The organism is Anaerobutyricum soehngenii (assembly GCF_009697165.1).
GTDB lineage: Bacteria > Bacillota > Clostridia > Lachnospirales > Lachnospiraceae > Anaerobutyricum > Anaerobutyricum soehngenii.
Window position 1 is genome coordinate 115,344 of the sequence record NZ_VULP01000001.1, and the last position, 57,671, is coordinate 173,014.

The 57,671-nt window shown below is 37.8% G+C and carries 59 protein-coding genes and 2 pseudogenes (2 of these 61 cut by a window edge); 53 read left to right on the forward strand and 8 right to left on the reverse strand.

Annotation, left to right across the window (positions count from 1 at the left end):
• The 16 genes and pseudogenes from FYJ25_RS00460 to FYJ25_RS00530 all read left to right on the forward strand — a co-directional run.
• On the forward strand, positions 1–475 hold the end of the coding sequence (locus FYJ25_RS00460) for a sugar ABC transporter substrate-binding protein (RefSeq protein WP_118313946.1). Its footprint begins 506 nt before the window's first position; 475 of the gene's 981 nt are visible here — the last part of the coding sequence; its start codon lies beyond the left edge, outside the window; the stop codon is at positions 473–475.
• A gap of 9 nt (positions 476–484) precedes the next feature.
• Positions 485–1,804: a sensor histidine kinase gene (locus FYJ25_RS00465; protein WP_021906914.1), complete on the forward strand. Its 1,320-nt coding sequence runs from the start codon at positions 485–487 to the stop codon at positions 1,802–1,804.
• Entirely contained in the window at positions 1,801–2,466 is a 666-nt protein-coding gene (locus FYJ25_RS00470; protein ID WP_154580263.1) for a response regulator transcription factor, read from the forward strand. Before FYJ25_RS00465 ends, FYJ25_RS00470 begins: the two co-directional genes overlap by 4 nt.
• A gap of 5 nt (positions 2,467–2,471) precedes the next feature.
• The gene (locus FYJ25_RS00475; protein WP_154580264.1) at positions 2,472–3,797 is read left to right on the forward strand and encodes an ABC transporter substrate-binding protein; all 1,326 of its coding nucleotides are present in this window, start codon (positions 2,472–2,474) and stop codon (positions 3,795–3,797) included.
• Between the two features lie 161 nt (positions 3,798–3,958).
• Positions 3,959–4,393 (forward strand): PTS sugar transporter subunit IIA, encoded by a 435-nt coding sequence (locus FYJ25_RS00480; RefSeq protein WP_154580265.1) that lies wholly within the window; start codon positions 3,959–3,961, stop codon positions 4,391–4,393.
• Positions 4,394–4,498: 105 nt separating this feature from the next.
• Entirely contained in the window at positions 4,499–4,996 is a 498-nt protein-coding gene (locus FYJ25_RS00485; protein WP_021906919.1) for a PTS sugar transporter subunit IIB, read from the forward strand.
• A 76-nt stretch (positions 4,997–5,072) separates the two neighbouring features.
• Positions 5,073–5,930, forward strand: a complete 858-nt coding sequence (locus tag FYJ25_RS00490; protein ID WP_021906920.1) for a PTS mannose/fructose/sorbose/N-acetylgalactosamine transporter subunit IIC — start codon at positions 5,073–5,075, stop codon at positions 5,928–5,930.
• Between the two features lie 2 nt (positions 5,931–5,932).
• Positions 5,933–6,769, forward strand: coding sequence for a PTS system mannose/fructose/sorbose family transporter subunit IID (locus FYJ25_RS00495; protein ID WP_021906921.1), 837 nt, complete (start codon positions 5,933–5,935; stop codon positions 6,767–6,769).
• 16 nt (positions 6,770–6,785) lie between these two features.
• Entirely contained in the window at positions 6,786–7,070 is a 285-nt protein-coding gene (locus tag FYJ25_RS00500; RefSeq protein ID WP_154580266.1) for a hypothetical protein, read from the forward strand.
• Positions 7,071–7,289: 219 nt separating this feature from the next.
• Positions 7,290–8,111 (forward strand): annotated as a pseudogene (locus tag FYJ25_RS00505) (ATP-binding protein); the annotation flags it as partial.
• 250 nt (positions 8,112–8,361) lie between these two features.
• A complete protein-coding gene (locus tag FYJ25_RS00510) occupies positions 8,362–10,341 on the forward strand; it encodes a purple acid phosphatase family protein (RefSeq protein WP_205677369.1) in 1,980 nt (659 codons plus the stop codon).
• Positions 10,342–10,380: 39 nt separating this feature from the next.
• Entirely contained in the window at positions 10,381–11,541 is a 1,161-nt protein-coding gene (locus FYJ25_RS00515) for a YibE/F family protein (protein WP_154580268.1), read from the forward strand.
• 49 nt (positions 11,542–11,590) lie between these two features.
• Positions 11,591–11,719, forward strand: coding sequence for a hypothetical protein (locus FYJ25_RS14725; RefSeq protein WP_279237040.1), 129 nt, complete (start codon positions 11,591–11,593; stop codon positions 11,717–11,719).
• A gap of 212 nt (positions 11,720–11,931) precedes the next feature.
• Positions 11,932–12,972, forward strand: a complete 1,041-nt coding sequence (locus FYJ25_RS00520) for a methionine ABC transporter ATP-binding protein (protein WP_021906927.1) — start codon at positions 11,932–11,934, stop codon at positions 12,970–12,972.
• Positions 12,962–13,621 carry a methionine ABC transporter permease gene (locus tag FYJ25_RS00525; protein WP_147608557.1) on the forward strand — a complete coding sequence of 220 codons (660 nt, stop codon included), beginning with the start codon at positions 12,962–12,964 and terminating at the stop codon, positions 13,619–13,621. The genes FYJ25_RS00520 and FYJ25_RS00525 overlap by 11 nt, the downstream gene beginning before the upstream one ends.
• 335 nt (positions 13,622–13,956) lie before the next feature.
• A complete protein-coding gene (locus FYJ25_RS00530) occupies positions 13,957–14,796 on the forward strand; it encodes a MetQ/NlpA family ABC transporter substrate-binding protein (RefSeq protein WP_021906929.1) in 840 nt (279 codons plus the stop codon).
• A gap of 726 nt (positions 14,797–15,522) precedes the next feature.
• Here FYJ25_RS00530 and FYJ25_RS00535 read toward each other — a convergent pair.
• The 3 genes and pseudogenes from FYJ25_RS00535 to FYJ25_RS00545 all read right to left on the reverse strand — a co-directional run.
• Positions 15,523–15,714 (reverse strand): annotated as a pseudogene (locus FYJ25_RS00535) (manganese catalase family protein); the annotation flags it as partial.
• A gap of 4 nt (positions 15,715–15,718) precedes the next feature.
• A complete protein-coding gene (locus tag FYJ25_RS00540; RefSeq protein ID WP_021906159.1) occupies positions 15,719–16,084 on the reverse strand; it encodes a spore coat protein CotJB in 366 nt (121 codons plus the stop codon).
• Positions 16,081–16,281 (reverse strand): spore coat associated protein CotJA, encoded by a 201-nt coding sequence (locus tag FYJ25_RS00545; RefSeq protein WP_021906158.1) that lies wholly within the window; start codon positions 16,279–16,281, stop codon positions 16,081–16,083. The genes FYJ25_RS00540 and FYJ25_RS00545 overlap by 4 nt, the downstream gene beginning before the upstream one ends.
• Before the next feature lie 613 nt (positions 16,282–16,894).
• Between FYJ25_RS00545 and FYJ25_RS00550 the strand changes: the two genes are divergently transcribed.
• The 6 genes from FYJ25_RS00550 to sdaAA all read left to right on the forward strand — a co-directional run bounded on the left by FYJ25_RS00550 (position 16,895) and on the right by sdaAA (position 23,507).
• Complete coding sequence (locus FYJ25_RS00550; protein ID WP_154580269.1) at positions 16,895–18,049, forward strand: CobW family GTP-binding protein; 1,155 nt, start codon at positions 16,895–16,897, stop codon at positions 18,047–18,049.
• A gap of 78 nt (positions 18,050–18,127) precedes the next feature.
• Entirely contained in the window at positions 18,128–19,105 is a 978-nt protein-coding gene (locus tag FYJ25_RS00555; RefSeq protein WP_154580270.1) for a TIGR03943 family putative permease subunit, read from the forward strand.
• A gap of 1,107 nt (positions 19,106–20,212) precedes the next feature.
• On the forward strand, positions 20,213–21,565 hold the full coding sequence (locus FYJ25_RS00560; RefSeq protein ID WP_021906573.1) for a sodium-dependent transporter: 1,353 nt from the start codon (positions 20,213–20,215) through the stop codon (positions 21,563–21,565).
• Positions 21,566–21,648: 83 nt separating this feature from the next.
• Positions 21,649–21,906 carry an HPr family phosphocarrier protein gene (locus FYJ25_RS00565; protein ID WP_096239191.1) on the forward strand — a complete coding sequence of 86 codons (258 nt, stop codon included), beginning with the start codon at positions 21,649–21,651 and terminating at the stop codon, positions 21,904–21,906.
• 50 nt (positions 21,907–21,956) lie between these two features.
• On the forward strand, positions 21,957–22,625 hold the full coding sequence (gene sdaAB, locus FYJ25_RS00570; RefSeq protein WP_147608565.1) for an L-serine ammonia-lyase, iron-sulfur-dependent subunit beta: 669 nt from the start codon (positions 21,957–21,959) through the stop codon (positions 22,623–22,625).
• Positions 22,626–23,507 (forward strand): L-serine ammonia-lyase, iron-sulfur-dependent, subunit alpha, encoded by an 882-nt coding sequence (sdaAA, locus tag FYJ25_RS00575; RefSeq protein WP_154580271.1) that lies wholly within the window; start codon positions 22,626–22,628, stop codon positions 23,505–23,507.
• Positions 23,508–23,519: 12 nt separating this feature from the next.
• Here sdaAA and FYJ25_RS00580 read toward each other — a convergent pair whose 3' ends face one another.
• The 3 genes from FYJ25_RS00580 to FYJ25_RS00590 form a co-directional block, all read right to left on the reverse strand.
• The gene (locus tag FYJ25_RS00580; RefSeq protein ID WP_021906569.1) at positions 23,520–23,942 is read right to left on the reverse strand and encodes an RrF2 family transcriptional regulator; all 423 of its coding nucleotides are present in this window, start codon (positions 23,940–23,942) and stop codon (positions 23,520–23,522) included.
• A gap of 234 nt (positions 23,943–24,176) precedes the next feature.
• Positions 24,177–24,734: a chromate transporter gene (locus FYJ25_RS00585; RefSeq protein ID WP_154580272.1), complete on the reverse strand. Its 558-nt coding sequence runs from the start codon at positions 24,732–24,734 to the stop codon at positions 24,177–24,179.
• Positions 24,735–24,757: 23 nt separating this feature from the next.
• Positions 24,758–25,342 (reverse strand): chromate transporter, encoded by a 585-nt coding sequence (locus FYJ25_RS00590; protein ID WP_154580273.1) that lies wholly within the window; start codon positions 25,340–25,342, stop codon positions 24,758–24,760.
• A gap of 257 nt (positions 25,343–25,599) precedes the next feature.
• Here FYJ25_RS00590 and FYJ25_RS14520 point away from each other — a divergent pair, with 257 nt between their 5' ends.
• From FYJ25_RS14520 to FYJ25_RS00670, 16 genes are all read left to right on the forward strand, one after another.
• A complete protein-coding gene (locus tag FYJ25_RS14520; RefSeq protein WP_154580274.1) occupies positions 25,600–26,475 on the forward strand; it encodes a LysR family transcriptional regulator in 876 nt (291 codons plus the stop codon).
• An 807-nt stretch (positions 26,476–27,282) separates the two neighbouring features.
• Positions 27,283–28,215 (forward strand): cysteine synthase A, encoded by a 933-nt coding sequence (gene cysK, locus FYJ25_RS00600; RefSeq protein WP_096239200.1) that lies wholly within the window; start codon positions 27,283–27,285, stop codon positions 28,213–28,215.
• Positions 28,216–28,241: 26 nt separating this feature from the next.
• A complete protein-coding gene (locus FYJ25_RS00605) occupies positions 28,242–28,691 on the forward strand; it encodes an RrF2 family transcriptional regulator (RefSeq protein ID WP_021906563.1) in 450 nt (149 codons plus the stop codon).
• Positions 28,692–28,778: 87 nt separating this feature from the next.
• Positions 28,779–30,527: an adenylyl-sulfate reductase subunit alpha gene (locus FYJ25_RS00610; protein WP_096239201.1), complete on the forward strand. Its 1,749-nt coding sequence runs from the start codon at positions 28,779–28,781 to the stop codon at positions 30,525–30,527.
• A complete protein-coding gene (locus FYJ25_RS00615; RefSeq protein ID WP_021906561.1) occupies positions 30,502–30,816 on the forward strand; it encodes a 4Fe-4S dicluster domain-containing protein in 315 nt (104 codons plus the stop codon). Before FYJ25_RS00610 ends, FYJ25_RS00615 begins: the two co-directional genes overlap by 26 nt.
• Before the next feature lie 33 nt (positions 30,817–30,849).
• Entirely contained in the window at positions 30,850–31,752 is a 903-nt protein-coding gene (gene cysD, locus FYJ25_RS00620) for a sulfate adenylyltransferase subunit CysD (protein ID WP_005351652.1), read from the forward strand.
• Position 31,753: 1 nt separating this feature from the next.
• Positions 31,754–33,403, forward strand: coding sequence for a sulfate adenylyltransferase subunit 1 (locus tag FYJ25_RS00625; RefSeq protein ID WP_096239202.1), 1,650 nt, complete (start codon positions 31,754–31,756; stop codon positions 33,401–33,403).
• A 14-nt stretch (positions 33,404–33,417) separates the two neighbouring features.
• Complete coding sequence (locus FYJ25_RS00630) at positions 33,418–34,644, forward strand: O-acetylhomoserine aminocarboxypropyltransferase/cysteine synthase family protein (RefSeq protein WP_154580275.1); 1,227 nt, start codon at positions 33,418–33,420, stop codon at positions 34,642–34,644.
• Between the two features lie 52 nt (positions 34,645–34,696).
• Positions 34,697–35,560, forward strand: a complete 864-nt coding sequence (locus FYJ25_RS00635; RefSeq protein ID WP_096239204.1) for a ferredoxin-like domain-containing protein — start codon at positions 34,697–34,699, stop codon at positions 35,558–35,560.
• Positions 35,553–35,798: a sulfurtransferase TusA family protein gene (locus FYJ25_RS00640; protein ID WP_096239205.1), complete on the forward strand. Its 246-nt coding sequence runs from the start codon at positions 35,553–35,555 to the stop codon at positions 35,796–35,798. Before FYJ25_RS00635 ends, FYJ25_RS00640 begins: the two co-directional genes overlap by 8 nt.
• A 58-nt stretch (positions 35,799–35,856) precedes the next feature.
• On the forward strand, positions 35,857–36,171 hold the full coding sequence (locus FYJ25_RS00645) for a thioredoxin family protein (protein WP_154580276.1): 315 nt from the start codon (positions 35,857–35,859) through the stop codon (positions 36,169–36,171).
• Between the two features lie 209 nt (positions 36,172–36,380).
• A complete protein-coding gene (thiS, locus tag FYJ25_RS00650; protein ID WP_096239207.1) occupies positions 36,381–36,584 on the forward strand; it encodes a sulfur carrier protein ThiS in 204 nt (67 codons plus the stop codon).
• The gene (locus tag FYJ25_RS00655) at positions 36,581–37,387 is read left to right on the forward strand and encodes a HesA/MoeB/ThiF family protein (RefSeq protein WP_147608576.1); all 807 of its coding nucleotides are present in this window, start codon (positions 36,581–36,583) and stop codon (positions 37,385–37,387) included. The genes thiS and FYJ25_RS00655 overlap by 4 nt, the downstream gene beginning before the upstream one ends.
• Before the next feature lie 2 nt (positions 37,388–37,389).
• Positions 37,390–37,803: a M67 family metallopeptidase gene (locus FYJ25_RS00660; protein ID WP_096239209.1), complete on the forward strand. Its 414-nt coding sequence runs from the start codon at positions 37,390–37,392 to the stop codon at positions 37,801–37,803.
• A 765-nt stretch (positions 37,804–38,568) separates the two neighbouring features.
• Positions 38,569–39,195, forward strand: coding sequence for a GntR family transcriptional regulator (locus FYJ25_RS00665; RefSeq protein WP_154580278.1), 627 nt, complete (start codon positions 38,569–38,571; stop codon positions 39,193–39,195).
• Entirely contained in the window at positions 39,192–39,836 is a 645-nt protein-coding gene (locus tag FYJ25_RS00670) for a GntR family transcriptional regulator (RefSeq protein ID WP_021907434.1), read from the forward strand. The genes FYJ25_RS00665 and FYJ25_RS00670 overlap by 4 nt, the downstream gene beginning before the upstream one ends.
• Before the next feature lie 139 nt (positions 39,837–39,975).
• Here the strand turns inward: FYJ25_RS00670 and FYJ25_RS00675 are convergent, their stop codons facing one another.
• A complete protein-coding gene (locus FYJ25_RS00675) occupies positions 39,976–40,272 on the reverse strand; it encodes a DUF2442 domain-containing protein (protein WP_154580279.1) in 297 nt (98 codons plus the stop codon).
• Positions 40,273–40,655: 383 nt separating this feature from the next.
• Between FYJ25_RS00675 and FYJ25_RS00680 the strand changes: the two genes are divergently transcribed.
• The 9 genes from FYJ25_RS00680 (at position 40,656) to FYJ25_RS00720 (ending at position 48,981) form a co-directional block, all read left to right on the forward strand.
• Positions 40,656–41,714, forward strand: coding sequence for an SLC13 family permease (locus FYJ25_RS00680; RefSeq protein WP_154580280.1), 1,059 nt, complete (start codon positions 40,656–40,658; stop codon positions 41,712–41,714).
• Between the two features lie 143 nt (positions 41,715–41,857).
• Complete coding sequence (gene ttdA, locus FYJ25_RS00685) at positions 41,858–42,757, forward strand: L(+)-tartrate dehydratase subunit alpha (RefSeq protein ID WP_005347024.1); 900 nt, start codon at positions 41,858–41,860, stop codon at positions 42,755–42,757.
• On the forward strand, positions 42,757–43,383 hold the full coding sequence (ttdB, locus tag FYJ25_RS00690; RefSeq protein ID WP_021907431.1) for a L(+)-tartrate dehydratase subunit beta: 627 nt from the start codon (positions 42,757–42,759) through the stop codon (positions 43,381–43,383). Before ttdA ends, ttdB begins: the two co-directional genes overlap by 1 nt.
• Positions 43,384–44,105: 722 nt before the next feature.
• On the forward strand, positions 44,106–44,897 hold the full coding sequence (locus tag FYJ25_RS00695) for a shikimate kinase (protein WP_154580281.1): 792 nt from the start codon (positions 44,106–44,108) through the stop codon (positions 44,895–44,897).
• Between the two features lie 56 nt (positions 44,898–44,953).
• Entirely contained in the window at positions 44,954–45,814 is an 861-nt protein-coding gene (locus FYJ25_RS00700) for a shikimate dehydrogenase family protein (protein WP_021907429.1), read from the forward strand.
• Between the two features lie 19 nt (positions 45,815–45,833).
• The gene (gene aroD / locus FYJ25_RS00705) at positions 45,834–46,595 is read left to right on the forward strand and encodes a type I 3-dehydroquinate dehydratase (RefSeq protein ID WP_154580282.1); all 762 of its coding nucleotides are present in this window, start codon (positions 45,834–45,836) and stop codon (positions 46,593–46,595) included.
• Between the two features lie 764 nt (positions 46,596–47,359).
• Positions 47,360–47,671: a PadR family transcriptional regulator gene (locus FYJ25_RS00710; protein ID WP_021907492.1), complete on the forward strand. Its 312-nt coding sequence runs from the start codon at positions 47,360–47,362 to the stop codon at positions 47,669–47,671.
• Between the two features lie 3 nt (positions 47,672–47,674).
• On the forward strand, positions 47,675–48,343 hold the full coding sequence (locus FYJ25_RS00715; protein WP_154580283.1) for a DUF1700 domain-containing protein: 669 nt from the start codon (positions 47,675–47,677) through the stop codon (positions 48,341–48,343).
• Positions 48,340–48,981: a hypothetical protein gene (locus FYJ25_RS00720; protein WP_154580284.1), complete on the forward strand. Its 642-nt coding sequence runs from the start codon at positions 48,340–48,342 to the stop codon at positions 48,979–48,981. The genes FYJ25_RS00715 and FYJ25_RS00720 overlap by 4 nt, the downstream gene beginning before the upstream one ends.
• Positions 48,982–50,095: 1,114 nt before the next feature.
• Here the strand turns inward: FYJ25_RS00720 and FYJ25_RS00725 are convergent.
• Positions 50,096–51,004, reverse strand: a complete 909-nt coding sequence (locus FYJ25_RS00725) for a LysR family transcriptional regulator (RefSeq protein ID WP_021907315.1) — start codon at positions 51,002–51,004, stop codon at positions 50,096–50,098.
• Between the two features lie 281 nt (positions 51,005–51,285).
• Here FYJ25_RS00725 and FYJ25_RS00730 point away from each other — a divergent pair, with 281 nt between their 5' ends.
• The 6 genes from FYJ25_RS00730 to FYJ25_RS00755 all read left to right on the forward strand — a co-directional run.
• Positions 51,286–52,125 carry a sugar phosphate isomerase/epimerase family protein gene (locus FYJ25_RS00730; protein ID WP_005344706.1) on the forward strand — a complete coding sequence of 280 codons (840 nt, stop codon included), beginning with the start codon at positions 51,286–51,288 and terminating at the stop codon, positions 52,123–52,125.
• A 122-nt stretch (positions 52,126–52,247) separates the two neighbouring features.
• Positions 52,248–54,218, forward strand: a complete 1,971-nt coding sequence (locus FYJ25_RS00735) for an oxidoreductase (protein ID WP_096239218.1) — start codon at positions 52,248–52,250, stop codon at positions 54,216–54,218.
• A gap of 38 nt (positions 54,219–54,256) precedes the next feature.
• Positions 54,257–55,132: a shikimate dehydrogenase gene (locus FYJ25_RS00740; protein WP_096239219.1), complete on the forward strand. Its 876-nt coding sequence runs from the start codon at positions 54,257–54,259 to the stop codon at positions 55,130–55,132.
• Between the two features lie 111 nt (positions 55,133–55,243).
• Positions 55,244–56,539, forward strand: coding sequence for an MFS transporter (locus FYJ25_RS00745; RefSeq protein ID WP_096239220.1), 1,296 nt, complete (start codon positions 55,244–55,246; stop codon positions 56,537–56,539).
• A gap of 540 nt (positions 56,540–57,079) precedes the next feature.
• The gene (locus FYJ25_RS00750) at positions 57,080–57,577 is read left to right on the forward strand and encodes a TRAP transporter small permease (protein WP_154580285.1); all 498 of its coding nucleotides are present in this window, start codon (positions 57,080–57,082) and stop codon (positions 57,575–57,577) included.
• A 3-nt stretch (positions 57,578–57,580) separates the two neighbouring features.
• Positions 57,581–57,671 carry the start of a TRAP transporter large permease gene (locus FYJ25_RS00755; protein ID WP_154580286.1) on the forward strand. It continues 1,199 nt past the right edge of the window, so 91 of the gene's 1,290 nt are visible here — the first part of the coding sequence; the start codon lies at positions 57,581–57,583; its stop codon lies beyond the right edge, outside the window.

A 57,671-nucleotide genomic window follows, 5' to 3' on the forward strand; every position in this document is an offset into this window, starting at 1 on the left:
TCTATTGCTTACGCATGATAAAACTAAGTCGGGAAGAGACAGAATACAGGGATTTACTGATACTATACAAAGCCATAATGAATATAAGATTATTGCAATGGAAGATACACAGGGACAGATTGAGCGTTCCTTGCCTAAAGTGGAAAAAATGGTAGAAGAACATGAAGATATTGATGTAATTATGTCGTTAAATGACCCGACTGCGATGGGAGCGTTAGCTGCATTAGACAGTAAAGGCTATAAAAAAGATGTACTTGTATATGGGGTTGATGGTTCACCAGAAGGGAAGAGACTGATTTCAGAAAGTAAAATGACAGGAACGGCAGTCCAGTATCCTCGTAAGATGGGAGCGTCTGCCATAAAAGCAGCTTATGAGCTTTTAGCAGGAAAAGATGTAGATAAAACAGTGACGATTCCGGTAAAGTTAATTACAAAAGACAATGTGAGTGAATATGACCTTGAACGGTGGCAGTAGGAGAGATGTATGAGTAAGCAGAAAAGTTTAATTCTTTTAAAGATGCTGATGGGAATTTTAAATTTTGCAATTTTGACTTTTTTGGCAGTTATCATCTTATATACAATAGGTATGGTGAGGGCAACTTATACTGCACGAAGCTTTTTGAATCATATTACATATTTACCAATGAATCCGGTAAAAACAGTCATAGTGATGTATGTGGCATTATTTACTTTAGTGGCAATTATTAATTTAAGACAGCAGTCAGAAAATAGCATTTTGAATCAGACGATTTACATTTTAGAAGTTATTCTTTGCGGTATAATTATTTGCTGTGTCTACATGGAATATAAAGGAATTATATTTTTAGTTATAGCGGATATTGTCGTTTTAATTCGTGATAAAACAAGTCAGAAGGTATTTTTAGTTATTATGGGGCTTATTTATATTTTTGCGGATTATGATATTATATCATTGGGGATAAAGATGGTTTCTTTTCAGGAACTGTTAAATGTCTATACAGTGCGTCAGCATATGCTGATGACGGGAATATTGAATTTTCTCTCATCAGTGAATGCGATTGCATTTATAGCATATATGATTATTTATATGAGAAGCCAGATAAAAGAAAAGGAGCGAGTTACGATTTTAAATCAGCAGCTTGCGGAGGCAAATGCACAGCTTTCTGAAATGAATAATCAGTTAAAGGATTATGCAGCAATGCAAAAACAGATGGGAGAGATTGAGGAAAGAAACCGTATTGCAAGAGAAATCCATGATACATTAGGACATACGATGACGGGACTTTCTGCAGGAATTGATGCTTGTATTGCATTAATTGACTATTCGATAGACGAGACAAAAAAGCAGTTAAATATTATTTCCGGCGTGGCGAGGCAGGGACTTAAAGATGTAAGACGTTCTATGAAAAAACTCCGCCCAGATACATTAGAGAGAGAGTCTTTAGAGAGTGCGATTGAGAAGCTGATTACAGAGACGATGAGTACTTCCAAGGTTTCTATAGAATTTCAATCATTTTTACCATCTCTTGTATTTGAAGATGATGAAGAAGATACCATTTATCGAATTGTTCAGGAAGGTATTACAAATGCCATTCGTCATGGACATGCCAGCAGGATTTTTATTAATTTTAAAAAAGTAGATATCTGGCTGGTGATAAGAATCAGAGATAATGGAATAGGATGTAAAGATATTCATAAAGGTTTTGGACTTACACATATGAAGGAAAGAGTGGATATGCTGCATGGAACAGTAACATATAGCAGTAATAATGGATTTCAGGTTGTAGCAAAGCTGCCAATTCGATGGAGGAATGAGGAAAGATGATAAAGGTACTTATTGCAGATGATCAGGAATTAATCAGGCAGAGTCTGAGTATTATTCTTGGCTTAAAAGAAGAGATTTCTGTTGTTGGAGGTGTAGGTGACGGAACAGAAGTTTTAGAATTTATAGCAAAAGAAAAGCCGGATATTATTTTGATGGATATTCGTATGCCGACTATGGACGGTGTAGAGTGTACCAAGATAGTAAAGGAAAAATATCCAGAGATAAAAATTATCGTGCTGACAACTTTTGATGATGATAAATATGTGTTCAGTGCATTAAAGTATGGTGCAAGTGGTTATCTGTTAAAAGGTATTTCTGTGGATGAATTAGAAAAAGCAATTCATGTGGTATATAGCGGAGGAGCGATGATTAATCCGGAAATTGCCAGCAAGGTAGTAGAGTTGTTTTCGGAAATGGCACAGCAAAATTATGATGTTATGATTGAGGCAGAGAATGTCGAGAAGATTAACGATATGGAATGGGATATTATAAAGGATGTAGGGCATGGAATGTCCAATAAAGAAATAGCAGACCATATTGGACTGACAGAAGGAACTGTGAGAAATTATATTAGTACTATTTTAAAGAAAATCGGACTGCGTGACCGCACACAGTTAGCTATCTGGGAAGTACAGTCCGGTACACAGAAGCGTAGAGGATAAGATAAATGAAAAGAATGACAAAAGTATGGGGAATGCTTTGTCTGGCAGGATTATTAATCAGTCTGTATTTGGAAATCTCTTTTCTAATACCTAAACAAAGTAAAATAGTTTTGACGTTTGGTATGTTTTCCGGGAATCAATCCGATGTGCCTAATGATGACTGCTATAAGATTATTGACGAAACAATAAAAGAATTTGAAAAAGAATATCCGAATGTTAAAGTGAAGTATACCAGCGGAATATTAAAGGAAGATTACTCAGAGTGGCTTTCTAATCAGGCTTTAAATGGTACATTGCCGGATGTATTTATGGTTCTTCCTGAAGATTTCACTACGTTTGCTTCGATAGGAATACTGAAAAATCTGGAGACAATGTTAAAGGCAGACGCATCTTTGAAAAAGGATGCATTTTATCAGGGCTGTTATGATGCAGGGACATATAAAGGGAATCAATACGCTTTTCCATATGAAAGTGTTCCGAGCCTCATGCTGGTAAATGAGACATTACTTAAGAAGAATAATATTTCTCTGCCAGATAACAGATGGACATGGAACGACTTTTATAATATTTGCAAAAAAATTACAAAAGATACAAATGACGATGGAAAAACAGACCAGTTTGGTGTGTATGACTATAGCTGGATAGATGCTATTTACAGTAATGGAGGGGGAATTTTTAATGGAAGCGGAACTTCCTGCAATATTACAAATCCTTCTGTAGAAGATGCGATTCTTTTTGCCAGAAATATTTATCAGTTATCAGGGAGACAAAGTCCGACTTCAGAAGATTTTGATAAAGGGAATATTGCTTTCCGTCCAGTTACTTTTTCTGAATTTCGTACATATAAACCATATCCGTGGAGAATCAATAAATATTTTGATTTTGAATGGGATTGTATTCCACTTCCAGAAGGACCGGATGGTAAAAATCTGTCAGAAACAGAGACAATGTTAATGGGAATTAATGCGAGGTCAGAGCATGGTGGGCTGGCATGGAATTTTCTAAAAAAACTAACCTATGATGAAGAAGTGCAGCAGAAGATTTTCCAGTATTCTAAAGGAATTTCTCCACTAAAGAAGGTAACTGATTCTGAAAAGACAGAGGAAATCCTGAAAAATAGTATAGGGGATGATACGACCGTACAGGTTTCCATGCTAAATCAGATTATGGAAAGTGCAGCAAGAAAAGAAAAATTTCAGCAATATGATACCGTAATCGACTATATGGATGGAGAAATTCTACGACTTTTTCAGGAAGAGGGAGACTTTGATATGAATCTCCTGCACCTGAAAAAGAAAATTGATAGGATGTTGAAAGAAAATTTAGAATAAATTTATATATGACATTTGTCATTTATAAATATTAAACAATATACAATTGTAATTTGAAGTGGTGACATCTGCAAAAGGTCAATAGTGACAATTTGCAGATGTTATTTTTTTGTGTAATTGTTACAATAAATACATCAAAAAAACAAACAAAGGAGAGCAATATGAAGTATGTAGTATTAGTCAGTCATGGAACTTTTGCACCGGGTCTGAAAAGTGTTCTGGCAATGCTTGCAGGCGGGGAGAGAGAGGATGTTATCAGCGTAGGACTTGAGGATGGAATGAGCGCAGATACATTTACAGAGAATTTCCGAAATGCAATCAGTGGTATTAAGTCTGAGGACGAAATCATTCTTTTAGGAGATATTATTGGAGGTTCTCCAATGACAAACGCGTTAGAGCAGATTTCTAAAAAAGGACTGGAAGAACAGACAGTAGTATTTGGCGGAATGAACCTTGCAATGGCGTTAACAGCAACTCTTATGAAAGATGATGTTGACACAGAGTTATTAAAAGACAGTTTAATCAGTGAAGCAAAAAATGCAATTAAAGAGTTTGTATTAGACAGTGGAGCTGATGATGAGGAAGATGAGATTTAGTATTCGTGCATATTGCATTTAACTTATTTTCTATATTTGACTTATATTCAATATTATAAATATGAAATAAGCATAAAATTACAAGCATGAGAGGGAGGAAAAAACATGTCTGTATCATTTTTAAGAATTGACGACCGTATGATTCACGGTCAGACAGTAACTCGTTGGTCTTTAGAATATCCATGTGATGGACTGATCGCCGTTAATGACAGAGCAGCCAACACAAAAGCATTAAAAATGGCATATAAGAGTGCCAGCACAAAGAAAACTTTCGTGTGGACTTATGAAGCATGGAAACAGAAAAACCAGAAAGTACTTGATAGCAAAGATCAGTATTTCCTGATTACAAAAGATCCAATTCAGATGAAAAAGATTTTGGTTGATGATGGGTTTGTTCCAAGTGATGTGAAGAAAGTAATCGTTGGACCATGTAATGACCGTCCAGGAGCTACAAAACTTGGAAATAATCAGTCTATCACTCAGGAAGAAGCAGAAGCTCTTGAGGCAATTTATCAGGCTGGATATGAAATCGAGTTTGCGCTGATAAAAGAAGCTTCTATCGGAAGCTGGAGTAAATTCAGAGGACAGTTCGGTTTCAATTAAAATTAAAATAGTGTACTCACAAAGTCAGCTACGGAAAGATTCAGTGGGTACATGATAAGAAAAGAGAGGAAAAGTCATGACAATTAGTTGGATACAAGCAGTGATTTTAGGTATCTTCGCCTGTCTTGCCAGTATGCCTGGTATGGGTGGTAGTGCCATTGGTAACTATACATTAGGCCGTCCATTAGTAGCCGGTCTCGTCTGCGGTATTATTCTTGGAAATGTGCCTGCCGGAATTATGGTGGGTGCAGCAATGCAGGTTGTATATATCGCGTTAGTAACACCAGGTGGAACTGTATCCGCCGATGTACGTGCCGTATCTTATATCGGTATTCCTTTAGCAATGCTTGCATTAAATTCTTATGGATTAGACCCTGCATCTACAAAAGGTGTTGCAATGGCAACTTCTTTCGGTGCAATGGTAGGAACTCTTGGTACAGTATTATTTTACGGAACAGCAACAATCAACCTTGTATGGCAGCATATCGGATGGAGAGCTGTAGAAAAAGGAGAATTCAAGAAATTATATCTTGTAGATATGGTATTACCTTGGATTTCTCATTTAATCTGTAGTTTCATCCCAACGGTTGTAATGTGTAAATTAGGTGTTCCTGTAGTAGAAACAATCAAAGCAACATTACCTATGGATGGACTTGCAATGAAGACTTTATTCACAGTTGGTAGTATGTTACCTTGTGTTGGTATTGCCATTCTTTTAAAACAGGTAGTAAACAAAGTAACAGACTTCGTACCATTCTTTGTTGGATTTACTTTAGCAGCCGGTGTTGGATTAAACTTAGTATCCGTTACAGTTGTAGCAGGAATGTTCGCAATTATCCATTACAACATCAAGATGGTTGGAATTCGTGCAAAAGAAGCAGCTCTTGCCAGCGGCGGGTCTTTTGATGATGACGATGACGAGGAGGAAATATAATCATGGCAGAGAAAAAGCTTTCTAAAAAAGCCTTAAATAAATCATTTCGGAACTGGTATTATGGACATTTAACCTGTTTCTCCCAGGAGCATATGCAGACATTTGGTTACTTATGTGCAATGCTTCCACTAGTAGAAGAATTATATGAAACAAAAGAAGAACAGAAGAAAGCAATGGATACATATACGGCTTTCTTTAATACAGAGCCACAGGTTGGTTCGGTAATTGTAGGTATCACAGCAGGTCTTGAAGAAGCAAGAGCAAACGGAAATGAAGATGTAGACAGTGAGACAATCAATGGTCTGCGTGCAGGTTTGATGGGACCAATCGCTGGTATCGGAGATTCCTTATTAGTTGGTACTCTGATTCCAATCTTATTAGGTATTGCATTAGGGTTATCTTCTGGTGGTTCTATCGTAGGTCCTATTTTCTATATCGTAGCATGGAACTTAATCGTAACTTTAGGAATGCGCTTCCTTTACTTCAAAGGATATGAACTTGGTGGAAAAGCAGTAGACGTACTGGTCGGTGAACAAGCTACGGCGATACGTGAAGCCGTTGTTACACTCGGTACAATGGTAGTTGGTTCTGTTGCAGCAACATGGGTATCAGTAACAACCTCTTTCCATTTAGTAAATGATGCAGGTGAAGAATTCCTGAATCTTCAGAAACAGTTAGATTCTGTATATCCAGGATGTCTTACAGCCGCAGTAGTTATCTTTTGCTGGTGGCTTATGGCTAAGAAAAAAGTTTCCCCTGTTATTACAATGTTAATCTTAGTTGCAGTAGCATTTGTTGGTGTATTAGTTGGATTCTTTAATCCAGGATTACAGTATTAAAAAAGGAGTATAAAAAATGGCAGCACAGACAAAAAAGCAGCAGTTAAAAGAAATCGAATATCAGACCCGTATGTTAAATAACCTGAAAAAATGGATTCGTAATCTGATTATTCTTTCTTCCTGTGGTATGGGAATCGCATACTGGGCAATAAAAATTCAGGAAGGATTGATGTTCAATATTATAGGTGGTGTCAGTATCATTCTTGTAACTGCCTGCGTGATTGGCTGTGTAGTCATTGGACTAGCCTTAAAGCGGGGACAGGAAAACGTGAATAAAATCGTACAGATTGTACAAAGTTAAATATTAACTTATTAGCGTAAAGCATTTTTTAAGACATTTCATAATTATAATAAAATACTTACCTTCTCCAAGTTAGAAATTGTAGTTGCTACCTATTCAATTTTTATACATTTTCTAATATGAACAACCAGATATTTCCATGATATTAGCGTATGGAAATGTCTGGTTTTTTAATTTAGATGAAGTTAGTTTTCTCTATCCTAAAATCCGTTGAAAAACATGCATGATGCGATTAAACCGGATTTAACTATGTTTTTACACTATGAGACATTAGAAGAAGATGGGAAAAAAGTAGTAGCTGTTTCTATTCAAAGAGGAACAGAAAGACCGTATTATATTGCAAAGAAAGGCTTACGACCGGAAGGGGTTTATGTTCGTCAGGGGTATTCTTCTGTTCCGGCAACAGATTCGGCAATTCGTCAGATGATAAAAGAAACAGATGGAGACCATTTTGAAGAAATGCGTAGCTTAAATCAGGAGTTAACATTCGAGGCTGCCCAAAAAGAATTTGAATTGAGAGATATAGAATTTGGTTCACAGCAAATGCAGACATTAAAGATGATAGATAAGGAGGGTATTTATAGCAATTTAGGATTACTTTTATCAGACCAATGTGTTTATACAATTAAAGTTGCCGTTTTTCAGGGAAAAGAACAGGAAGTATTTAAAGACAGAAGAGAATTTTCAGGTTCTTTGCTACAGCAGATGAATGGAGTTTATGAGTTTATTGATTTTCGAAATCAGACACATGCAACGATTAATGGTTTGCTGAGAACAGATATCAGAGATTATCCAGAAGTGGCAGTGAGGGAGGCACTTTTAAATTTAATAGTTCATCGAGATTATTCTTTTAGTGCCAGTGCATTAATTAGTATTTATGAGGACAGAATAGAATTTGTATCAGTGGGAGGATTAGTGCCTGGAATGGAACTGGAAGGTATTATGGTAGGACTTTCTGTATGTAGAAATCAGAATCTGACAAATGTATTTTACTGTTTAAAATTAATTGAGGCATATGGAACAGGAATGCGAAAAATTATACAAGGTAAAGCGAGAAATGCAAAATATATTTTAAATTCGTGAGCGACAGTGGCTGGATTTAGTTGAATTAGAAATTAGATAGTGATTGTGGGGATTTCGAGATTTCGTCCGTTTTGTTTCAATTAGAATTTACCACAATTTTACCAGAATTCCACCTTTCCTTGATAGCAGACCTCACAAAACCTTGCTATTTTATATAACGTAAATTTTAAATTTTAGCAAGGAACAGAGCTAAAGAAAAGAGGTTATTATGAGAAAATTCATGTGGAAAAAAGCTGCAGCAGCAGCTATGACTGCAACGATTTTAGCAACAAGTGCAACAGTTCTTCAAGCGGCTGCACCACCAGATGGACATACGAATGCACAAGATACAGTGGAGGCGTATGGCGGTGCCTACAGCAATTGGATGACAAAGTGGAACAGTACAATTAGCAAAGACAGAGAACAGATTTCTCTTTCTCCGGGAAGTGACAACAGTTCATTAAATTTTGCATGGTATACAAAGAAAGCTTCTGGAATTCAGAAGTTAAAGATCGCAGAGAATAAGAGACTTACGAATGCAACAGTATATGAAGCAAAGCAGACAGAGGCAGTGACAGACAAAGATGATACAACATATGTATCAAATAAAGTAACTGCTACAGATTTAAAGGCAGACACAACCTATTATTACAGTTATCAGAAAGATGGACAGTGGACAGCACCAGAAAAATATACAACAGATAATGGCAGTAAGTTCAGTTTTATTTTTGTAGGTGACCCTCAGATTGGTTCCTCAAATGAATTAAAAGGAGCAGCTACAGAAGAGTTTTATAATGCACAGTCTGCTGCAGTGGCAAATGATGCATTTAACTGGAATACTACATTGAATCAGGCAATGGAAAAGACAGGTAATAAAGCAAGTTTTGTTTTGTCTTCCGGTGACCAGATTCAGAGTACAAAGAAAAAGTCTCCGAATAAGGCAGCGTGGGGAAGTGAAATCGAATACAGTGGATATTTAAGCCCGGATGTATTAAAGAATCTTCCGGTAGCAACTACTGTAGGTAATCATGATGCAGACAATGCAAACTACACCTATCATTTTAATACAGCAAATGCTAGTGAACTTGGTTCAAATGGAAAGGTCGGCGGTGACTATTGGTTTAAACATGATAATGCTTTATTTATTATGTTAAATACACAGGACACCAATGTAGAAGAACATAAGCAGTTTATTGAGCAGACGGTAGCAGCAAATAAAGACTGCAAGTGGAGAATCGTTACGCTCCATCAGGATATTTATGGTTCTGCAGAACATTCCAATGAGCCTGAAATCACAAATTTAAGATATCAGCTTGCACCAATTTTTGAAGATAACAAAGTAGATGTTGTTCTTACCGGACATGATCATGCTTACTCCCGTACACAGATTTTAAAAGGCGGACATAAAACAACGGAATATACAGATGATGACTTTGATTCAATGTTAGATAAAGATATGGATGCAGGAGAGAATCCAGATACGGTATATACAGCAAAAGGAAATATCAAAGCAGATACAACAGATCCATCCGAAAAAGCATATCTTAATTACTTAAATCAGGTGATGGATAAAGATGCGATTCAGCAGGTAACAAAGAAGGGTACAACCGTATTTAATCCAACCGGTATTCTGTACATGACAGCAGGTTCTTCCTCAGGAAGTAAATACTATGATCTTGTTCCAAGACAGCAGAGCTACATCGCAAACCGCTGGCAGCAGGATGTTCCTACTTATTCGGTTATTGATATTACAGATACAACATTTACGATCAATACATATCGTACAGATACAGAAGAAAAGATTGACGAGACATTCAGTATTGCAAAAGTAAATGAGTCTGAAAATAAAAATCAGACTGAAAATAAAAAACAGCCAGCTACAGAAAAGAAAGATACAACAAAACCAATTGAAACAGCAATTGCACCAAAGAAAGCAGTGCTTAAGAAAGTAAAAGCAACTGGTAAAAAGAAAGTAAAAATAATCGTTAAAAAGACTTCTGAAAAGATCAATGGATATGAGGTAATTTTATCTACGAAGAAGAACTTTAAGAAAGCGAAGAAGGTAACAACAAAGAAAAATATTGTTACGGTGAGAAAGTTAAAAGCTAGTAAAAAATATTTCGTAAAAGTACGTGCCTTCAAGAAGGTGGGTAATAAAAAGATTTACGGAAAATATAGTACAGTGAAAAAAGTTATTGTAAAGAAGTAACATCAAAAAAGCAACAGTGAAAAAGTAACAGGAGATCTTATGTCAGAAGAATTAAAGAAAACTGACATAAAAAAGATTGCAGGAAGGGGATGTCTGGTGGTAGCGGTCATCCTGTTTCTGCTCTTTTTATGTCGATATAATCAAATAAAAAAAGAATCTTTATATGATACAGAAGGAAGAACATTTGCTAAGGCAGAGGTAACGGATATTTTGCAGGATAATGAGACGAAAGACGGGATTTATATTGGCAGGCAGCTTGTAAAATTAAAAGTTACTTCGGGAAAATGGAAGGGAAAAACGATGGAAGCAGACAGTTCTTCTGCCTATCTGTATGGGGCACATTGTAAAAAAGGAAGCAGAGTAATTGCACTGATCAGTGAGGCAAATGGTTCTTTTTCAGCTTCTGTCTACAGTGTGGACAGAGAAATGCAGGTATATCTGATTATTGCTATTTTTCTGCTGACATTAATTATTATCGGAGGAAAGCAAGGACTTGCTTCTGTAATCGGACTTGCATTTACGGTGATATGTATTTTGTTTTTATTTTTACCGATGATATATAAGGGACATTCTCCGATTCTGGCAGCGGTGCTTGTTGTTATCCTGACGACAATTGTAACGATGTATCTTGTAGGCGGGGCTTCGGGAAAGACAGCGGTAGCCATTGCCGGAACTGTTTTAGGAGTGCTGATCTCTGCACTGTTTGCTTTGATATTTTGTAAAATGACAGATATAAGCGGGTATAATGTATCAGCAATCGAAAGCTTGATCTATGTAAGAGATCAGACAGGAATAGAAGTAGGGCAGCTTTTATTTGCAGGTATTCTTATTGCTTCTTTAGGTGCTGTCATGGATGTAGCAATGTCAATCTCATCAACGATAGAAGAAATATCTTATCAAAATCCTGAACTGGGGATAAAAGGCTTGTTTTTTTCTGGAATGCGTGTCGGAAAAGATATGATGGGAACGATGTCAAATACATTAATTCTTGCCTTTGCAGGCGGTTCGATTAATACACTGGTATTTATCTATGCTTATAATTATGAATATTTGCAGATGATCAATATGTTTGATATCGGAATCGAAATCATTCAGGGAGTTGCTTCAAGTATGGGAGTCATCCTTACGGTACCGATCTGCTCATTTTTGTCAGCATGTATACAAGGAAAACAAAAGAAAACCTTGACAAAAGAAAAATAGTAATATATTATGAACCCTAGTAAGGAAATGGAAATTGAGGAGCAATATTATGATGATGATGATGTGTGTCATGCCAATGAATTACATAACTTGTAGCTGTGAAGATTCACAGATGGATATGTCTTCTGTGAGGGAGACTGGCTTGCCTGCACATAATGATCAGAATGCGTGTTTATAGATTTTCAGAAGATTTGTTTGAAAAGAGCTTGAGAAGGATGGATTACCAGAGCTTTTATTTCGGCAGAGATTATAATTTTCATGACACCAGGGATGAGTTTCAAGCAGGTAGTGATACCTGCTTTTTTCTTTCACACCAAAAAGAAACTTAATGGCAGGTAAATACCGACCACAGGCTGAAACAATTTTCATAAAAACCAGGGAGGAAGAATAATGGCAGAGATTGTAATAGAGAATCTCTATAAGTCTTTTGATACAAAAGATGGAACAGTAGAGGCTCTTAAAAATGTTAATTTAAGCATCGAGTCCGGAGATATTTACGGTATTATCGGTATGTCCGGCGCTGGAAAGAGTACATTAGTACGATGTATTAACTTTCTTGAAGTTCCGACAAAGGGACGGGTTCTTATTAATGGAAAGTCTTTAGGAGATTATACTTCAAGAGAACTTAGAAAGCAGAGAGAAGACATCGGAATGATTTTTCAGCATTTCAACTTACTGATGCAGAAAAATGTTTTGGAAAATGTTTGTTTTCCGTTGTATATTCAGGGAAAGTCCAAGAAAGATGCTAAAAAGCGTGCAAAGGAGCTTTTAGATATCGTTGGACTTGGAGATAGAACCGGAGCATTTCCGGCACAGTTGTCCGGTGGACAAAAGCAGAGAGTTGCGATTGCGAGAGCATTGGCATCTGATCCAAAGATTCTTCTTTGTGATGAGGCAACCAGCGCACTTGATCCACAGACAACATCTTCTATTTTAGCATTATTAAAGGATATCAATGAACGTTTTAATATTACAATCGTAATTATTACACATCAGATGTCTGTTGTTCGTGAAATATGTTCTCATGTAGCGATTGTAAAAGGCGGCGAAGTAGCAGAACAGGGAACAGTAGAAGAGATTTTTACACATCCTAAGACTGCAGTGGCAAGAGAACTTCTTAAGAATGATGTCGGTGACGGAGAAGAAAAGAACCGAAAGACAACAAGTGGTAAGGAACTGATCCAGAGTGGAGAAAAGATTCGAATCGTCTTTTCCGAAAATTCTGCATTTGAGCCTGTCATTGCCAATCTGATTCTTAACTTTAACGAGCCGGTAAATATTTTAAAGGCAGATACAAAGAATGTCCGCGGTGTGGCAAAAGGAGAAATGATTCTTGAATTTGCGCCGGACTGTACAAAAAATAAAGAAATGAAACAGTATCTTTTAGACAGAGGCTTAGATTTAGAGGAGGTGAATGAGAATGTGGACTAAAGAAATAACAGATATGATCGTCAGTGGTGTATGGGCAACACTTTATATGACACTTGCTTCTACAATCTTAGGATATATCTTTGGACTTCCGATGGGTGTCCTTTTAGCAATCACAGACAAAGAAGGATTAACACCAAATGCAATCGTATATAAAATATTAGATGTCATCGCAAATATCGTTCGAAGTATCCCGTTCCTGATCCTTCTTATTCTGCTTATTCCATTTACAAAGCTGATCGTTGGACAAAGTTATGGTTCTACAGCAACCGTTGTACCACTTGTGATCGCAGCAATTCCATTTATTGCCCGAATGGTGGAATCTTCTATTAAAGAAGTAGATCCGGGTGTTATTGAGGCAGCTCGTTCTATGGGAGCGAGCAATATGCAGATTGTTATGAAGGTTCTCTTAGTAGAAGCCAGAACATCTTTACTTACCGGAGCAACAATCGCAATCGGAACAATTCTTGGTTATTCTGCAATGGCAGGTTGTGTCGGCGGTGGTGGACTCGGTGATATCGCCATCCGTTACGGATATTATCGTTATCAGACAAGTATTATGATCGTTACGGTTGTACTGCTTGTTGTACTTGTACAGATTTTCCAGAGTATTGGTATGTTCCTTGCAGCCAAACTTGATAAGAGAAAATAAAACTCAGATCAAATTATAGTTATCAACTATTTGGAGTCAGCAAATTCAAGTCGAGCAGCCGCGAGACTTGGCGCGTGATTCTGGTCAGCGTAAGCTGACATATTCTTTACAGAATCACTGCGCATCCTCGCGGAGCGTTTATCTTAGTCGGAGATTGGACTCTCACTGAGACAAATTTGCTGTCACTCGCCACCTGAAAGAGGTGGGAGTCTTCTCGACTGAGATAAAAGATTCTCTGAATAGTTAGAATAAATAAAAAATGCACTCAGGAGTCTTCTTACAAATCATGCACAAAAGACTTCGAGAGCACATAAAAAGAAAGAGAGGAAACAGACATGAAGAAATTTGGAGCATTTTTATTAGCAGGCGTACTTGCAATCGGAACATTAACCGGATGCGGAAGTACAGATAAGAAGGCAGAAGGTTCTACAGGAAGTACAGACAGCAAAGTGATTAAAGTTGCAGCTTCTGCAACTCCACACGCAGAAATCTTAGAAGAAGCAAAACCACTTCTCGAAAAAGAAGGATATGACTTAGAGGTAACTGTATTTGATGATTATGTACAGCCAAACGAAGTTGTAGACAGTGGAGATTTTGATGCAAACTACTTCCAGCATGCGCCTTATATGGAACAGTTCAATAAAGAAAAAGGAACAAAATTAGTAGATGCAGGCGATATTCACTACGAGCCATTCGGAATCTATCCAGGAACAAAGAAAAGCCTTGATGAAATCGCAGATGGAGATGAAATCGCTGTACCAAACGATACAACAAACGAGGCAAGAGCATTACTTCTTCTTCAGGACAATGGTATTATCAAGTTAAAAGACGGTGCAGGACTCACAGCAACTGTAAATGACATCGCAGAAAATCCACACAATATTAAGATTGTTGAGTTAGAAGCTGCACAGGTAGCACGTGTAACAGGCGAGACAGCTTTCGTTGTATTAAACGGAAACTATGCTCTTCAGGCTGGCTACTCTGTAAAAAAAGATGCCCTCGCTTATGAAGCAGCAGATTCAGAAGCAGCAAAAACTTATGTAAATATCATCGCAGTAAAAGACGGAAATCAGGACAGTGATGCAATCAAAGCATTAGTAAAAGTTCTTAAATCTGATGACATTAAGAAATTCATTGATGAAAAATACGACGGTGCAGTAATTGCATTTGAATAATAATTTGTAGATTTCGTATAGACGAAAAAAGAAAAAATACCATATCCCATCTGCTCTGTAGTCGCTGTGTTTAAGATGCTTAGCCGCATCTTAAACACGCTCCGAAGCCGCATCTGGGATATGGTATTTTTTCTTTTTTCTGACTATCCTAAACCCACAGTTGGTGAGAATGAGGGATTAAATACGAATTTGCTGGGGACACAGACGCCGCTTTAGTAAAGGATATTGAGCTGAATTGTAGTAAGTCTTTTTTCTTTACCATAGTTTTCTTACAATTCAGCATAAAAGTTTATTTTGGCGGCTGTCTGGTTTTGATAACAAATAGCAAATTAGTTATTTCTGTTGGAAAGAGAAGGGGATTTGCCAGAAGGTTATGATTTTTAATCAGAGAACTGTTTCGCCATAAGAAAATAGCAGTGAAAGCCAAATTCTTCCGATTGCCCCGATTTCTTTCACTATTAATATCCTTACAATTCCGTAAGAAGATATCACCATCTGGAGATTTTCATTCCAATGAAAACCATAGACTTCTGGACAATCCCCATTCTCAGCAACTGTGGATTTAGTATAGTCAGAAAAAAGAAATACTGGCATATCCCAGATGCGGCTTCGGAGCGTGTTTAAGATGCGAACGAGCATTTTAAACACAGCGACTATAGAGCAGATGGGATATGCCAGTATTTCTTTTTTCGTCTACACGAAATCTACAAATTCGTATTTTGATGCTTCTGTACCTATATCTGTGAGGATACCCATAACAGGACGGTAAGGCATGGCAAATCGTTGGGAGAGATAACGCATCGCAGCTCCGGTCTCCCCATCAGGGCCGCCAAATTGTGAGATGATTGCTTTTGCCATGGCTGCATCAGTTCTTTTTATATTAATTGGATACTCTAATCTTTTTTCATAATTCCACATAAACCTATCCCTCCATTTCCCATGGCCATGGTTTATTAGCCCATGCCCAGAATTCTGTGTCTTTTGGAACTGTATCAAGATTCAGAGGTGAGAAGCGGCTGCTATATTCTTTGATGGCCTGCTTTCTTGCATTTTTATAATATTCAAAATATTCTAAAGCTTCTTTGCTTTCGGGATGTGTATCAAGAAACATGGCGCAGTCTAGTGCAGCAAAGCTTACAAGATCAATATAACGCTTGAGTTTTTTTTGCTCGGCGCAGCAGCTACAGCCGTTGTTATAATTACGGTTATGATTAGAATTAGAATTCATGTTGCGGTTATAATTACAGTTAAAATTGCAGTTTTCAGAAGAATTTATATTTTGCATCATTTTCGGCACCTCCTTCCAAGAAAAGCCAGATCAAGTTCCTGAAAGATTGTGCCGGCACATAATGCGTTTTCAGGTTTATATATATTCTGCCATTTCTGCCATGGTACATAAGCCATAGCAAGAGACAGGGAATCAAGTTTTACAGTTTCCTTTTCCTGTGTGCATGAACAGGAAGAATGATAAGAATTATCCATCATAAAAGCATCTCCTTGTTTTGTAAGATTCATAACTATTCAGAATAATGCAGATTCCAAACTATTATGGGATTTGTATTTGAATTTGAAAAGTTAGTCTGAACAGTTACTATAATTTATATATATGACAAGGAGTGAAATGTGTCCGTAAGATATGTATTTCAGACCGTATACAAGTTCAATAAATAATCTGTTATAAAAATACAAGGAATCTGTATTAGCAAATGTAATATTTTATGGATATTGTTATAAGAATATCAGAAAATGATTCAAAAGTTTGGAAAGTGTATAAATTGACAGAAATATGCGGGGGAGGTATAATATAAAAATAACTGTTTTATTTCAGAATATGTTAGTTCCCCAAAATAACATATTAGAAATCCCCAAAACAGTGAGAGAGTCTTCCGGAGAATCTGTTTTTTCGGAAGACTTTTTTTACTTTACAGGAAATTGTTTTCCTGTAAAGTAAAAAACGCTCCGCGAGAATGTGCCTTGGCACATTCTTTGTTCTCCAATAAAAAGAAATTGCACATGCCTTGCATTTTTGTAATCTGAACTGTATAATATAAGATTGAATATAAATTGCTTTATTTTTTGTAGAGAAAGGAATGGAACAATGACAAAGATAGATATTATTTCTGGTTTTCTTGGAGCCGGAAAAACAACTTTAATTAAAAAACTTATTGAAGAAGGACTGAAGGGTCAGAAGGTTGTTCTGATCGAGAACGAATTTGGTGAGATTGGTATTGATGGTGGATTTTTAAAAGAGTCTGGTATTCAGATTAATGAAATGAATTCCGGATGTATTTGCTGTTCTTTAGTTGGTGATTTTAATACTGCTTTAAAAGATGTGTTAGAACAGTATACACCAGATCGTATTATCATCGAACCTTCAGGAGTTGGCAAGCTTTCTGATGTTATGAAAGCAGTACAAAAAGTTGTGGATGCAGAAAAGAATGTCGTATTAAACAGTCATATTACTGTTGCAGATGCGATGAGAGCGAAAATGTATCTGAAAAACTTTGGAGAATTTTATCGTAATCAGGTTGAGTTTGCCAGTGCAGTGATCTTAAGCCGTTCACAGAATGTAAAAGAAGATAAGTTAGAGAAGGCAGTAGCGCTTCTTCGTGATATTAATGGAAAATGTCCTATTGTGACAACTCCTTGGGAAGAGCTTAATGGGGCACAGCTTCTTGAAGTAATGGAAGGTGAGAATGATTTTGCTAAAGAATTGATGGAGGCAGCACAGGTTTGTCCTGAATGTGGACATCATCATGAACATGGTGAAGAATGTCACGATCATCATCACGACAATGATCACGAATGTCATGAACATCATCACGACCACGATCATGAATGTCACGATCATCATCACGACCACGATCATGAATGTCACGATCATCATCACGACCACGATCATGAATGTCATGAACATCATCATGACCATGATCATGATTGCTGTGGTCATGACCATCACCACCATCATGCGGATGAAGTATTTACAAGCTGGGGAAAAGAAACTCCTAAGAAGTATACAGAAGAAGGAATTCGAGCAATTCTTGATACATTATCTAAAGAAGACTCCAATGAGTATGGAATTATCTTAAGAGCAAAGGGAATTGTACCGGATGAAAACGGTAAATGGATTCATTTTGATCTTGTACCAGGTGAAGATGAAGTACGTTACGGTTCTGCAGAATATACTGGACGAATTTGCGTTATTGGTTCAAAACTTAATGAAGACAAGCTGGAAGAGCTTTTTGGTTTATAAAAATGTATCCTGGGAATTTTTGATAAAAACAGGGACAAAAGATTTTGAGAATACACAAAAGCCCACAGGAGGAGATGTATGTTAAGTAGAAAGAAGAAACTGGAAATCCCGGTATATTTATTTATGGGATTTCTGGAAGCCGGAAAGACAACCTTTATTCAGGAAACGCTGGAAGAAGATTATTTTAACGATGGAGAGAGAACACTTTTATTCGCTTGTGAAGAGGGAATGGAAGAATATGATGAAGAACTGTTAAAAAGAACAAATACAACACTTGTTTATGTAGAAGATCAGGAAGATTTTAATACAGAATTTCTTACCAGTAAACTTTTGGAGTACTATCCGGACCGCGTTATTATAGAATATAACGGTATGTGGACCATTGATCATATGGTAGAAGCGTTGGAAGGAACTCCGCTTATGATATTCCAGACAATCGTAAGTGCTAATGCGGAAACATTTGATTTATATATGAACAATATGCGTTCCCTTGCTGTAGAAATGTTTAAGATGGCAGAATTGGTTATTATTAACCGCTGTACAAAGGCAACACCAAGAGCAACTTACAGAAGAAGCATTAAAGCAGTGAATCGCAGTGTTCAGGTTGTTTTTGATTCAATGGTCCCAGGTGAAGACATGGGAGAAGAAGAGGAAGAGTTACCATTTGATATCAGCGGAGAAGAGATTCATCTTGAAGATGATGATTATGGAGTATGGTTTATTGATGCCATGGAGCGTCCTGAACTCTATGACGGAAAGACTATGGTGATGAAAACAAGAGTATTTAAAGCAATGCGTATGCCAAAGGGAACTTTCGTTCCAGGACGACATGCGATGACCTGTTGTGCTGATGATATTCAGTTCATTGGATATCTTTGCCATACAAACCATGCGAAGTCCTCTACAATTAAATCTCTTAAGAATAAGATGTGGATTACACTTACCGCAGAAGTAAAAGTAGAATATAACGAAGAATATAAAGATAAAGGGCCGGTACTATACGCCAAACGAATTGAAGCAGCAGAACCGCCAGAAGAAGAATTAGTATATTTTTAAATACTAATTTTATGGACTAAAGAGACGAAAAGCAGAAATTTAATAGAAAAGAAAATGTGAAGATAGTCGCTTCGCAGAAAATGCCTGCCCAGCATTTTTACTCGCTCCGACATCACATTTTCTTTTCTATTAAATTTCTGCTTTTCTGTGCTTTGGCTTCGGATGAAAATTAGTATTTAAATCTTAGATGGGAATAAGGGGATTACCCAGAAGGCTATGGTCAGAATTCCGTAGAGCAACGGAACAAAATCAAACGTATAACAATTCTTTTTTCTTTATCATAGTTTTCCTACAATTCAGCATAAAATTTTATTTCAGTGGCTGTCTGGTTTTGATAAAATAGTAGTGAAAGCCAAATTTTTCCGATTAATCCGATTTCTTTCACTATAATATCCTTACAATTCTGTAAGAAGATATCCCCATCTGGAGATGTTCATTCTAATGAAAACCATAGCATTCTGGACAATCCCCTTCTTCTTACTCAAATCCAAATACTAATTTCCTTCTGGAGCCCAAAAGCAGAAAACCCGAAATTTAAGATAGAAGAAAATGTGATGTCGGAGCCAGTAAAAATGCCGAACAGGCATTTTCTACGCCGCGACTATCTTCACATTTTCTTCTATCTTAAATTTCGGGTTTTCGTTTCTTTAGTCCTTCAAATTAGTATTTAATCCCCATTCTCACCAATTGTGGATTTAGATAGTCAGAAAAAAGAAAAATACCATATCCCAGATGCGGCTTCGGAGCGTGTTTAAGATGCGAATGAGCATTTTAAACACAGCGACTACAGAGCAGATGGGATATGGTATTTTTTCTTTTTTCGTCTACACGAAATCTACAAATTCGTAGTTGAGTTTTTATTCTTGTGTATTTATAATAATATTATATGGGTATGCTATAAAATAATATTTTACAGATTCTGAAAAGAAATGATAAAAGAGTATATCCAAAATAAGAAATGTGTTCTAAGATTTTTTCTGTGTTCATATTTACAGAAAATATTACAAGAGTACATAATAAGAAAACAGGAGGAAAGGCTTTTAGAGTGTCCGGTGGAGACAGAGATACTGTTGATGCAATGGGCAAGTAGAAGAAAGTTGTAAAAGCATGAAGGAAAAGTCAGTAAAAAGTAATGGGAAAGACAGCAGGGAGTCGTTTAACAGCCGGTGGGGATTTATTCTTGCCTGTATCGGTTCCGCAGTAGGAATGGGAAATATATGGATGTTTTCTACTAGAGTTTCTCTCTATGGTGGAGGTTCATTTTTAATTCCGTATTTTATTTTTGTTATCTTGATCGGATCAACTGGTGTTATAGGAGAGATGAGTCTTGGACGAGCTGCAAGATCCGGACCGATTGATGCCTTTGGTATGATTTGTGAACAGAAGGGAAAAAGGAAGATCGGGGAGGCTCTTGGAATGATTCCGGTGCTTGGATCTCTTGCAATGGCAATTGGTTATACAGTAGTTATGGGTTGGATTTTAAAGTATGCTGTTGGTACATTTACAGGAGCAACGCTTGCTCCGGAAAGTATAGAAGATTTTGGCGGACGTTTTGGAAGTATGGCATCTGCATTTGGTAATAACCTGTGGCAGATTGGTGCGTTGATCATATGCATGGCTATTTTGATGTTCGGTGTAGGAAGGGGAATCGAAAAGGCAAATAAAATATTGATGCCGGTATTTTTTATATTGTTTGTTATTCTTGGCATATATGTGTTTTTTCAGCCGGGAGCTGCTGCAGGATATCATTATATTTTTCGTGTAGATAAAGCAGCGTTATTAAGTCCAAAAACATGGATATTTGCGCTTGGGCAGGCATTTTTCTCTCTTTCTGTTGCGGGAAATGGAACGTTAATCTATGGTTCCTATCTTTCTGATGAAGAAGATATTCCGGCATCGGCGGGAAGAGTTGCATTTTTTGATACAGTAGCAGCAATGCTTGCAGCACTTGTTATTATTCCTGCGATGGCAACGACGGGGGCGCAGCTTAATCAGGGAGGTCCAGGTCTGCTCTTTATTTATTTACCGAATCTTATAAAATCAATGCCGGGAAGTACATTGATCGCAATGATTTTCTTTGTAGCGGTGTTATTTGCAGGAATGACATCATTGATTAATCTTTATGAAGCGCCGATTGCTACCGTACAGGAAAAATTACATATAGGAAGAAAGCCGGCGTGTTTGGTTATTGCAGTGATCGGTATCGTTATGTCGCTGTTAATCCAGGGAATTGTGTCTGGCTGGATGGACGTTCTTTCTATTTATATTTGCCCACTTGGAGCAGGTATTGCAGGAATTATGTTTTTCTGGATTGCGGGTAAAAAATATGTGGAAGTACAGGTCAATAAAGGAAGAGAAAATGCATTTACAAAATTATATTTTCCGATATGTAAATATATTTATGTGCCAATTTGTATTTTAGTTCTTGTATTGGGAATTGTACTTGGCGGAATCGGATGATATAGAGATATAGATTATGAGAATATAATAGAGAAATAAGTGTATGGGAAAGGTGTTGCAAGCACAAGTTATGGAGAGAAAGTATGAGAAGGTTCAGTTATACGATTAAAGAAGAACAAGGAATTCATGCCCGTCCGGCTTCTTTTCTTATTCAGGAAGCCAGAACTTATGAAAGCCGTATTACTATTCGGGTAAAAGGAAAAGAAGCAGATGCATCCAATATTATTGCTGTAATGGCTTTAGATGTCGTATGTGGGCAGAGAGTAGAAGTAGAGATATGTGGAACAGATGAAGGCGTGGCATATCGGGGAATGAAGAAATTTTTTGAAGAGAACTTATAAAACATTTTGATTTTGTTAGGAAAAACAGAAAAAAATATAAGGAGAGATTTATGAATATTTTTGATGTGATCGGTCCGGTCATGGTTGGACCTTCTAGTTCCCATACGGCAGGAGCAGTAAGGATTGGATTTGTGGCGAGACAGCTTTTAGGAGAAGAGGTCAGAGAAGCAAAGATTTTATTATATGGTTCTTTTCTTGCAACAGGCAAGGGACATGGTACGGATAAAGCTTTGGTTGCGGGACTTCTTGGTATGAAGCCAGATGATTACCGAATTCCATCGAGTATCGAAATTGCGGAAGATAAGGGCATGAAGCTTTCTTTTGGGGAAGCGGTGTTAAAAGAAGCGCATCCGAATACGGCACAGCTTTATTTAAAAGGTGTTTCAGGCAAGACGCTGGAGCTTATCGGACAGTCACTTGGCGGCGGTCGGATTAATATTGCAGAGATCGATGGAATCGAGACGAATTTTTCAGGAGAGAATCCAACATTAATCGTACACAATCTTGACCAGCCGGGGCATGTATCGGAAGTCACCTCCATGCTTGCGCATAAGTCAGTGAATATTGCAACAATGCAGTTGTACCGTTCTGCTAAGGGAGGAAAGGCCGTTATGGTTGTTGAATGTGATCAGGAAGTTCCAAAGGAAGGAATTCGTTGGTTAGAACGGGCAGAAGGAGTTCTTAAGGTGACGTATCTTGGAAAGGAAGAGGAAAAGTAAATGACGGAATATCACAGTATTCAAAGTTTATTAGATCTTTGTAAGGAGCAGGAAAAACAAGTATGGGAAGTTGTGCAGCAGGCAGATATGGAGGAGAGTGGCGCAACGGAAAAACAGGTTTTTGAGAAGATGCGTTTTATGTATAAGGCGATGCAGCAAGCAGATAAAGACTATGAAGCAGATTTGAAGTCTCAGAGTGGAATGGTTGGCGGTGACGGGGAAAAGATGCGTCAGTTTAATGCCAGTGGAAAGAATCTGTGCAGTGAGTATTCTGGTCTTGCAATGGAAAAAGCATTGAAGATGGGAGAATCGAATGCTTGTATGAAAAGAATCGTAGCAGCGCCTACCGCAGGTTCTTGTGGAGTGATTCCAGCAGTTCTTTTAAGTTATGAAGAGAGTAAAAATGCAGAAGAAGATGAATTGGTGAAAGCACTTTTTGTTGCTTCCGGTATCGGAAAAGTTGTTGCGGAAAATGCATCGATTGCTGGAGCATTTGGCGGATGTCAGGCAGAAATCGGAACGGCAAGTGCGATGGCTGCCGGGGCATTAGCATATCTGCAAGGTGCAGATAATGAGCAGATTATGCAGGCGGCAACCTTCGCCTTAAAAAATATGCTTGGACTTGCGTGTGATCCGGTTGGTGGTCTGGTAGAAGTTCCCTGTGTTAAAAGGAATGTGGCAGGAGTTGTGAATGCGATTTCAAGTGCCCAGCTTGCTCTTGCAGGTATTACCAGTGTGATCACTCCAGATGACACAATCGATAGTATGCGCCGTATAGGAAATGATCTTCCATCCTGTCTGAAAGAAACCAGTAAAGGTGGTCTTGCAGTGACAGAATCGGCAAGAAAGATTATGGAACGGTTTAAAGCTCCACAAATATAAAAAGTTCACGACTTATTCTTCTGGTATAAACTCCGGATTTTCCAGAATGTCTTCTAGAGTAATGCCGTAGAAAAAGTCGTGTACCATAGAACCAAACTTTTTCCACATAGGCAGGGTACGGCACTGACCTGCTCGTGGACAGGCATCCGCATCTTTCATCAGGCAGGCAACCGGAGCAAGACTTCCTTCGGCTACTTCAAGAATCTCGCCAACGCTGTACTCGGCAGGAGTACGGGTGAGCTGGTAGCCGCCGCCTTTACCTCGAAGACCTTTTAGCATCTTTTGTTTTACAAGAGACTTCAGTATACTTTCCAGATATTTATCTGAAATATTCTGTCTTTTTGCAATATCTTTAAGGGGAATATATCCCTCATTTCCATGCTCCGCTAAATCTAACATAACACGGAGTGCATAACGTCCTTTTGTAGAAATCATAAAAATCTCCTTTTGTCCTTAATATCATGAATATATTATAACATATTTTATCAAAGAGACGAAAAAAAGAATTCCTTTCTATAGCAACTGTAAAGATATCGCTGCGTAGAAAATGCCTGATTGGCATTTTTACTTGCTCCCACATTACATTTGCTATAGAAAGGAATTCTTTTTTTCTGTGTTATAACATCCGGCAGAGAGTATCTCGTAGCAAGAATACCGGGGCATTCTTGATTATTTTACAAGAGCAAACAGTAAATTACCTATGCCACAAAGGCACATGATCAGTATAGGATTTAGCTTCCATTTTCTAAGAGCAGCGAAGGCAGCAATAAAAAGTAAAAGTTCAACGATATTTACTGAGGAAATGTGTAAAGTCTGCCCAGAAAGGACAGCCGTCTGAAACATGGAAAATCCGGCGGCAGTAATGAGTGCAACAACGGCAGGCCGCAGACTGGAAAGAATATTACTGATTGCCGAAGTTTCTTTATATTTACAATATACAAGTGCCAGAATAGATACCAGAATACAGGAAGGAAAAATCGAGCCGAAAGTAGCGGCAATCGCACCGGGAATTCCGGCAATCTGCAGACCGGTAAATGTGGCAGAATTGACACCGATTGGACCAGGCGTCATTTCTGCGATTGTGATAAGATTCGTGAATTCGTTCATGGTAAGCCATCCATGAGTTTCTACAACCTGGCTTTGAATCAGCGGAATGGCAGCGTACCCACCGCCGACACTAAAAAGCCCAATCTGTACGAAACTCAGAAATAATTGTATATAAATCATAATTTCGTCTCCTGTAAGCATTTTTATTTCTGTGTTTGTTTAAGAAAAAATGGTTTGTACTGATACCATATAAACTGAATAATGCCGATACATGCGGATACAAGAATAATATAAACAACATTTACTCCTAAGAAAAAATCACATACAAAAGCAGCGGTCATGATAAAAATAGATAGGCTGCTTTTTTCTTTTAATACACTTTCTCCCAGACTGCATGCAGCATCTAAAATAACAGCGGCAACACCAGCCTGCATTCCTTTTAATACGATAGCTACCCATATATTTGTTGAAAAAATGGCATAGAAAAAAGAAACGATAGACAAAATAATCATAGGTGGAAGAATTGTTCCGAGTGTTGCCACAAGCATTCCGGCAAGACCATATACATTCCACCCAACTAAAATAGCGGCATTTACAGCAATTGCTCCCGGACAGGACTGTGCCAAAGCTGTAAAATCAAGCATTTCCTGCTCATTGATCCAATGAAGTTCATCTACGAATTTATGCTTCATAAAAGTGACGATGACAAAGCCGCCGCCAAATGTAAAAGCACTGATATAAAGTGTCGTAAGAAATAACACCCATAATTTATGCGGTTTATTTTTCATAAAATCCCTCTTACTTTCTAGAGAGTGTTTGAAAAATTATTCCTGTAATCTGCACACCCTACTTTGCGGTATATTTTACAGAAAGTATTTTTCAAACATACTCTAAAGATATTTAAAAATTAAGTTTTTCTACATTATTAATATATCACTTGCGATACTATTTTAAAAATACTATAATTATAATAAAGTTCATAGATAAAAAACTATAATATAAAACTCAGATTTGATAATCATAAAGTTGAATAAGGAGAAATAAAGTGTCTATTCGCCATTTTAGAATTTTTATCGCAGTAGCAGAAGAAGAAAACATTACAAAAGCAGCAAAAAAACTATATCTGACACAGCCAACGGTAAGTATTGCCATAAAAGAAATAGAAGAACATTATGGAACAAGATTTTTTGAGAGAATTAATCAGAGGCTTCATATCACAGAAGAAGGAAAAAGATTTCTTGACTATGCAAAACATTTTATTGCGATGTATGATGAGATGGAAATAGCATTTAAAAATGCAGACTTTACAGGGAGGCTTCGCATAGGAGCTAGTGTAAATATAGGAACATACTATATGCCAAGACTCATTCGGGAATTTCAAGACAGATATCCGGGAATCAAAGTACAGGTAAAGATAAATACAACCGCTGTTGTAGAAAAAGAATTGCTAGATGGGAAGCTGGATCTAGCATTTGTAGGTGGAACGATTCAGTCAGAATATATTATTGCAGAACCGCTTTTCTATGAGAAATATACAGCAATTTGTGCTCCGAATCACCCGATGGCAGGAAAAACAGTATTATTAGAAGAATTTATGAAGGAGCCTCTTTTATTCAGAGAGAAAAGTAGTGGCGCATATGAAGTATTCCAGAGCGCAGTAAACCAGACTGGTCTCACTGTTACCCCAGTATGGGAAAGCATATCCCAGACAACGCTTATGGAAGCAGTACATTACGGATTAGGCGTAACGATTCTGCCCGAACAGATGATAAAAAGAGAAATAAGAGAGGGAAGATTAGCCCAGATTACATTCTCCGACTTCTCCTTTCAGAATACGATTCATATAGCGTATCATCATAACAAATATCTATCTCCATCAATAAAGAACTTTATCCTTCTGGTAAAAACTCTGGGCTTTTAATTCATTAGGGAGGAAACAGACGAAAAAAAGAATTCCTTTCTATAGCAACTGTAAAGATATCGCTGCGTAGAAAATGCCTGATTGGCATTTTTACTTGCTCCCACATTACATTTGCTATAGAAAGGAAATTTTTTTTTCTGTGTTTTGGCTCCAGAAGGAATGAATGTAATAGTTTTTGAGGAAACAAGGATAGAAGACAGATGACCATGGCTTATGCTGATATTATTTCCATATATATTGAACTTTTTTTCAAAGTTCGCTGATGATAAGATGATACCGTAAGCTGTTACTGCACATGATACATTTATCATTATATTGTTGCAATATATCGTTTTTCTCTTCTGGACGCTATACCTTCCGAACAAGCAGTAGTCTTCTGATTTCTCCCCCTTATCCCTCCACAAAGACGATTGAATTCATTCCATGTGAAACCAAAACACAGAAAATAAAAATAATAGACCATTGCAAATGTAATGTGAGAGCAAGTAAAAATGCCGAACAGGCATTTTCTACGCAGTGATATCTTTACATTTGCAATGGTCTATTATTTTTATTTTCGTCTATTTCCTCTCTTTGGGGAGCGTCAGCATAGTCTTGACGGCCTTAAATCACCATTTTTCAAAAAAATTTACCTCTCAAAAACCGCATATTTCCGCCGTATTTGCAGGTTTTTTAAAATTGTTCTAAAATAAATCCCTATAAACCTATTTACAAAGTAGGTTAATAGTGATATTATCATAGCCATGAGATACATGAAAGAAATAAATCAATAAAAAATGAGATTTTAGAATAAGGAGGAACAAAGCAATGGCTAACATTTATAAAGGTACATTAGGACTGATCGGAAACACACCTCTTGTTGAGGTTACGAACATTGAAAAAGAATTAGGACTGAAAGCAAGAGTTTTAGTGAAGCTTGAATATTTTAATCCGGCAGGAAGTGTTAAGGATAGAATTGCAAAAGCGATGATTGAGGATGCTGAGAAGAAAGGAATTTTAAAAGAAGGTTCCGTAATCATTGAGCCGACATCCGGTAACACAGGAATCGGTCTTGCCTCTATCGCAGCAGCAAAAGGATACAGAATCATTCTTACAATGCCAGAGACAATGAGTGTTGAGCGAAGAAATATTTTAAAAGCTTACGGTGCTGAGATTGTTCTTACAAGTGGAGCGAAAGGAATGAAGGGTGCTATCGCAAAGGCAAATGAACTTGCTGAAGAGATTTCAGACAGCTTTATTCCAGGACAGTTTGTAAATCCTGCCAATCCTGCAATCCATAAAGCAACAACTGGTCCTGAGATTTGGAACGATACGGACGGAGAAGTTGATATCTTTATCGCAGGTGTTGGTACAGGCGGAACTTTAACGGGTACAGGACAGTACTTAAAAGAGCAGAAACCAGAAGTTAAGATTGTTGCATTAGAGCCGGACAGCTCACCGGTTTTATCAGAAGGTAAGGCAGGTCCACATAAGATTCAGGGTATCGGAGCAGGGTTTGTACCGGATGTATTAGACACAAAGGTTTACGATGAAATCTTTAGAGCAGAGAATGATGATGCCTTTGAAACAGCAAAACTTTTAGCAAAGAAAGAAGGAATTTTAGTTGGTATTTCTTCAGGAGCATCTTTACATGCAGCGATTGAATATGCGAAGAAGCCGGAGAATGAAGGTAAGACAATCGTAGCACTTCTTCCGGATACAGGAGACAGATATTACTCTACAGCATTATTTACTGAATAATTTATAGAAAAGAAAGGTGACAATCAATGAATCTTTCGAAGAAAAGCAGGTATGGGATTACCGCATTGATTGATCTGGCAGTATATGCCAGAAATCAATGTGTACAATTAAGTAGTATCGCAGAACGCAATAAGATATCTGTAAAGTATCTGGAACAGATTTTTTCCGGTTTAAGAAGAGCAGGGCTGGTAAAAAGTATAAAGGGACCACAGGGCGGTTATCTTTTAGCTAAAAGTCCGGAAAGCATTACCGTAGCAGATGTGATCTATGCGTTAGATGGAAGCTATCTTCTGGAAGATGAAAGAAGCGTGGTAAGTGGAGCAGATGAAAAGGGAATATCGACAGCGATACAGAAACTTCTGATCGAGCAGATGAATGATCAGACAGATAAGTTATTAAAACAGTTAACATTAAAAACACTGGTGGATTCTTCTTTGGAGTACAGTCAGAGTGGACAGGAAATGTATTACATTTAGATTAGAATCAGATTTTTAGATTAGTTAGATTAGATAAATTAGATAGATAAAATCAGATAAGAATTTTAGATACTCAAGAGGGTAGACATGAAGACAAAGAGATTAGAGACAGATGTGTTAATCATCGGTGGAGGAACAGCAGGCTGCTTTGCTGCCTATACTTTGGGAAAAGAAGCAGGGGTAAGTGTTCTCATAGCGGAAAAAGCGAATATTAAGAGAAGCGGCTGTCTGGCAGCTGGTGTTAACGCCTTAAATGCCTATATTACGGAGGGGCATGTGCCTCAGGACTATGTGGATTATGCGAAAAAGGATGCGCATGGAATTGTCAGAGAGGACTTGCTTTTATCTATGTCCGAGCGACTGAATCATGTAACGAAAGTTCTCGATGATCTGGGACTGGTTATTCTGAAAGATGAGAATGGAAAATACGTTGCAAGAGGGAATCGAAATATAAAGATTAACGGTGAGAATATTAAGCCTCTCTTAGCCGAAGCGGCAATGGCGCAGGAGAATGTTACTGTGCTTGAGAGGGTGAATATCACAGATTATATAATAGAAGAGAATGAAGTAAAAGGAGCCTGGGGCTTTAATATAGAAGAGAATGTTTTCTATGATATCCGAGCAAAAGCTATTCTTTGTGCGACTGGCGGAGCAGCAGGGCTTTACCGTCCGAATAATCCCGGATTTTCAAGACATAAAATGTGGTATTCCCCATTTAATACTGGAGCTGGATTTGCAATGGGAATTTTAGCCGGAGCGGAAATGACAACTTTTGAAATGCGGTTTATTGCTCTTAGATGTAAAGATACGATTGCACCGGTCGGAACGATCGCACAGGGAGTTGGAGCAAAGCAGATGAATGCTCATGGCGAGATTTATGAGACAAAGTATGGTCTTACAACTTCTCAACGTTTATATGGAACTGTAACAGAGAACAGAGAAGGACGAGGTCCTTGTTATTTAAAAACGGATGAGATCAGTGCAGCGCAGGAACAGGATTTATATAGAGCCTACCTTAACATGGCACCGAGCCAGACTTTGAAATGGCTGGAAGGTTCGAGAGGTCCGGCAAGTGAAAATGTTGAGATTGAAGGTACAGAACCTTACATCGTAGGCGGTCATACTGCAAGCGGCTATTGGGTAGATAATGGCAGACGAACAACAGTGAAAGGTTTATTTGCAGCAGGCGATGTTGCAGGAGGCTGTCCACAGAAATATGTAACCGGGGCATTAGCAGAAGGTGAGATTGCAGCAGAATCCATGATAGAGTATGTAAAAGCTTTAAAAGAAAAGAACAAAGCGGTTAAGGAAGATGCTGCTGTACATAAAACAGAAACAATGATAGATACTGCTGCTGCATTAAAGAAAAAAGAGTATGAATCTCATTTAATCGCACAAGAAAATGACAGCGAAGATACATTTTTCATTACGGCAGAGCAGCTTGAAGAAGCTATGCAGAAGGTTATGGATCAGTATGCCGGAGGAATTGCTACAGATTATCAGTACAATGAAGAAAGACTGGTAATCGGCAAAAAGCGAATTGGTGAGCTTCTTGGAATGGTTGATGAACTTAAAGCAAAAGATATGTTTGAGTTAAAAGATATCTACGAAGTAAGAGAAAGGTTGATCGTGTGCCAGACTTTAATTGAACATTTACGGGCAAGAAAAGAGACAAGGTGGCACAGTTTCGGAGAGAATACCGATTATCCGGAAGAAAGCAGCAAGTGGCTTAAATATGTGAATTCAAAAAGAAAGCCAGATGGCGAGACAGAAATCATTTTCAGAGAACTGGTGACAGGAGGAAAGGTATATGAGTGTACGGATTTTACAGAATAAATGTGTGGGATGCGGAAGATGCCTTTCTGTCTGTCCCGGAAATCTCTTAAAAAAAGGTGAGGATGGCAAAGTACATATCCGCAATATCAGAGACTGCTGGGGATGTACCGCCTGTTTAAAAGAATGTCACACCGGAGCGATTTTATATTTTCTTGGTGCCGACATGGGAGGCATGGGATCCATGCTTTCTGTAAAAGAAAAAGGTGATGTTCGTGTGTGGAGGGTTGACAGCCCGGACGGACAGACAAAGACCATTGAGATTAACATGAAGGATTCTAATAAATATTAGTATAGAAAACATTTATAAAAAGGAGGAAATGAGATGGGAACATTATCACATCTTGATGAACTGGAAGCAGAAGCAATATACATAATGAGAGAAGTGGCAGCAGAATGTGAGAAGCCAGTTATGCTGTATTCGATCGGAAAGGATAGTTCCGTAATGCTGCATCTGGCAATGAAAGCCTTTTACCCGGAAAAACCGCCGTTCCCATTTATGCATATCGATACAACATGGAAATTCAAAGAAATGATCGAATTTAGAGATAAGATTGCAAAAGAAAAAGGAATTGACATGATTGTATACACGAATGAAGAAGGTGTAAAACAGGGAATTAATCCATTTGATCATGGTTCAGCCTACACAGATATCATGAAGACACAGGCATTAAAACAGGCACTCACAAAATACGGATTTACCGCAGCATTTGGCGGCGGCCGTCGTGATGAAGAAAAATCAAGAGCCAAAGAGAGAATTTTCTCCTTTAGAAATAAAGAACAGGCATGGGATCCTAAGAACCAGCGCCCGGAAGTGTGGAAGTTATATAATACACAGATTAAGCAGGGCGAAAGTATTCGAGTATTCCCGATTTCTAACTGGACAGAGAAAGATATCTGGCAGTATATCAAACGTGAAAATATTGAAATCGTGCCACTTTATTATGCAGCTGAACGTCCGGTAGTAGAGCGTGACGGCAATATTATCATGGTAGATGATGACAGAATGAAGCTTCGTCCAGGTGAAAAGATTGAACATAAGAGCGTAAGATTCCGTACTCTTGGATGTTACCCGTTAACAGGTGGTATTGAATCTACAGCGCATACATTAGACGAGATTATTGATGAGACACTTAGCGCAGTAGATTCCGAGAGAACCAGTCGTGTTATTGACCATGACGGCGGAGCAGCCAGCATGGAAAGAAGAAAGAAAGAGGGGTACTTCTAAGATGAAAGGATTATTAAAATTTATTACATGCGGAAGCGTGGATGACGGAAAATCAACATTGATCGGACATATCCTGTATGATTCCAAGCTTCTTTATACAGATCAGGAAAAAGCACTTGAACTTGACTCAAAAGTGGGAAGTCGTGGTGGAAAAATAGACTATTCTTTACTGCTTGATGGATTAATGGCAGAAAGAGAACAGGGTATCACAATTGATGTAGCTTACAGATATTTTACGACAGATAATCGAAGCTTCATCGTAGCAGATACTCCAGGACATGAAGAATATACAAGAAACATGGCAGTAGGTGCATCTTTTGCAGACTTAGCCGTTATTCTTCTTGATGCAACGCAGGGTGTGCTCGTACAGACAAGACGTCACGCAAGAATCTGTGCATTAATGGGAATTAAATATTTTATTTTTGCTGTAAACAAGATGGATCTTGCGAAATACAGTGAAGAGAGATTCCGTGAAATTGAAAAACAGATTGAAGCATTAAAAGCAGAACTTGGACTGGAAAATGTATATATCGTTCCGGTATCCGCTACAGAAGGTGATAACGTAACAAAAGCGTCTGACAACATGAACTGGTATGAAGGAAAACCAATCCTCTCTATTTTAGAGCAGGTTGATATTGATGAGAATCAGGAAGAAGGTTTCTATCTTCCGGTACAGAGAGTATGTCGTCCAAATCATCAGTTCCGCGGATTCCAAGGACAGATTGAAAGTGGAAGCATTAAGGTAGGCGATGAAATTACTGCATTGCCAAGTATGGAAAAAGCACACGTTAAGTCCATTCACGTAACAGACAAAGAGGTACAATCTGCAGAAAAAGGACAGCCAGTAACGATTCAGCTTGACAGAGAAGTAGATGTATCAAGAGGATGTGTATTATCCGCAGGTGCAGGAGAAAAAGTAACTTCTTCCGTAGAAGCAACGTTGCTTTGGATGGATGATGATAAACTGGAAAGTGGAAAAAATTATTTTGTAAAATTAGGAACCAGATTAGTACCTGGTATCGTTTCAAAAATCCTTTACTCTATCGATGTAAATACAGGCGAACAGAAACCAGCCGATTCTTTAGGAAAGAATGAGATTGCAGAATGTGAGATTACATTTGTCGATCGTGTTGTGGCTGATGAGTTTAGCAAACATAAGACATTAGGAGAATTAATCCTGATCGACCGAGTAACAAACATGACTTCTGCCTGCGGTGTTGTAACGGAAGTAAAAGAAGATGGCCAGGAAGCAGGAAAGAAAGCAGATCAGCTTCGTGCTGTAATTAAAGGACAAAGAGCAGCAACAATTCCATTTGATCTTTCAGATGAGAATATCACAAGAAGCTTTGTAGAACAGGTAGAAAAAGAACTGACATTAGGTGGAAGACATACATACCTCTATGCACCAAAGGATGATGAGCCGGTAGGACTTGTCGTAAGACACTTAAACAGAGCTGGTATTATCGTATTACTTGTTCTGAACAAAGACTTAAAAAATAAAGAAGAAATAAAAGGCTCCTTAGCAAAATACAGCAAGTATATCAAGCACTGGGAAGAAGGAGAAAAAGGAGATGTGGACAGTACAGTACAGACAATCCGTAAACTTACAGAATATGCGGAAGATGTCTACGGTGTTGCGAGCCATATCTAAAAGGAGAGACAAAAATGAAGTTTAATACAAAGCTTCTTCATGGCAAAGCAGGAAGAAATACGCCGGATGGAGCAACGCTTCCAGGGATCAGTCAGGTAAGTGCATTTTCTTATGATTCTGCAGAGCATCTTGAAAAAGTATTTGGAAATAAAGCACCAGGATTTGCCTATACAAGAATCGGTAATCCGACAGTTGCAGCATTTGAACAGAGAATCAATGAAGTAGAAGGAGGTACAGGCGCTATTGCCTGTGCTTCCGGAATGGCAGCCATCACCGTAGCACTGTTAAATGTATTAAGTGCTGGAGATGAAATCATTGCAGGAAGCGGATTATTCGGAGGAACCATCGACTTATTCAAGGATTTAGAAGCGTTTGGTATTACGACACATTTCATTCCACATATTACCGTGGAAGACATCAAACCGGTTTTAAATCAAAATATCAAAGCAGTTTTTGGAGAGATTATAGGTAATCCGGGGCTTGATGTTGTAAATATTAAAGAAGTATCTGATTTCCTTCATGAAAATGGCGTACCATTTATTGTGGATGCAACGACAGCGACCCCTTATCTTATAAATGCATTAGCAGCCGGAGCCGATATTGTCATACATTCCAGTTCAAAATATATCAATGGAAGCGGAAATGCAATCAGTGGAATTATCGTGGACGGTGGAAAGTTTCAATGGGATAAAGAGAGATATCCTGCGATGAAAGAATATAGCAAATACGGAAAGTTTGCCTACACAGCAAGACTTCGAAACGATGTGTGGAGAAATATGGGTGGGTGTCTCGCGCCAATGAACGCTTACCTTAATATTTTAGGGCTTGAAACACTTGGTATTCGAATGAAAGCACTTTGTAACAATGCATTGACACTTGCAAAGGCATTAGAAAAACTGCCGGGAATTACAGTAAACTACCCAGGATTAGAGAGCAGTCCGTATAAAACACTTGTCGATGAACAGTTCGGAGGACTTGGAGGTGCCATCCTCACAATCCGGGCAGGTTCCAGAGAAAATGCATTTAAATTAATTAATTCTTTAAAGTATGCCTTAATAGCCACTAATATCGGTGATTTAAGGACGCTCGTCATTCATCCGGCATCGACTATTTATTTACATAGCACACAGGAAGAACAGGAACATGCAGGTGTGTATGATGATACGATCCGTATTAGTGTCGGACTTGAAGATGTCGAAGATTTGATTGAAGACTTTACACAGGCTGTAAAAAATATATAATAATCATTAGAAACAAAAAACAGGGTATTTCATTTAATTACAGGAGGATAACATGGCAGTAGATTATGCAACCTTGAAAAAGGGCGGATTTATGCGTCAGAAACAGAAAAATAATTTTTCTTTAAGACTTCGTACAGTCGGCGGACATATGAGTGCAGAGCAGCTTGCAAAAGTTGCCGAAGTGGCAGAAAAATACGGGGAAGGATATGTACATTTAACATCCAGACAGGGTGTGGAGATTCCTTTTATTAAACTAGATCAGATTGAAGAAGTAAAAAATGCATTAGCAGAAGGCGATGTTGTTCCGGGTGTATGCGGACCTCGTGTAAGAACCGTTACTGCCTGTCAAGGAGCGGCAATCTGTCAGAGCGGATGTATTGATACCTACACACTGGCAAAAGAACTGGATGAAAGATACTTTGGATATGAACTTCCGCATAAGTTTAAATTTGGTATTACAGGATGCCAGAATAACTGCTTAAAAGCAGAGGAAAATGATGTAGGAATCAAAGGTGGAATGCAGGTTGCATGGGTAGAAGATAAATGTATCCAGTGTGGTGTCTGTGTAAAAGCATGTCGAAATGAGGCAATTACTTTAGAAGATGGAAAAATCAGTATCAACACAGGAAAATGTAACTACTGTGGACGATGTGTAAAGTCTTGTCCGGTAGATGCATACGATGCACAGCCAGGATATATTGTTTCTTTCGGTGGAACATTTGGAAATCATATCAGCAAAGGCGAGACAATTATTCCATTTATCGAAAGCCACGAAAAATTATTAAAAGTATGTGATGCCGCATTAAAATTCTTTGAACAGAATGGAAAAGCAGGAGAGCGACTTAAATTCACGATTGACCGTACAGGAAAAGAGGCGTTTGAAAAAGCAATTAAGGAGGCCTATGAAAATGAGTGAAATGCATTTTGATGAACAGGTGGATATTACAGATGTTGTATGTCCTGTTACCTTTGTAAAAGCAAAAGTAGCATTAGAAGAAATGGATGAAGGACAGGTTTTAGCCGTAAAAATGAATGATGGCGAGCCAGTACAGAATGTTCCAAGAAGTATCAAAGAAGAAGGACATCAGATTTTAAAATTAAATACAAATGATGACGGAACATATACTTTATTCGTAAAGAAAGTTGGAGAATAAAGTTACATATAGGAAGTTAAAAGAATAAAACAGGAAAATCCCAAGCAGGAGAACAGTTATGGCAGAAAGATTAAATAAGGACAGCTTTCAGGAAAAGGTGTTAAATGCACCGGGACTCGCAATCGCAGACTTCTACTCTAACAGTTGTATTCCATGCAAAAAGTTATCTCCGATACTTGCAGATTTGGACGAAAAATATCCAGACGTATACATCGGAAAAGTAAATATTGTTTACGAGCAGGAACTCATCGAAGAATACAGCGTTATGTCCTCTCCAGTACTTATTTTCTTCAAAAACGGAGAAGAGGTAGACCGAATTACAGGGGCTGTAAGTAAACATAAAATCGAAGAAGCGATTGAAAAGAATAAGTAGTAAAGCATATAACAAAAACTGATAAAAGGCAGAACAAAACATATTTATAAAATTAGATATAAAGTCATGTATAGCAATTTGCATATATTTACAAAGTGATTGTAAAGACATATATAATAAATTGAATATAAAAGTTTAAGGTAAGGCCGATATAATAAGACAGATATGATTTTAGAAATATAAAACAGACATAAATGGAGGATAGAATCGTGAAAATCACAGTTGCCGGAAAAGTAAAAGAATATGAAGACGGATTAAATGTCACACAGCTTATTGAAAAGGAAAATGTAGAGACACCGGAATACGTTACCGTGTCTGTAAATGATGAATTCATTGAAAAAGCAGATTTTGACAAAGCTTTAAAAGATGGTGACGAAGTTGAATTCCTGTATTTCATGGGAGGTGGAAGATAATGCTATCAAACGAGCAGCTTGAACGCTACTCCCGTCATATTATCCTGAAGGAAGTTGGCGCAAAAGGACAGAAGAAATTATTAAATGCCAAAGTCTTAATTATCGGAGCCGGTGGACTTGGCGCACCAGCCGCAATGTATTTAGCAGCAGCCGGTGTTGGAACAATCGGAATCGCAGATGCAGACGAAGTAGATTTATCTAACTTACAAAGACAGATCATTCATTCAACACAGGACGTAGGTAAGGCAAAAGTACAGTCTGCAAAAGAAACAATGGAAGCCATTAATCCAGATGTAAAAGTAATTACATATCGTACATTCGTTGATTCAGAATCCATCATGGACTTAATCAAAGACTATGATTTTATCATCGATGGAACAGACAATTTCCCTGCAAAATTCCTGATTAACGATGCCTGCGTAATGGCAAAGAAACCATTTTCCCATGCCGGAATCATTCGTTTCAAAGGTCAGCTCATGACTTACGTGCCGGGAGAAGGTCCATGTTATCGTTGTGTATTCAAAAATCCGCCGCCAAAGGATGCAGTACCAACCTGTAAACAGGCCGGTGTGATCGGTGCAATGGGTGGAGTGATCGGAAGTCTTCAGGCAATGGAAGCAATCAAATACATTCTTGGAGTTGGAGACTTACTGACAGGATATCTCTTAACTTATGATGCATTAAAGATGGAATTTAGAAAGATTAAACTTCCATCACATACAAAAGATTGCGCTGTATGTGGTGAACATCCGACAATCACAGAGCTTATCGATTATGAACAGACAGAATGTGAGGGAATCTAATCATGCAGGTAAAGCTTAAAAAAGAAGACTTTCAGGCAATGGCAGCCCATGCCATTGCCCACCTGCCGGAAGAAGCCTGCGGACTCATCGCCGGCGAAAAATCCGACACAGAACGAGTAATAAAAAAAGTATATTACCTTACAAATATTGACCATACAAATGAACATTTCTCTTTAGATCCAAAAGAGCAGCTTGCAGCGATCAAAGACATGAGAAAGAACGGCTTAGAACCACTTGGAAACTGGCACTCCCATCCAGAAACACCAGCAAGACCGTCACAGGAAGATATCCGCCTTGCCTTTGATTCTGAAGCAAGTTATCTTATTATGTCCCTGATGGATCAGGAAAATCCTGTAATCCATGCTTTCCGAGTAAGAGAGGGACAGGTATCTAAAGATGAGATTGTAACTATTTAATTCATTTAGAGAAAACAAACGAAAAAAGAAATACTACCATATCCCATCTGCTCTGTAGTCGCTGTGTTTAAGATGCTCATCCGCATCTTAAATACGCTCCGAAGCCGCATCTGGGATATGGTAGTATTTCTTTTTTCTGTGTTTTGGCTCCAGAAGGAATGAATGCAATAGGCTTTGGTGGAGACAAGGGGAGAAATCAGAAGACTACTGCTTGCTCGGAAGATGTATCGTCCAAAGATTATTTTCTCGCTCTTAACGAGCAGTAAAGAGAAAGAGGATTGTCATTTTACAAAAAATAAAGTAGTCACCTTTATATATAATGATAAATTCACCATGTACAGTGATAGCTGCGATATCATCTTATCATCATTGACTGCATCGCGGAGACAGTATCAGAATAAGCCACGACCTTCTGACCTCTCCCCCTTAATTCCTCCCCAAAAACTATTGCATTCATTCCTTCTGGAGCCAACACACAGAAAATAAAAAGAATAGACCATTGCAACTGTAATGTGGGAGCAAGTAAAAATGCCGAACAGGCATTTTCTACGCAGTGATATCTTTACAGTTGCAATGGTCTATTCTTTTTATTTTCGTCTGTTCCCTAATGAATTAAATAGTAAAAAAGTTCTTTACTTTTTATGTGATTTTGGATACATTATTAATAGAGATACCATCTTAACCTATCTATCTTAAGTTAAGTATTGCGGCATTATAAGATAGAAGTATTGTTAAGTAAGAAAAAATTGGAGGAGGAACATTTGAATGAGGGCATTATCAGAAAAACGCCTCAGTGATTACATGGCACAACAGATTGCTGATGAGATTCTTTCCGGTCGGATTGCCGGAGGGACGCAGTTAAAGCAGGAAGAACTGGCAGAAATGTTTGGAACTTCGAGAATTCCAATCAGAGAAGCATTTCAGGTATTAGAGGGACAGGGGCTGATTGTCCGTCTGGCTACAAGAAGAATTTATGCAGTAGAATTATCGGAAGAGCAGATTCAGATTATTTATGAAATGATAGGGGATATTTTAAAGAAAGCGGTAAAGAATTTGGAGAATGAAGATAAAGTAAAAGAAGCAATAATGATTCTTTCTTCATCTTTATCTACATCGAAACGTTTTGATGAGGTAGTATTAGAATGTACGGGTAATGCCTATTTTTCTAAATTGCTCTATACTGCTTCGGAGTGCTATATTCGTTTTGCCGTATCCTGTGGAGCCAATGAGCAGGAAAGCAAATGCAGAGAAGAGATGAAACAGATTATTTTAGAAGAAAATGGTGCGAATCTCGACAGTATTTCTGGAAGAAAGAAAATATTCAAAAAAATAGATGCATGGATGAAGGCGCTTGCAGATAACGTAAATGCAGAGAGGGGAAAGAATAAATGATGGGATTAAGACCAATTAAGATGCCGTCAGCAAAAGAGCGAGTAGCGGCAGAACTTAGAAAGGCGATATTGTCAAGGCAGATGAAAGAAGGCGAAGTGCTTTCACTTGAAAGCGTGGCATCGCAGCTTAATGTATCTGCGATGCCGGTAAGAGAAGCTTTTCAGATTCTTGCCCGCGATGGATTGATTCAGCTTCGGAAAAATAAAGCAGCAGTTGTTCTTGGTGTAACAGAAACTTATATTAAAGAACATTATCAGCTTCGTGCAATCTTAGAGGGAGCGGCAGCTCGCCTTTGTGCTGCACCAGAAACAGATATTTCGGAACTTGAAGAAATATATCAAGATTCCTGTAAGGTATTAGAGAATAAAGACTTTTCACGCTACACAGATATTAATAGGGAATTTCATAATGAAATCTGGACAGCTGCAGGAAATGGAAAAATGAAAAACATGATCTCCGAACTTTGGAATGGACTTTCTATGGGTAATATGGTTTCTGAAGAAGACTATGCCAAAGTTTCTGTAAAAGAACATGGAGAAATTTTAGAAGCAATCAAAGCACATGATGGAGATGCAGCAGAAGCAGCCATGAAGGAACATATAATGCGAAGCAGAGATGATATGCTGACTTATTATAATTAGTTTGCCACAGGCAAGTAGACAGCTCCCTGAAAGATAAATAGACCACAAATATGGTCTATTTATCTTTCAGGGAGCTGTCTTTGACTGGTTTGGGAGGCTAATTATATTTCAATCCTACAAATCTATTTAGTGAATTAACTTAGAAACTTGAAACTTCTGGATAATCATAACTATTTTTGTAAATATATTCAGGAGAGCAGTCAATATTTCCATTATTCCATGTAATAACGCCATATTCTATTACCGGATTTTTGAAAATCTTATCATCTTTTAATGGTTCATATACTGGTCCTGTTAATATAGTGGCATCAAATAACTTTGTTTCGCCGTTAGAAAATGTAATTAACATTATCATGTCATCTAAGGGTTTTACTTTTGTTATTTCCAGACTTTCTGTTGGTTCTCCAGCATATACAATTCCGTCCATAATATACATATGGTTTCTTCTCCAATCTTTTAGATTATATTTTTATTTGTATAAATATTATATCAGTTCTTTATTCGGCAATACAAGCATTAACTAAGATATTTTATTCAGTGCATTCTGCACAAAAAAATAGTCACAACTTTATTGTATTTGCCGAAATGATGCAAAAGGAGCAAAAAACAGTTGACTTTTTCTCAATAAAGGTATATCTTGAAATCAAGATTTGGATACAAAATCAAATATCAAAAATCATAAATCAGAAATGTAAAAGCAAAACATCAAGTAAAGAAATTGGGATTTTCATTTGCTGGGTATGGGAGGCTGGAAAGGGTAAGAGGATTTATGATAAAAGCAAAACGTAAGACGAATCTAACAAATGAGGAGGTAAAGAGATGAGTCAGATAACAATCACGTTACTTTTCTTGCTGTTCGCGATTGTCATGTTTATGTGGGAGAAGATTCCACTGGGACTGACATCCATGATTGTATGTGTCGGACTGGTAGTTACCGGTGTACTTGAATGGCAGACAGCGTTCGCAGGATTTATCGACAGCAACGTTATCTTGTTTGTAGCAATGTTTATCGTAGGAGGGGCATTGTTTGAAACAGGAATGGCCAACAAGATTGGCGGAATTGTTACTCATTTTGCAAAGACAGAAAGACAGCTTATCGTAGCTATCATGGTTATCGTAGGTGTGATGAGTGGATTTCTTTCAAACACAGGAACAGCAGCAATCCTGATTCCAGTAGTTATCGGAATCGCAGCGAAGTCAGGGTATTCCCGTTCAAGACTGTTAATGCCTTTGGTTTTTGCAGCAGCGATGGGAGGTAACCTCACATTGATTGGTGCTCCTGGGAATATGATTGCGCAGTCAGGTATGGAAGGAATTGGTCTTAAGTTTGGATTCTTTGATTATGCCAAAGTTGGTGTTCCGATTTTAATTGTAGGAATTATTTACTTTGCATTTATCGGATACAAGTTTCTTCCGAATAAAGAAGGAAGCGACGAAGGAATCTTTGATGAGTCAAAGGATTTTAGCCATGTACCAAAGTGGAAACAGTACCTTTCCTTAGTAATTCTGCTACTTACCTTAGTAGGAATGATATTTGAGGAACAGCTTGGTATCAAGCTTTGTGTCATCGGATGTATTGGAGCGTTAGCTTTAATGGTTACAGGAGTAATCAGTGAGAAAGATGCACTGGCATCTATTGATTTAAAAACGATTTTCCTTTTTGGAGGAACGCTTTCTTTAGAAGCTGCATTAGAGCAAACAGGAGCAGGAGAACTTATTGCAGAAAAGGTAATCGGAATGCCGGCTAACACAATGGTTGTAACAGCAGGTGGCTATACATTTAAAGATTATGCCAAAGCTGGTGTGCCAATGATTTTAGTGGCAACGGTAGTAAGTATGATACTTCTTCCGATTTTCTATCCATTTTTCCCAGGATAGAGAGTCGGTTAAGCAGGCCGGGTTGCTCCGGCCGAATAAATTAAAGCAGAACTTATTAATGAAAATGTATACGGTTAATCTTTCATTCATTCACATATTTAAATCCCGCTGACCGTCGGGTAAATTAACAGGAGGATTTCTAAATGTCTAAAGAAGAACAGGTAACACAACTTACGGAACATATGGCTAAGTTTATTGCTCATGTTGCAAAGAAACTTCCAGATGATGTTATTGCAAAACTGGAGGAGCTTCGTGATAAAGAAGACAGCCCTCTTTCCAAAACAATCTATGATACTATGTTTAAAAATCAGGAACTGGCGGTAAAGCTGAATCGTCCAAGTTGTCAGGATACCGGAGTATTACAGTTCTGGGTAAAATGTGGTACAAAGTTCCCATTAATCGGAGAGCTTGAAGCACTATTAAAAGATGCTGTTGTAAAAGCAACATTTGAAGCACCACTTCGTCATAACAGTGTAGAAACATTTGATGAGTACAATACAGGTAAGAATGTTGGAAAAGGAACACCAACTGTATTCTGGGACATCGTTCCTGACTCAGACGAATGTGAAATTTACACATACATGGCTGGTGGCGGATGCACCCTTCCAGGAAAAGCAATGGTTCTTATGCCAGGTGAAGGATACGAAGGAGTAACAAAGTTCGTTATGGATGTTATGACAACATACGGATTAAATGCCTGTCCTCCATTATTAGTAGGTGTAGGTGTAGCAACTTCTGTAGAAACAGCAGCCCTTCTTTCTAAAAAGGCTTTAATGCGTCCAATCGGTTCTCACAATGATAATGAGAGAGCGGCTAAGATGGAAGCATTATTAGAAGACGGAATTAATGCTATCGGATTAGGACCTCAGGGTATGGGTGGAAAATACTCCGTAATGGGAGTAAATATCGAAAATACAGCCCGTCATCCATCCGCAATCGGTGTAGCCGTAAACGTAGGATGCTGGAGTCACAGAAGAGGACACATTGTATTTGACAAGGATTTAAATTATAAAATTACAACACATACGGGGGTAGAGTTATAATGGTAGAAGTAAAAGATGGAAAAAAGATTTTAACAACACCAATTTCAGCAGAAGATTTAAAAGGCATTAAAATCGGAGATATCATTTATTTAAATGGAAGCATGACAACCTGTCGTGATGTAGCTCACCGTCGTTTAGTAGAAGAAGGAAGAGAACTTCCTGTAGATGTAAGAAATAATGCTATTTTCCATGCAGGACCAATTATCCGTCCTTTAGAAAATGATAAGTTTGAGATGGTATCCGTAGGACCAACAACCAGTATGCGTATGGAAAAATTTGAATATGAATTCGTGAAAGAAACTGGTGTACGTGTGATCATCGGAAAAGGTGGTATGAAAGAAAATACAGAACGTGCCTGCAAAGACTTTGGAGCAATCCACTGTGTATTCCCAGCAGGAAACGCTGTAGTAGCCGCAACAGAAGTAGAAGAAATCGTAAGAGCAGAATGGCGTGATCTTGGAATGCCAGAAACCTTATGGAACTGCCGCGTAAAAGAATTTGGCCCTTTAATCGTATCCATCGATCCAGAAGGAAACAACTTCTTTGAGCAGCAGAAAGTAGAATATAACAAACGTAAAGATGAACAGATTGAGAAAATCTCCGCACAGGTAGGATTCATTAAATAAATTCAATAAACTATCAACAAACCAGAATATATTTGGAAAATTATTACTGTGATATGAACACCTCGATTTATAATATATTTACAGAAAACATTTTTCAGATACATTTTAATGAATTATAGGATATTGTGCAAAGAATCCGAAATCTGGAAATTTGAATATATGTCGGCAGGCAGGCCCAAACCTGCCGGCATATAAAGATGATACAAGATAATCAAGATTTACAATCAAATAACAAAAAAATAACTAATTCCAAATAACGAAAAAACCACAAGTAAAATTCCCCTAAGTTAGAAATTAAATATTATAAAAAGCCCCTTTGGAGATAATATAATAATTACTCCAGAGAGGCTTTTTTATTTTAATTAAAGCATTTTTCAAATATGTTTTAGTACTTATTGAGATTATGATAGGCTTTTTATAAAATCTTTATAAAAAATCAAGAGCGACAATACCTTATGGATATATCACTCCTTACAAAGACGGCCGAACCGCTTTCAATTCTAATACTATTATATAAAACACGCAGAATTTGTTTTAAATACTACCTATAGAAAAAATCTAAAATTTAATAGAATTTTCCTATAGATTTATTTTGTTCCATTTACTTGTTGTAGCTTTTTTCCTGTGGTATAATAACTTAGCTGTTTAATGTGTGAAAGTTAGTGAAAACACATCGTACAGTCCGAAACTGATAAACTAGACGAAAGAAGGAGAGCAGCAACATGACTCGTTTAGAAAAGTTAAGAAAGAGACTGGGTCAGTGTGACGAGATACTTTTAGATGCCATACTGATGAGACATCATATTATTAAAGATATTATGGCTTACAAAGAAGAGAATGGCCTTAATATTCTTGACCCGGAACAGGAAGAGAGACAGAAAGAATGGCTCGACGGTCGTTTAGAGAACGAGAGCAATGCAAGTGAAGTATGGGATATTTTCCATGCGATCGGTAAAGCAGGTAAGCAGATGCAGGCAAGAAAGCTTTTTGATTACAATATTGTGCTTATTGGATTTATGGGTGCCGGAAAGACAAGTATTTCCGAATATTTAAAAACATTGTTTGCAATGGACGTTATTGAGATGGATCAGATTATCGCAGAGAGAGAAGGAATGAGTATTCCGGATATCTTTGAGGTTCATGGTGAGCAGTACTTCCGTGATTTAGAGACCAATCTTCTTATCGAGATGCAGGAAAGAAAGAATGTTGTCATCTCCTGTGGCGGAGGAACTCCACTTCGTGAATGTAACGTTGTTGAGATGAAGAAAAACGGACGAGTTGTATTACTTACCGCTTCACCGGAAACGATTTTCGACAGAGTAAAGGACAGTCATGACCGTCCAGTTATCGAGAACAATAAGAATGTTCCGTTCATCGCTGACCTGATGGAAAAGAGACGTGCAAAATACGAGGCAGCAGCTGATATCGTTATTAATACAGATGGCAAGAGCATTATCGAAGTATGCGAAGAACTTGTTCAGAAGTTATTAGCAATGGATGAGAATGATAAATAAGAATGATAAATAATCACATAATAAATATTTAAAGAAAGAGAAAGAAGGTATATATCATGGCAAAAGTTGACATTAATACAAAGATGATTACTTTACTTGGTGACCCATTAAAGCAGTCATTTGCAGCACAGATGCAGAATTGCGGTTATGAAGCAGCAGGCTTAAATATGATTTATTTCTACACAGAGGTAAATAATGAACATCTTGCAGACGTAGTTAACGGTATCCGTTACATGAACTTTGCAGGTTTTGCAGTAACAAAGCCAAATAAAGTAAAGGTTCTTGAGTACCTTGATGAGTTAGATCCATTATGCGAGAAAATGGGAGCCAGCAACACAGTTGTAAAAACTCCGGAAGGTAAATTAGTTGGATATAATACAGACGGAATCGGTTTCATCAGATCCATGGAAAGAGATGGAAATGTTAAGATTGATGAGAACACTTACTTCTGTATCGGTAGTGGTGGAGCAGGTCGTGCTATGTGTTCAGCACTTGCTTACTACGGCGCAAAGAAAATCTACATCACAGATGTATTTGAAGAATCCAGTAAGGCTTTAGTAGAAGATATCAATAAGAACTTTGCACCAGTAGCAGAATTCTGCCCGGCAGGTGATTTTTCTAAAGTAAAAGAAGCTACAGTAGTATTAAATGCCAGCGGAATTGGAATGGGAAGTCATATCGGAGAAAACCCACTTCCAAAAGAATTTATCAGCAAGGACCAGTTCTATTTTGATGCTTGCTACAACCCGGCAAAAACTCAGTTCTTATTAGATGCTGAAGAAGCTGGAGCAACTATCTTAAACGGTCTTGGAATGTCTCTCTACCAGGGAGCTGCCCAGATTGAATATTGGACAGGTCAGGAACCTCCAATCGAAGCAATGCGCCAGAAATTATTAGACATTATTTCTGAGAAATAATTTGAGAAAGGATTTTGTTATGAACCCTGTAGTAGTAAGAAATGTAGCAATTGGAGAAGGAATCCCTAAAATTTGTGTACCTATCGTTGGAAAAACAAGAGAAGAAATCTTAGACGCTGCAAAGAAGATCCTTCCAATCGGAGCAGATGTTGTAGAGTGGCGTGTAGACTGGTACGAAGATATTTTTGATTTTGAAAAAGTAGAAGAAACAGCAAAACAGTTAAGAGAAGTTCTTGGCGAAATGCCAATCCTTTTCACATTCCGTACTTCTAAAGAAGGTGGAGAAAAGGCAATCGACACACCGGTTTATGTAGAATTAAACCAGAAGATCAGTGCAACAGGATATGTTGACCTTGTAGATATGGAAGCATTTACCGGCGATGATGCTGTAAAAGCTGTTGTAGAAGAAGCACACAAACATGGAGTAAAAGTAGTAGCATCCAACCATGACTTCGACAAGACACCAGCAAAATCTGATATTATCTACAGACTCCGCAAAATGCAGGAGCTTGGAGCAGATATCCCTAAAATTGCTGTAATGCCTCAGAACAAAAAGGACGTACTCACCCTTCTTGCAGCAACAGAAGAGATGGTAGACAATTATGCTGACCGTCCGATCATCACAATGTCCATGGCCGCAACAGGTGTAATCAGTCGTGTGTGCGGTGAAGTATTTGGATCTGCACTTACATTCGGTGCCGTAGGAAAAGCTTCCGCACCGGGACAGATGGGTGCCGGCGAGTTAAAAGAAATGCTCACAACATTACATGAATCATTATAAATACTAATTTGCTGGACTAAAGAGACGAAAAGCAGAAATTTGATATAAAAGAAAATGTGAAGATAGTCACTTCGTAGAAAATGCCTGACCGGCATTTTTACTAGCTCCGACATCACATTTTCTTTTATATCAAATTTCTGCTTTTCTGTTTTTTGGCTCCAGAAGGAAATTAGTATTTGGATTTGAGGAAGAATAAGGGGATTGCCCAGAAGGCTATGGTTTTCATTAGAATGAACATCGCCCAAAGAAGACACTTTCTTATTTGGTTGTATAAAAATTACAGTTACCTACTCTTACCTTATGAAAAATTTTTCTCTGGTTAACTCTCATAATCTTCTGGAGAATCCCCTTCTCTTTCCAACAGAAATCACTAATTTGCTATTTGTTATCAAAACCAGACAGCCGCTGAAACAAAATTTCCTGCTGAATTGTAAGGAAAATATGGTAAAGAAAAAAGAATGTTTATAAGTATTGCATTTTGTGACTTTGCGCTATGGAATTCTGACCATAGGAACTTGGGGCTCGTTTTTCCCAAGTTCCTGTTTTTCTGGGCAGAATGGAGTGCTTAGCGCAACGGAACAAAATCAAACTTATAAACATTCTTTTTTCTTTAGAAGACTCCATACAATTCAGCTCAATATCTTCTACTAAAGCGGCGTCTGTGTCCCCGGCAAATTTGTATTGTCCGTAAATCTTTGTAAATCAGCTATTTGACATTACATAGTACCTAAGATAATATAGTATCAACAAGGAGGCAAAAATAAATGAATGCACAGTTTAAGAAAGGGGTTCTGGAACTGATTGTTCTTGCAGCGGTAGAACAAAAGGATATGTACGGATATGAGCTGGTTGCAGAAGTTTCTAAAGTAGTGAATGTAAAGGAAGGAACCATTTATCCTATTTTAAAACGACTGACCAATGAGCATTATTTTGAGACATATTTAAGAGAATCAACGGAAGGCCCACCAAGGAAGTATTATCATTTGACTGCTGCGGGGATTCTTCATTTAAGAGAATTAGAAAAGGAATGGGAAGAATTTTCCCAGAATGTGAATCGATTTTTAAAGGAGAGATAGTGGATGTTAAAGAAGGAGTTTTTAAAAGAGCTGGAAGACCGGCTTCAGATGCTTAATGAAAAAGAGCGGAAAGATATGATAGAAGAGTATTCACAACATATCAGTATGCGTATGGAAAGTGGAATGAAGGAGGAAGAGGCAATCGATGATTTCGGGAATATTGATGATTTGATTGCAGAGATTCTTGATGCTTATCATTTAGATCCGGAATATGAAGTAAAGAACAAAGGAAGGAATGGGAAGACGGGAGTTGCAGATTTACTGCCAAAAGATTTTTTTGAGAAAAGAAAGAAGAAAAGTAAAGAACGTGATCTTAAAAAGAATAAAAGAGTAGAGACTATGGAACGATTTAAGAAAAATCGAGGAGAAACAATAGAAAATATAGCAGATAAAGCAAGGAAAACGAGTGGCAGTGCTATTTCATGGAGCTGGGATAAGGCAAAGAAGATTTTCTTGATTTTTGTAAAAGTGGTATTAATTTGTCTGGTAGTCCCGGCAGCCTTTTTTGATGTGGCGGGATTAGTTGGTCTGGGAACCTTAAGTGTTATGGCATTTCAGGGCTATCCGGTTATCGGATGTGTTATCGTTGCGCTGGGAGCTGTTCTTAGTATGACAGCATATATTCTTTTTTTATTTAGCTACATATTGAAAGGGAAAGGTGTAAATGTATGAGTTATAGAAAAGTTTTGGTAGGAATTTTTATGGCGGGATTTCTTTGCTGCGGAATCGGAGCAGGAGTAATGTTTCAGGAATATTCTTCCTTTCAATATATGGGAGAAAAAAGAATTGGAAGTAATAAAATAGCGGAAAAAACATTCATGGAGAATTTATATACAGACAAAACGAAGAAGATAAATACGTCATTTACAACATACAATAATGAAAATGGTGATATAGAGGTAAAAACATCAAAGTCTATTCCTAAAGATAAGATTCAGATCAAGGTACGCTATGATTCAGATAATGTAAAGTCTATACATATCGATAAAAACCTGTACTGTGATGATGAGTATACATCAGACGATATATATATGGATGATGACGAATATGATGAAAGTGATGTAGACAATGTAGATAATGATACACAGGCAAATGAAAATATGGCACTATCGGATAAAAAGAACCTGACAAATCAGGAATTTTTCATTAGTGCAGTGGGGCGTATGTCGGATGTAGAATATTTTCTTAGCTATAAAGATGAGATTTTAAAAAATATCAAAGAAAGAAAAATTTATAACTACGTTTATCCACAAATAATTTCAGTAGAAATTACAGTGAATCCAGAAAATAAAAACTTAATGAACATATAACTTTTGATTTGTAGATTTGGTGTAGACGAAAAAAGAAACAATACCATATCCCATCTGCTCTGTAGTCGCTGTGTTTAAAATGCTCATCCGCATCTTAAACACGCTCCGAAGCCGCATCTGGGATATGGTATGGTTTCTTTTTTCTGACTATCTAAATCCACAGTTGGTAGGAATGGGGCTTAAATACGAATTTGAGGAACTAAAGAAACGAAAACCCAAAATTTAATAGAAAAGAAAATGTGAAGATAGTCGCTTCGCAGAAAATGCCTGCTCGGCATTTTTACTCGCTCCGACATCACATTTTCTTTTCTATTAAATTTCTGGTTTTCTGTCCTTTGGCTCCAGATGGAAATTAATATTTAAAGCTTGGATGGGAATAAGGGGATTATCGAGAAGGCTATGATTTCCCTTCTGGAGAATCCCATTTGACATAGAAATTGTAGACTTCTGGACAACTTCCCTTTGTTTTTAACTGATTTGTGGAATGAGGTTAGGCAGCCGCTACAATAGAACTTCCGGCCGAATTGTAAGAAAACTAGGGTAAAGAAAAGAGAATTTTTACAAATAATGTATTTTGTGACTTTGCGCTGTGGAATTTTGACTCTGAAAACTCCGGACTCGTTTTTCCGAAGTTTTCGTTTTTTGAGGCAAAATGGAGTGTCTAGCGCAACGGAACAAAATCAAATTTATAAAAATTCTCTTTTCTTAGAAGGCGAAATACAATTCGGTAAGAAATTTTTTCCTTTTGGAGATTCTTATTCAAATGAAAATTATAGACTTCTGGGCAATCCCCTTGTTTTTTTATTGATTTGTGGAATGAGATTAGACAGCCGCTATAATAGAACTTCCGGCTGAATTGTAAGAAAATTAGGGTAGAGAAAAGAGAATTTTTATAAATAATGTATTTTGTGACTTTGTGCTGTGGAATTTTGACTCTAAAAACTTCGGACTCGTTTTTCCGAAGTTTTTGTTTTTTGAGGCAAAATGGAGCGTTTAGAGCAACGGAACAAAATCAAATTTATAAAAATTCTCTTTTCTTTAGAAACTTCAATGCAATTCAGTTAAGTAATTTTCTTTAGCGGCGTCTATCTCAACCCCTGCAAATCAGAAGATATCATCCAAAGCGATATTCTTTATTTAGATTACTTTGTTCGATGACATATTTTTTAAATTCTTCAATCAATGGTGGATGGTATACGTCTTTCAGGATTGCCATATAAAAATAGCGCTTATAAGAAGGCTGCGTCAATTTGAGTACTTTTACATCGACATAGTTAAGGCCATCAAACTTAGGAGCAATCATGATGCCAAATCCTTTAGAGACAAAGCCGGCACCGACAAGATCCTCTTCAATCTCGCAGAGAATATCCGGATAGGCATTGATGCTTTTGAATAAGTCATCAATAATGTGGCGTAATCCACTTTTGTGGCGGAAGATAATCTGTGGATAATCAAGAGTTTCCTTTAAGCTTACACTGTCTTTGACGGCAAGTGGATGATCTTTTGGAACGATGACAACGAGTTCCTGAGTTGCGATAGGGATAAATTCGACCATTGGACTATTATTTAATTTAGAACAAAAAACCATATCGTATTCTCTGTCTATAAGACTGCGGACCAGATCGACAGAGAGACCATGTTCACAACTGAAATTAAACCAGATATTTTTATCTGGGTGAAGATCAAGAAAGTTTTTTACGGTAGTTGGAACATAGTCTGTTCCGAGTGTACGGAGAAAGCCGATATTAATTTCTCCTTCACCGTTTGCCACTAATTTGATGTCTCTTACTGCGTTATCTAAGCTTGCGAGAATTTCCTTTACATTAGAATAAAATGCCTTACCGTATTTTGTCAGTACAATGTTACGTCCACGCTTTTCAAAGAGCTGTATGCCCAGTTCGCTCTCCAATGTAGAAATAGCGTAGCTTAAGCTTGGCTGTGTGATAGAAAGAATTTCAGCGGCCTTGCTGTAATGTTCTGTTCTGGCAAGTGTTTCAAAATAACGTAAGTGAAATAAGTTCATTGAAAAACCCCCTTTAATAAAAAGTATTGTTTAAAAATCTTAGTATTATACAACCCAATCATAGCTTATTGTTGCCATAAATTTTTTAGAAATCTACCTTAAAAATTCCTACGTTTTACCTTAACATAAATGATAAAAAAAATCTATGAATTTACGAATATTCTCGATTGGTTTTATTGAATAAAACGAGTTATAATCTAAGTAACTTAAAAAGTTAAAAAAATAACAAGTAAAATTTTAAAGCAAAATTATATTTTTTCAAATGAGAAGGAGGACATATCATGTCAAAAGAATTTCCTATTACCGTTAGTTCATGGACACTTGGAGACCAGTGCAAATTTGAGGAGCGTGTAAAAGCAGCTAAGGAAGCAGGATACGATGGAATCGGTCTTCGTGCTGAAACTTATGTAGATGCATTAAATGAAGGACTTCATGACGAAGACATCCTTGCAATTCTTGAAAAATATGATATGAAGGTTACTGAAGTAGAATACATCGTACAGTGGGCTGAGGATGCTCGTTCTTATGAGCAGAAATACAAAGAGCAGATGTGCTTCCATATGTGTGAACTCTTCAACGTAGGTCACATCAACTGTGGATTAATGGAAGATTACTCTGTAGAACATACAGCTCAGAAATTAAAAGAGTTATGTCAGAGAGCAGGCAAATTAGTGATCGGTGTTGAGCCAATGCCATACAGCGGAATCCCTAACATGGAAAAAGGATGGGCTGTTGTAAAAGGTTCTGGATGTGACAATGCGAAGTTAATCATGGATACATGGCACTGGGTAAGAGCAAACCAGCCAATCGATCTTGATGTAATTAAAGATATCCCAGCAGATAAGATCGTTTCTATTCAGATCAACGACGTTTGGGATCGTCCATACGCTAAGAGCATCTTAAGAGATGAGTCTATGCATGATCGTCTCGCTCCTGGAACAGGAATCGGATGTACAGCAGACTTCGTTAAGATGGTACGTGAAAAAGGTATTGAGCCAAAAGCAATCGGTGTTGAAGTAATCAGTGATGCTATCCTTGCTAAAGGTGTTGCAGAAGCTGCAAAACATACATTTGATAATACAAAGAAAGTTCTTGAGCAGGTTTGGCCAGAAGTACTTTAATCTTCAATTATTTACTTGAATTATATAATTAACTTGTCAAAAGCTAAAATGAAATAATAGACCGCAGTCCGCAGGTTAGAGGCTGCGGCGCGGTCATGTGAATAATTAGGAAGGGGTAAATTATGAAGTTTGAAAATATGTTTTCACCAATTCAGATTGGACCTATGGAAGTAAAGAACCGTTTTGTAGTACCTCCAATGGGTAACAACTTTGCAAACACAGACGGAACAATGAGTGATCAGTCTGTTGCTTACTACGGCGCACGTGCAAAGGGTGGATTTGGTTTAATTACACTTGAGGCTACGGTTGTTCATAAAGGAGCAAAGGGTGGTCCTAGAAAACCTTGTTTATATGATGATGCATCAATTCCTAGCTTCAAGAAAGTAATTGATGCCTGCCATGCAGAAGGAGCTAAAGTTTCCATTCAGTTACAGAATGCCGGACCAGAAGGTAACGCAAAGAACGCTGGCGCACCAATCCAGGCAGCTACAGCAGTATCATCAGCAGATGGAAGAGATATTCCGGAAGAAGTTACAACAGAACAGGTTTATGAATTAGCAAGAGGATATGGAGAAGCTGCAAGAAGAGCAATGGAAGCTGGTGCAGATGCTGTAGAAATTCATATGGCACATGGTTACCTTGTAAATTCTTTCATGTCTCCAAGAACAAATAAACGTGTCGATGAGTTTGGTGGTTCTTTCGAGAACAGAATGCGTTTCTCAACCCTCATCATTGATGAAGTTAAAAAAGCAACACAGGGAAAAATCGCTGTACTCGCCCGTATCAACAGTACAGAGGATATGTTCGGTGGACTTGACAACCATGATATGTGTGCAATCGCAACTTATTTAGAGTCTTGCGGATTAGATGCACTTCATGTATCTCGTGCTGTTCATTTAAAAGATGAATATATGTGGGCTCCTACAGGTATTCATGGTGGATTCTCCGCGGAATATGTAGCAAATATCAAGAAATGTGTATCTATTCCTGTTATCACAGTTGGTCGTTACACAGAGCCACAGTTCGCTGAGGTAATGGTTCGTACTGGTACAGCAGATTTAGTTGCATTTGGACGTCAGTCTCTTGCAGATCCTGCTATGCCTAAAAAAGCATTGGAAGACAGATTAGAAGACATGACACCATGTATCGCTTGTTTACAGGGTTGTGTTGCAAATATGTATGCTGGAAAGCCAATCTGCTGTTTAACAAACCCAGTTCTTGGTCGTGAGAGCGAAGGAATGAAAGAAGCAGAAACGAAGAAGAAAATTTATGTAATTGGTGGCGGCCCTGCTGGTATGTGTGCAGCATTTACTGCAGCAAGAAGAGGACATGACGTTACATTATTTGAAGCAAGCGACGTACTCGGTGGAAATATGAGACTTGCTGCTTACCCACCTGGAAAAGGTGATATCACAAACATGATCAGAAGTTACATTACAAAATGTGAAAAATCTGGTGTAAAGATTGTTCTTAATACAGAAGTAACAGCAGATCTTATTAAGAAAGATGCTCCAGATGCAGTGATCGTAGCAACTGGTTCTGAAACACTTGTACTTCCATTCATCAAAGGTATCACAGCTCCTGAAATCGTTCATGGAGGAGACTGCTTATCCGGTAAACGTCCGGTAGGACATAAAGTACTTGTTGTAGGTGGCGGTATGGTAGGTGCTGAAACAGCAGAGTTCCTTGCGGAAAAAGGACATGATGTTTCTATCATCGAGATGAGAGATGCTATCGGACCAGATGTAATCCACGAACATAGAGTATTCCTTATGGAAGGTCTTAAAGAGTATGATGTTCATCAGTATGTAAATGCAGCGGTATCTGAGATTTATCCTGATGGCGTAAGCTACAAGAATGCAGCCGATAAATCCGATGAGACAGTATATGAATTAAGAGGATTTGACACTGTTGTTCTTTCAATGGGATATGTTTCTAAATATACACATCGTGAAGGTCAGGAAGTTGTTTATGATTTCGTTGACGAATTAAAAGCTATCTGCCCAGAAGTACATGTAGTTGGTGATGCAATCAGAGCTCGTCGTGCTTTAGACGCAACAAAAGAAGCTTATGATGTTGCATTAAATATCTAATCCTAAGATATAACAGGCAATAATGGAGGGAATAACAAATGGAAAGACGTATTAACGGTCACACAGGACTTTTAGCACTGTTTGGAACACCTGTAGGACATTCAGGATCACCTGCAATGTATAACTTCAGTTTCCAGCATGATGGACTTGACTATGCATATATGGCATTTGATGTAAATGTAGAACAGATGCCTGCTGTATTTGACAGCATCCGTTTATTCAACATGCGTGGTGGTAACTTTACAATGCCATGTAAAAACATTGCAGCAGAGTTAGTTGATAAATTATCTCCTGCAGCAGAGATCATTGGAGCATGTAACGTATTTGTTAACGATGCCGGAGTAATCACAGGACATATCACAGACGGTGTTGGTTTCGTAAAGAACCTTGAAGTAAATGGTGTAGACGTTAAGGGTAAGAAAACAGTTGTTCTTGGAGCTGGCGGAGCGGCTACAGCAATTCAGGTACAGCTTGCATTAGACGGAGCTTCTGAAGTAGCAATCTTCAACATTGATGATGAATTCTATAGCAGAGCAGAGTCTACTAAAGAAAAGCTTGCAGCACGCTGTCCTGAATGTAAAGTAACAGTGGAGCATCTTGAAGACAAAGAAGCTCTTGCAGCAGCGGTAAACAATGCAGATATCGTAATCAATGCTACAATCATGGGAATGAAACCTCATGAAGACGTAACATTAATCGATAAATCTTTATTCCGCAAAGACTTAGTTGTTGCTGATACAGTTTACAATCCTGAAAAAACAAAGATGATTCTTGAAGCGGAAGAAGTTGGATGTCAGGCAATCGGCGGAAAAGGAATGCTTTTATATCAGGGTGTTGTTAACTACAGTCTGTTTACAGGAAAAGATTTCCCAATCGAGGAATATCAGAAATTCCAGGCAGAACAGGGAAAATAATTTAAAATTAAATCATCAGTTGTCATTCACTGTTTGGATACAGTGAATGACTGACGATGAGTTAATATAGCAGCATTTTAAAATTACATTTAAATTTAGAGGAGAAAATGTATGAAAGCGAAAAAATATATCTGGTCAATGATCTGTGTGTACATGGCTTATTTGACACATGGTATGCAGGCACTTATTTTTTCACAGAATCAGGTAAACTTTGCAACAAAATGGGGATTTGATATGTCTAATCCGGAATCTGCAGCGTACGCAGCAGGTGTTGCAGCCGTTTCTACAGCAATCGCATGGACTGGATTTGGTAAATTCATTTCTGTATGGATTGGTGGAGAGATTTCTGACCGTGTCGGCCGTAAGAAGTTAATGATTGGTGGAGCAATTCTTTATATCATCTGCTTCGCAACAATGTTTGTAACGAACAATGCAACTGTAGCTGCAATCATGGGCTTATTAGGTGGTATTGCTACATCTGGTTTCTGGGATGCATCCGGATATCCAGCAGTACAGGAAGCATATCCTGCAGCACCAGGTTCCGCATTAATTATGATTAAGTTCTTCGTAGCGTTATCAAGTATCTTCTACCCACTGATCTGCGTACAGACAGCAGCAGCAGGTAACTGGAAGATTAACATTGTAATTCCTTTAGTATTATCTTGTGTTGTATTGGTATTTGCATGTATCGCAAGATTCGTTTATGATGATGAAAAAGCAGCAAACGCTGGCGCAGGAAGCGACAAGAGAGCTGACCAGGCTGAAATCGATGCAGCAAAAGCAAGACAGCTTGTTGCACCTGGAAAGTTTACAGCATTCCTCACATATTTCTATGCATTCTTAGTAATGGCAGTTATGTATGGTGCTCAGCAGTATACAAAAGCGTTCGGTCTTGCATACTGTGGACTTAGCGAAATGCAGGCAGCATCTATGACAACAATGTATCAGGTTGGTTCTATCGTTGCCGTAGCATTCTGGGCTGTAATGATGAGTAAATTAAAATGGCATCCGTTAAAAGTATTGATCGTTGACGCGGTTATCACAGCAGGCTCCCTTTTAGCAGTACTTTTAGTACATCAGGTAGCAATCGTTTATATCGCAATCTTAATTCTTGGATTTGGTTGTGCCGGTGGTGCTTTACAGACAGGTCTTTCTGTATTACAGGAATTCGTACCTGGACCAAAAGGACGTAACACAGGTATCTACTATACATTTATGGGCGCTGCTTCTTATCTTATGCCTGTAATTGTAGCAAAATTAACAGTCATTTCCGGCGAAAGTAAAGCAGTATACACATTAATGACTCTCATGTTTATCTTAGCAGTAGTTCAGGTAGTAGCAACACTGTACCTCATCTTAAGATACAAGAAGGTATTTGGAACTACTCCATTAGCAAAAGCGGAATAAAGTTTAAGATAAATAGCGATTTTAAAGTAATTATTTTAAATCCTTGTGAAGTTGTTTTAAATAGTTATGGGAATTTAGATGATTACAACTAAAAGCAAATGGTAATTAGCCTGTATATAGTTTATACTATATACAGGCTCACCATGTTTTTAGCTGTTTATTTTTTTAATATCATTAGTTAAAAAATAAACAAAAACCTATTAAAACCTGCAAATTCATAGAATGTATCTATAAATACTAACCGATGCACAAAAGGGGAGTCCAATCTTTGTCTGAGATAAACGCTCCGCGAGGATGCGCAGTGATTCTGTAAAGAATATGTCAGCTTACGCTGACCAGAATCACGCGCCAAGTCTCGCGGCGGCTCGACTTGAATTGTAAGTATTTTAGAAGATATCTATGGTAAGTCTGTTGTAGTAATACACTGCTGTTTTAATTTTATTTTCTGAAAAACAGATGTAGACCGAAATAGATTGAAACAAAGGATATTTTTGTTTTTTGGTGTGTTAGTACACAAGTATTAGAAGAGGAGATATTTTTATGAAGGTATTAAAGTGGCTGGATAATAATTTGGAACAGGCCATACTCCTGATTTTATTGTGTGGAATGACAATCGTTATGGGAGGGCAGATTATTGCCAGATATGCTTTTTCAGCTTCCCTGTCCTGGTCTGAGGAGATCACCAGATATATGTTTATTATTTCTGGTTTTACCAGTGCCAGTTATTGTATCAAGAACGGTTTATCCGTTAAGATTGACCAGTTAGTAGGTATGCTTCCGGGCAAAGGAGTTCATTATATGCGACTGGTAAGTTATCTTATACAGTTACTCTTTTTTGCTTATCTGGTTCCTTTTGCATGGAAATATGTAAAAGCAGGAATGGCAAGTGGACAGTTAAGTCCAGCTTGTGGAATTCCAATGTATCTGATTCAGTCATTCACAGTAATCAGTTTTGTTTTATGCTGTATCCGTCTGATTCAGAAGTTTATACAGCGAGTTGAGATCATTACAGGAAAAAGAGAAGCGGAGGAGAAATAAAGAATGTCACCATTAGTAGTATTTATATTATTCTTTGTATGTTTATTAATAGCGATTCCAATCTCTGTATCCCTTGGTTTGGTTGCAGTATTAC

Bases quoted from the DNA above. Each gene is read 5' to 3' on its own strand.
- FYJ25_RS00540 (WP_021906159.1), bottom strand. From the start codon at position 16,084: ATGATGCAAAATATAAATTCTTCTGAAAACTGCAATTTTAACTGTAAT.
- sdaAA (WP_154580271.1), top strand. From the start codon at position 22,626: ATGACGGAATATCACAGTATTCAAAGTTTATTAGATCTTTGTAAGGAG.
- FYJ25_RS00475 (WP_154580264.1), top strand. From the start codon at position 2,472: ATGAAAAGAATGACAAAAGTATGGGGAATGCTTTGTCTGGCAGGATTA.
- FYJ25_RS00485 (WP_021906919.1), top strand. From the start codon at position 4,499: ATGTCTGTATCATTTTTAAGAATTGACGACCGTATGATTCACGGTCAG.
- FYJ25_RS00660 (WP_096239209.1), top strand. From the start codon at position 37,390: ATGCAGGTAAAGCTTAAAAAAGAAGACTTTCAGGCAATGGCAGCCCAT.
- FYJ25_RS00520 (WP_021906927.1), top strand. From the start codon at position 11,932: ATGGCAGAGATTGTAATAGAGAATCTCTATAAGTCTTTTGATACAAAA.
- FYJ25_RS00560 (WP_021906573.1), top strand. From the start codon at position 20,213: ATGAAGGAAAAGTCAGTAAAAAGTAATGGGAAAGACAGCAGGGAGTCG.
- FYJ25_RS00490 (WP_021906920.1), top strand. From the start codon at position 5,073: ATGACAATTAGTTGGATACAAGCAGTGATTTTAGGTATCTTCGCCTGT.
- FYJ25_RS00710 (WP_021907492.1), top strand. From the start codon at position 47,360: ATGAATGCACAGTTTAAGAAAGGGGTTCTGGAACTGATTGTTCTTGCA.
- FYJ25_RS00525 (WP_147608557.1), top strand. From the start codon at position 12,962: ATGTGGACTAAAGAAATAACAGATATGATCGTCAGTGGTGTATGGGCA.
- FYJ25_RS00510 (WP_205677369.1), top strand. From the start codon at position 8,362: ATGAGAAAATTCATGTGGAAAAAAGCTGCAGCAGCAGCTATGACTGCA.
- FYJ25_RS00565 (WP_096239191.1), top strand. From the start codon at position 21,649: ATGAGAAGGTTCAGTTATACGATTAAAGAAGAACAAGGAATTCATGCC.
- FYJ25_RS00695 (WP_154580281.1), top strand. From the start codon at position 44,106: ATGACTCGTTTAGAAAAGTTAAGAAAGAGACTGGGTCAGTGTGACGAG.
- FYJ25_RS00530 (WP_021906929.1), top strand. From the start codon at position 13,957: ATGAAGAAATTTGGAGCATTTTTATTAGCAGGCGTACTTGCAATCGGA.
- FYJ25_RS00555 (WP_154580270.1), top strand. From the start codon at position 18,128: ATGTTAAGTAGAAAGAAGAAACTGGAAATCCCGGTATATTTATTTATG.
- FYJ25_RS00635 (WP_096239204.1), top strand. From the start codon at position 34,697: ATGGCAGTAGATTATGCAACCTTGAAAAAGGGCGGATTTATGCGTCAG.
- FYJ25_RS00625 (WP_096239202.1), top strand. From the start codon at position 31,754: ATGAAAGGATTATTAAAATTTATTACATGCGGAAGCGTGGATGACGGA.
- FYJ25_RS00670 (WP_021907434.1), top strand. From the start codon at position 39,192: ATGATGGGATTAAGACCAATTAAGATGCCGTCAGCAAAAGAGCGAGTA.
- FYJ25_RS00735 (WP_096239218.1), top strand. From the start codon at position 52,248: ATGAAGTTTGAAAATATGTTTTCACCAATTCAGATTGGACCTATGGAA.
- FYJ25_RS00740 (WP_096239219.1), top strand. From the start codon at position 54,257: ATGGAAAGACGTATTAACGGTCACACAGGACTTTTAGCACTGTTTGGA.
- FYJ25_RS00500 (WP_154580266.1), top strand. From the start codon at position 6,786: ATGGCAGCACAGACAAAAAAGCAGCAGTTAAAAGAAATCGAATATCAG.
- FYJ25_RS00745 (WP_096239220.1), top strand. From the start codon at position 55,244: ATGAAAGCGAAAAAATATATCTGGTCAATGATCTGTGTGTACATGGCT.
- FYJ25_RS00480 (WP_154580265.1), top strand. From the start codon at position 3,959: ATGAAGTATGTAGTATTAGTCAGTCATGGAACTTTTGCACCGGGTCTG.
- ttdA (WP_005347024.1), top strand. From the start codon at position 41,858: ATGTCTAAAGAAGAACAGGTAACACAACTTACGGAACATATGGCTAAG.
- FYJ25_RS00715 (WP_154580283.1), top strand. From the start codon at position 47,675: ATGTTAAAGAAGGAGTTTTTAAAAGAGCTGGAAGACCGGCTTCAGATG.
- cysD (WP_005351652.1), top strand. From the start codon at position 30,850: ATGGGAACATTATCACATCTTGATGAACTGGAAGCAGAAGCAATATAC.
- FYJ25_RS00470 (WP_154580263.1), top strand. From the start codon at position 1,801: ATGATAAAGGTACTTATTGCAGATGATCAGGAATTAATCAGGCAGAGT.
- FYJ25_RS00515 (WP_154580268.1), top strand. From the start codon at position 10,381: ATGTCAGAAGAATTAAAGAAAACTGACATAAAAAAGATTGCAGGAAGG.
- FYJ25_RS00700 (WP_021907429.1), top strand. From the start codon at position 44,954: ATGGCAAAAGTTGACATTAATACAAAGATGATTACTTTACTTGGTGAC.
- FYJ25_RS00495 (WP_021906921.1), top strand. From the start codon at position 5,933: ATGGCAGAGAAAAAGCTTTCTAAAAAAGCCTTAAATAAATCATTTCGG.
- FYJ25_RS00580 (WP_021906569.1), bottom strand. From the start codon at position 23,942: ATGATTTCTACAAAAGGACGTTATGCACTCCGTGTTATGTTAGATTTA.
- FYJ25_RS00720 (WP_154580284.1), top strand. From the start codon at position 48,340: ATGAGTTATAGAAAAGTTTTGGTAGGAATTTTTATGGCGGGATTTCTT.
- FYJ25_RS00665 (WP_154580278.1), top strand. From the start codon at position 38,569: ATGAGGGCATTATCAGAAAAACGCCTCAGTGATTACATGGCACAACAG.
- aroD (WP_154580282.1), top strand. From the start codon at position 45,834: ATGAACCCTGTAGTAGTAAGAAATGTAGCAATTGGAGAAGGAATCCCT.
- FYJ25_RS00725 (WP_021907315.1), bottom strand. From the start codon at position 51,004: ATGAACTTATTTCACTTACGTTATTTTGAAACACTTGCCAGAACAGAA.
- FYJ25_RS00640 (WP_096239205.1), top strand. From the start codon at position 35,553: ATGAGTGAAATGCATTTTGATGAACAGGTGGATATTACAGATGTTGTA.
- FYJ25_RS00585 (WP_154580272.1), bottom strand. From the start codon at position 24,734: ATGATTTATATACAATTATTTCTGAGTTTCGTACAGATTGGGCTTTTT.
- FYJ25_RS00680 (WP_154580280.1), top strand. From the start codon at position 40,656: ATGAGTCAGATAACAATCACGTTACTTTTCTTGCTGTTCGCGATTGTC.
- FYJ25_RS00465 (WP_021906914.1), top strand. From the start codon at position 485: ATGAGTAAGCAGAAAAGTTTAATTCTTTTAAAGATGCTGATGGGAATT.
- FYJ25_RS14725 (WP_279237040.1), top strand. From the start codon at position 11,591: ATGATGATGATGATGTGTGTCATGCCAATGAATTACATAACTTGTAGC.
- FYJ25_RS00730 (WP_005344706.1), top strand. From the start codon at position 51,286: ATGTCAAAAGAATTTCCTATTACCGTTAGTTCATGGACACTTGGAGAC.
- FYJ25_RS00630 (WP_154580275.1), top strand. From the start codon at position 33,418: ATGAAGTTTAATACAAAGCTTCTTCATGGCAAAGCAGGAAGAAATACG.
- FYJ25_RS00615 (WP_021906561.1), top strand. From the start codon at position 30,502: ATGAGTGTACGGATTTTACAGAATAAATGTGTGGGATGCGGAAGATGC.
- cysK (WP_096239200.1), top strand. From the start codon at position 27,283: ATGGCTAACATTTATAAAGGTACATTAGGACTGATCGGAAACACACCT.
- FYJ25_RS00545 (WP_021906158.1), bottom strand. From the start codon at position 16,281: ATGATGGATAATTCTTATCATTCTTCCTGTTCATGCACACAGGAAAAG.
- sdaAB (WP_147608565.1), top strand. From the start codon at position 21,957: ATGAATATTTTTGATGTGATCGGTCCGGTCATGGTTGGACCTTCTAGT.
- FYJ25_RS00610 (WP_096239201.1), top strand. From the start codon at position 28,779: ATGAAGACAAAGAGATTAGAGACAGATGTGTTAATCATCGGTGGAGGA.
- ttdB (WP_021907431.1), top strand. From the start codon at position 42,757: ATGGTAGAAGTAAAAGATGGAAAAAAGATTTTAACAACACCAATTTCA.
- FYJ25_RS00750 (WP_154580285.1), top strand. From the start codon at position 57,080: ATGAAGGTATTAAAGTGGCTGGATAATAATTTGGAACAGGCCATACTC.
- FYJ25_RS00605 (WP_021906563.1), top strand. From the start codon at position 28,242: ATGAATCTTTCGAAGAAAAGCAGGTATGGGATTACCGCATTGATTGAT.
- FYJ25_RS00590 (WP_154580273.1), bottom strand. From the start codon at position 25,342: ATGAAAAATAAACCGCATAAATTATGGGTGTTATTTCTTACGACACTT.
- FYJ25_RS00645 (WP_154580276.1), top strand. From the start codon at position 35,857: ATGGCAGAAAGATTAAATAAGGACAGCTTTCAGGAAAAGGTGTTAAAT.
- FYJ25_RS00550 (WP_154580269.1), top strand. From the start codon at position 16,895: ATGACAAAGATAGATATTATTTCTGGTTTTCTTGGAGCCGGAAAAACA.
- FYJ25_RS00675 (WP_154580279.1), bottom strand. From the start codon at position 40,272: ATGTATATTATGGACGGAATTGTATATGCTGGAGAACCAACAGAAAGT.